The sequence below is a fragment of the Nostoc sp. genome, from assembly GCF_036917275.1.
Taxonomy (GTDB): domain Bacteria; phylum Cyanobacteriota; class Cyanobacteriia; order Cyanobacteriales; family Nostocaceae; genus Nostoc.
Window position 1 is genome coordinate 1 of sequence record NZ_JBALDF010000060.1, and the last position, 57671, is coordinate 57671.

Genomic DNA, 57671 nt, shown 5'->3' on the forward strand with positions numbered 1-57671 from the left:
AGCAGTTCGGTCTATAGCGTGGTGTTCAGCCCGGATGGGCAAAGGCTGGCTTCTGCTAGTTCTGACAAGACCATCAAACTCTGGGATGCAGCCACAGGCAAACCTCTGCAAACCCTGAGTGGACATAGCAGTGCGGTCTTTAGCGTGGTGTTCAGCCCGGATGGGCAAAGGCTGGCTTCTGCAAGTGCTGACAAGACTATAATTGTATGGAATTTGGATTTAAATAAGTTAATAAAAGATGGTTGTGACTTGCTCAACAATTATTTGGTTGTCCATCCTGAGGTGCTGGAAGAAGTAACGGAATGCCAAACTCCGCCTCGCCTGTTGCAAGCAGCTACAGTATTAGTTATCCAAGGTGAGAAGCTAGCGCGAAATGAAGACGTTGATCATGCTATGGTCAAATTCCGCAAAGCACAGCAGTGGAATGCTAATTTAAAATTTGAACCCAACGTAAAAGCACAAGAGTTTGTCAACAAAGGCAAGGCTGAACGCTCAGTCGATGAAGGAAACAGCCGCTTACAAGATAAAAAGTTTAAGGAAGCACTAGCAGCTTATACCGCAGCTCTCAAGTTTGATCCAAAAGTCGAAATTCCTGCTGATTCTTGGAATGAACTATGTCGCCAAGGTAGTCTGCAAAAACAAGCGGCTGATGTTTTACCAGCCTGTGAACAAGCCGTTGCCCTTGCACCTGATGGCAACACCCGTGATAGTCGTGGCTTGGCTAGAGCGCTGACAGGCGACACCCAAGGGGCGATTACTGACTTTGAGGCATACATCGCCCAGCCTGAAGATAAAGATAGTAAAGCACAACGGCAGCGCTGGGTGAAAGATTTACGCGCGGGGAAGAATCCGTTTACAGAAGCAGAACTTAATAAGTTACGGAATCAGTGAGACATTGTGCAAAAAAATTAAGTCACGATTCAGATTCGCCAGCGTCCTCTGCCGTAGTTAGGAAATACCACAAATTCAAAAAGGCTAGAAACCGCATCTAAGCTGTCTCTAGCCTTATTTTATTTAATGGGCAGTACCAGACTCGAACTGATGACATCCTGCTTGTAAGGCAGGCGCTCTACCAACTGAGCTAACCGCCCTTTTGTGCAATCCTTAATTAATATAGCAAAACATTTCGCGTGGCGCTAGTAGTTTTAAGAAAATCTTTTTTTCTCTTATACTGACTCAGTATTCAGTTAACTCAGGATTTAAAATGCCCTCTGGTCGGACGCACGATCGCATTACTATGTATGCTCTGCCGTTCGTGGCGGGCGTTACTTTCTGGCAAACTCGCAGTAGTAATGCGACTTTGTTAGTTGCAGGCGGGTTTATTTTTGGTGGGCTGATGTTTGGCCCCGATTTGGATATTTACTCTGTGCAATTTCAACGCTGGGGTTTCTTGCGCTGGATTTGGCTACCTTATCAAAAAAGTCTCCGGCATCGTTCTTTTTTATCCCACGGGCCGATTATTGGCACGATTTTGCGAATACTTTATCTGGGGTGTTTGCTTGCTATTGTGGCAATTTTCGTTTTAGCGATCGCCCAAAGGTTATGGAATCTAAGTTTTACTTGGCAGGATTTGGGGGGAACTGTGAGGCGATCGCTCGTACAATACGATACTGAATATATCGCCCTGTTTTTGGGGCTGGAACTGGGTGCAATGAGTCATTCTCTGTGCGATTGGGGGGGTTCGGCTTATAAGCGTTTTAAAAAGCAGGGGGTTCGGGGGTTGCTTCCTAGTGGCAAAATTAAGAGGCGGAAAGTGAGGGGTGGTAGTCGGGCGAGAGTGAAGAAATGATTTTTTTTAACGCGAAGGGACGCTAAGGGAAGCGCAGAGGTACGCAGAGGTATGGAAGAGAAAAATGAGAGTTTGGCGGGGTTGCAGGAGTTGATTGAGGTGGTGGCGAAATTGCGATCGCCTGATGGGGGTTGTCCTTGGGATTTGGCGCAAACTGCCGAAACGCTGACGCCTTATGTGATTGAGGAAGCTTATGAGGTGGTGGACGCGATTAAGGGTGGGGATAAGGGGGCGATCGTTGAGGAGTTAGGCGATTTATTATTACAAGTGGTACTGCAAGCCCAAATCGCTAGCGAATCTGGGCAATTTTCCCTCAAAGAAATAACTCAAGGAATTTCCCAAAAGTTGATTCGCCGTCATCCCCATGTGTTTGGTGATGTGTCGGTAGCAAGTGTGGATGAGGTGCGGCAAAATTGGGAACAAATTAAAGCGGAGGAAAAAGGTGAAGCATCTCCAGAGGCGCAAAAACTTAGTGCAAAACTTGCTCGTTATGGGCGTACTCTTCCCCCACTGACGGCGGCGATGAAAATTTCCCAAAAGGCTGCGGCGATCGGGTTTGAATGGGAAAATATTCAGGGTGTCTGGGATAAGTTTCATGAGGAGTTAGGTGAGTTTCAACAGGCTTTGGCTGAGGAAACACTAGAACGACAACAAGCAGAATTAGGCGATTTACTGTTTGCAACTATTCAACTAGCCCGTTGGCATAATCTTGACCCTAGCGCCGCTTTGCAAGGCACTAATCAACGATTTGTCCAGCGATTAGAAAAAATGGAGGCAGTTGTTGACCGTCCCCTTTCTGATTACAGTTTGAATGAGTTAGAAAATTTGTGGCAACAGGCAAAAGCGCAACTTGCCAAAGAAGGCTCATAAGTTAAAGCTCCTCGGTCAGGGGAAAGGGGAGTATAAATTATTTCCTTAATAAAAAGACTAGAGAAACATAACTCACTTTCTCTCTCTAGTCTCGGTACGCATAAATCATATTTAATACTTTCAACTAATGCCTGTATTAATACTTAAAATATTTGTATAGTTAGTGAAGTTATTACTTCTGATTTTTCTGTGTTCGATAATTATATAATAAATGTTTTAAGCCAAGTCTTGCTTCACCCGATCAGAGTAATTATTGATTACCCACATGGTTCACCCGATTGGAGGAAGACGATAAGGGCGGAGGGAGGAAAATAATTAATAACCAATGATTAACTCAGTGTTGATAAGATGAAGAAAAGGTAAAGATTTGTGGTATGACTATTCTTAACATTGCTTCTCCCCTAATTACGATCGCAGGGCAAACCCGCCAAGCTGCAAGTAAGCTAGCGATTCTCTCCACTGAAGCCAAAAATCAAGCGCTTGTTGCGATCGCTCAAGCTTTAGAATCAGCTAGAGATGAAATTTTACAAGCAAATATTGCTGATTGTGAAGCTGCTACTTCTGAAGGAATTGCCAAACCACTTTATAAACGCTTGCAGTTAGATGAACATAAGTTAAGAGATGCGATCGCTGGGGTACGAGATGTTGGTAAGCTAGCTGATCCAGTGGGGAAAGTGCAGATTCACCGCGAATTAGACACTGGTTTGACTCTCAAGCGGATTACTTGTCCTTTAGGTGTTTTGGGAATTATTTTTGAAGCCCGTCCAGAAGCAGCGATTCAAATTGTTTCTTTGGCTATTAAATCGGGTAATGGTGTAATTCTCAAATGTGGAAAGGAAGCGGTGCGTTCTTGTGAAGCAATAGTTAAGGCAATTAAGCAAGGATTATCTCATACTGCTGTTAATCCTGATGCGGTGCAACTACTAAAAACTAGAGAAGAAACTCTAGAACTTTTGAAGTTAGATAAATATGTAGATTTAATTATTCCTAGAGGTTCTAATTCATTTGTCCGGTTTGTGCAGGAAAATACGCGGATTCCGGTACTAGGTCACGCCGATGGGATTTGTCATCTTTATATAGATAAAGCCGCTAATATTTCTAAAGCAGTTCCGATTACTGTCGATGCCAAAGCGCAATATGCTGCTGTTTGTAATGCGATTGAAACTTTGCTAGTTCACTCCTCTATTGCTACAGAGTTTTTACCAAAAGTTGCTGAGGCTTTGCAAGAACGACAAGTCGAATTAAGAGGTGATAAACGCACCTTAAAGATTTTGCCTGACATCAAAACTGCAACAGAAATAGACTGGGAAACAGAATACAACGATTTTATTTTGTCGATTAAGATTGTAGACTCTTTAGAAGATGCGATCGCACATATTAATGAATATGGTTCTCGTCATACCGATGCCATTATCTCTGAAGATTCAACATCTGTTGAATCTTTCTTTGGACTGGTAAATTCAGCCAATATATTCCATAATTGTTCCACCAGATTTGCTGATGGCTTCCGCTATGGTTTCGGTGCAGAAGTAGGGGTTAGTACACAACAAATGCCTCCCCGTGGCCCTGTTGGCTTAGAAGGATTAGTGACGTATAAATATCAAATGACTGGTGATGGTCATATTGTAGCTACTTACACCGGGGCGAATGCTAAAGCTTTCACTCATCAGGATTTAGTTTAAAACTAAAATACAAGTTCTCATACAAAGAAATCTTTGGATATTTTTTATTTGGAAGTCTCTTTAAACTAACGCTTTTAGTAATGCCTGAAGCTTAAGTTGCACCTCTGCAAACTCCTTATCAGGATTAGATCCTGCAACAATACCAGCACCAGCATACAATCTCGCGCGATCGCCATAGACCAATGCTGAACGAATTCCCACAATAAACTCGCAGTTCCCCTGAGAATCTATCCAACCTAGAGGCGCAGCATACAAACCTCTTTCAAAGTTTTCGTAACGACGAATTTCGGCACAGGCTACATCTTGTGCTGCACCGGCAACGGCTGGTGTAGGATGCAATTGGGCGACAATCTTTAATGGATGGATGTTAGCAGGAACCATAGCACTGATTGGTGTCCATAAATGCTGGATATTCGATAATTGTCTCAGGCGGGGTGCTAATATTTGGGGTAATAAACCTAGTTGGCATAGGCGTTGTGTAATGAAATCAAGTACCAACGAGTGTTCATGCTTTTCTTTTGCACTATTGAGTAAGCGATTGGCATTAGCTGCATCTTCAGCAGGCGTTTTACCTCGTGGTGCAGAACCAGCCAATGCATCGGTGATTAACTGTTGATTATTAATACTAATTAATCGTTCTGGACTTGCACCAATAAAGTTTTGTCCTTTGCCATTACTTGTAGAAAAAATATAACAGTTAGGATGTATTTGCCTAAGATTATTTAAGGATTTAACTAAGTCAAAGTGATTGCTTGACTTAACGTCTAATATATCTGCTAGCACAATCTTACTTAAATGACTAGACCGAATTTTTTCCAAAGCAGATACTACTGAACGTTTAAACTGAGCAGCATTCGTGACAGATTTATTAGAGAATTTTGCCGGAAAAGAATCAATATTAGCAGAGTAATATTCTAAAGATTGGAGAAATTCAATTTTATTTTGCACAGTCTCCAACAACCTTTGAATATTTACATTTTCATTGATAATTATATTTGTTACTAATATACAACGCTGATTTTTAACAGCTATTTGCCAACGGGGCAGAAAAATGGTAGCAGATGGAAATGGATAATCTACTTGAGAATTTTTATCAAAAAAGCTGAAATAACAAAAAAAGTGAGGGCCAGAAAAAGGTTGATTAACGTTACCAAAATTAATTATATTTTTTAGACAAGATTTGATAAAACTTTCTGCTTTAGTAAAACGGTCTGCTCCATCAATTTGTAATTTTGTCACAGCATCAATTGCTACGATCGCTTCTCCTTTACTTCTGTCCTCAAAGTAAAAATTTATTTCATTTGCTTGTGTAAGTTTATCCAATACAAGTAAAGGATCAACTAAATCAATCTCCTGGGAGATACTGACAATTTGCCTACAATTATTGTTGACGCACTTTTCTTGCACTGCTACCAGAAATTGATATAAATCTTTGTGTTCTACAAATAAGTTGTTACGACATGGTAAAACTGTCATGGATCTTCTAACGATAGTAAATTTTGTTTAAGTTAACTTCCTAAAGTGTAATTAATCGTGGTCGTATTTTTACAGGTAACATATTAAGTTGCCATTTTACCAGCGTAGGGTTTGCCTTGTTTGTGGTGTTCTCAGAACATGATAAGCCAGTTTTAGCCTGAGATTGCAACGAGAGCGTAAGTGTTAACAACACAAGGTTAACAAGCCACAGTAAAAGTGACAGTTGTTTGTATATCACCCATATCTGGAGTCTCTTTAAATCATAAAATCTAAAGTCTGAGTAATATTCCGGCAATTTAATTAATCACAACTGATGACTACCAAGCAGATTTTATATCCCGACACTAAGTTATGGATGGCAGCGATTAAACCGCCAATGTACAGCGTTGCCATTATGCCCATTTGGGTAGGAACAGCAGTAGCATTTGCCGAAAATAAAATGTTCAATGGTGCAGTATTTTCTACTTTTGTAACTGCGGCAATTTTAATTCTTGCCTGGGAAAATATCAGTAATGATGTCTTTGATTCTGAAACAGGTATTGATCAAAATAAACACCATTCTTTGGTGAACCTAACAGGCAATAAGCTATTAATATTTTGGTTAGGAAATTTGTGTTTAGGTTTGGGGTTGCTGGGTATACTAGCGATCGCCTTTTGGCAACAAGATTTAACTGTCATCGCCATAATTCTGCTGTGCTGCGGTTTAGGCTATATGTACCAAGGGCCTCCCTTTCGTTTAGGATATCAGGGTTTAGGCGAAATTCTTTGCTTTTTTGCCTTTGGCCCTTTAGCAGTGGAAGCAGCATATTACAGCCAAACTCAAACTTGGTCAATAACGAGTTTAGCAGCCTCAGTGATTGTGGGGATTGCCACTACCTTAATTTTGTTTTGCTCACACTTTCACCAAGTTAAGGATGACATAGCCGCAGGTAAGCGATCGCCTATCGTCCGTCTGGGAACAGCAAAAGGGGCCCAACTCCTAGTTTGGTTCACTGGTAGCATTTATCCCCTCACCTTGCTGTTTGTGCTATTGGGAATTTCTCCAGCTTGGACATTGCTGAGTTGGCTGAGTTTGCCCTTTGCTGTCAAATTATGCCGCCACGTCCAAGAAAATCACAACCAACCGGACAAAGTTAGTAACTGTAAATTCATCGCCGTAGCTGTGCATTTCTGGGCTTGCTTGCTGTTGGGCTTGGGATTTATGCTTTAGCAATTACTAATTAATGCGTTATCAATTTAAATTTCGTCCCTATCGGCGAAGATTTGTGCGAACACTGACTACCAATCACGGTAATTGGGATATTCGTGAAGGTATTATCCTTTGTCTCACTGATGAAACTCTTAGAGTCGGTTGGGGAGAAATTGCCCCCATTAGCTGGTTCGGTTCCGAAACCTTAGAACAAGCCTTAGATTTTTGTCGCCAACTCCCACAAGTAATCACAGACGACACGATTTTCTCAATTCCAGATGAGTTACCAGCTTGTCAATTTGGCTTTGAGTCAGCCTGCGAGTGGGGGAGTGGAAAGTGGGGAGTAGGAAGTAAGGGGGATGAAGAAAATAATTTCATAACTCCTAACTTCTCACTCCTCCCCTACAGTGGCTTATTACCAACTGGGGAAGCAGCTTTAAATCAATGGGAAACCCTATGGCAGCAGGGATATCGCACGTTTAAATGGAAAATTGGTGTGGATGCGATCGCTGATGAACTAGAAATTTTTGAGTCCCTGATCCACACCTTACCAGCCTCTACAAAACTGCGATTAGACGCTAACGGTGGACTTACCTATGAAGAAGCTCATTTATGGCTGTGGACTTGCGACAATCTCAAGGCAAATCCAGAACTACCCATAGAAATTGAATTTATCGAACAACCGCTATCCGTTGAACAATTTCAGCAGATGTTGGAATTGAGTATGAGTTATGAAACTGCGATCGCTTTAGATGAATCTGTCGCCACACTTAGACAACTTGCTGCTTGTTATCAACAAGGTTGGCGAGGGATTTTTGTCATAAAACCTGGGATAGTTGGATCGCCATCTCGTCTGAGAAAGTTTTGCCACCAGCATCAATTTGATACTGTATTCTCATCAGTATTTGAGACTGCGATCGCTAGACTTGCAGCACTCAACCTAGCAGCCGAATTATCCCAAAACAACAGAGCAATTGGTTTTGGCATCGACCATTTTTTTGAACAAGAAGATACGTGGTTTCAAACTTTATGGAACGACCTTTAGACTATCTTAATAAGCTAGCTCAAAATGATTGGCTAATCGGTTATGATAGCCATAAATTTAATCAAATAGCTCAAGAATTATATTTAGAACTAACACAACTATCAGAATGTGAAACACCACCAAAAATCATCTTAGCCGAACGCGAACCATTACGATTTTTAGCAAGTTTTACTGCCGCTTGTGCAGCTAATTGTCCAGTTTTTCTTTGTAACCCCGACTGGGGAACACAAGAATGGCAACAAGTCTTTGATTTAGTACAGCCAGATATTATTTTGGGAATTGGGAATAGGGAATGGGAAATCGGGAATAGGAATAATTACCAATGCCCAATGAAGCCAGTTGCTTCAAGTCGGCAAAGCCGCCCAACGCACTGGCTCCCCAATGCCCCATTCCCAAAAATTATGATTCCTACAGGTGGTTCATCGGGGCAGATAAAATTTGCCATCCATACTTGGGAAACTCTTATAGCATCTGTACAAGGATTTACAGAATACTTTCAAATAAAGCAAGTCAATTCATTTTGTATGTTGCCGTTATATCACGTTAGCGGTTTAATGCAATTTATGCGCTCTTTCACCACCGCAGGCAAACTAGCTATTCAACCATTTAAAGCTGTAGAATCCGGTAAAATATTAAATATTAAACCATCAGATTTTTTTATATCTTTAGTACCAACGCAGTTACAAAGACTCCTGCAAAATCCAGAATTAACTGAATGGCTATCCCAATTTAATACTGTACTTTTAGGAGGTGCGCCAGCATGGAATGAATTATTAGAAAAAGCCAGATTTCACCGCATCCGGTTAGCACCTACTTATGGTATGACAGAAACCGCCTCTCAAATTGCTACCCTCAAACCAGATGATTTTCTCGACGGGAAAATTAGCAGTGGTCAAATTCTTCCCCATGCAAAAGTAACTATTTGCAATCAGCAAGGCGAAATTTTAAATTCCAATCAAATCGGAAATATCACGATTCATACTCAATCTTTAGCCCTTGGTTACTATCCTAAAACTAGAGAAAATCAAACTGGTTTCCAAGTAGATGATTTAGGTTTTTTAGACGACCAAGGTAATTTAAATATTGTCGGTCGTAATAGCGACAAAATTATTACAGGTGGGGAAAATATTTACCCAGCAGAGATTGAATCAGCTATACAAGCAACTCAGATGGTTGCTGATATTTGTGTTATCGGTATCCCAGATAAACACTGGGGGCAAGCCTTAACAGCAATTTACATTCCCAAACAATCAGATACCTCTGCCTTAAAAATCCAAACTCTACTCAAAGACAAACTCAGCAAATTTAAAATCCCTAAATATTGGATTCCCCAGCAAAACTTACCCCGTAACTCACAAGGTAAAATTAACCGCCAACAACTACAGCAAATAGCTACAGAATTCCTTCAAAATTCCATCACATAATCTCTCTCGACATTCTTCTCTCTGCGCCGCGCCAGTTGCTTCAACGGGGGGAACCCCCGCAACGCACTGGCTTCTCAGCGTCTCTGCGGTTCCTTTCCAACCACTGAACTATCTCATCAGGTAATTCCCGCTTACTTCTACTACTCACATCAATACAAACATGACGAGTAATAGTCTTAGCAACTACCACCTCACCCACAGTAATTTCATAAGTAATTTCAAACTTATCAACACCTATTTTTTGGGGAATTAAACTAATCAGTAACTTGTCCCCAACAAACATAGGGCGCAAAAAATCGACACTAGCATGAACAATGGGAAACCCCACAGACGGATTAGTAAAAAAATATTTGAGATTAATACTTGATGCTTCTAAAGATTCTTCATAAGCTTCATGGCAAATAACCAAAACGTTAGCAAAATAAACTACCCCAGCAGCATCAGTATCTTGAAAGCGAACCGTGCGGTTATAAGTAGAAGACATTTTTGACAATTGAATATTAAATTGACTCCAACGGCGGAACCTCGAAGTCATTAAACGAGGAAACATTGTAAGACGAAGCGGCTATTGCCTTTACTAGCTTACCGTCGAGAGTCAGCAAAGTAGCACCTACCTGCTGTGAAAGTGCAACATAAGAGCTATCGTAGGCGGAGATTCCATAATTTAATGCGATCGCAACTGCATCCGCCATCAAGTCAGCTGTTGAAACAACACGCAAAGGGAAAGCTTTCAGACTAGCTAAATTCCCTTGAATCAGAGAAACATCGTAACTACCTGCACGAGCATACTTCCACAAAACGTTTGCACACTCAATGTAAAATAAATTCAGGTACAAAGATTTCTCTCTGGGGATAGGCAAGGTGAGCAAACAGTTGATTAACCTTGGCTGTTAGCGGATCGGGAATAAATTGCTTAACGGACACACTGGCATCCACGACGCACCTAAGAGGAATTGTCATCTGTCCCGATCTTCTCTAATCATGGCAGTGCTATCAGGCCATTCGATATCAGTTGGTAGCTTTTCACGCCGAAGACGGATTTCCTCTAAAAGTTTTGGGATATTCTTTCGTCTTTCTTCTTCTGTTTGCTGTGCTTCAGTTTTTAAAGCCTGTTCTAACAGAGTTATAACTTGGGCGTTAATAGAACGGTGTTCAGATGCCGCCAACTCTTGCAGTTTTGCATACAAATCATCGGGTAAATTTCTTACATAAAGGGTAGCCATCGCTTTACCTCAAAGCAGGATTTAGCAAAATGATAGCATAATGCAAGCAGAAGGGGGAGCGATCGTATCTCGCTTTTGATAAAGTTTAACTAAGTTCAAATTATGATTATAATACCCAAAAAAATCAGTTCATTTGTGACTTGACCCTCAAAACCTATGATTCATAAATAAAAAGTAATTTGACAGTTAAATTTAATCTAGATATTCATAAATAATTACTTTGGAGAATTAATTCTTGTGAGCAGCAATAGTTCAAGTCCATTAAAGGTTGTTCTTTGGCAACCTTGTCGCTGGGGTAAAAAATACTTAGATACCAACACAAATGCTTTAGTTGAACCGACATTCTATCAAGAAGAAATTTATTCTTGGGAACCGTTTGGAGATCCCTTTGGCTCAGTGACTAGCAGTGAGCAAACTCAGCGTCTAAGAGAAGAATTGATTGAAAAGTTTACACTAGTAATAAAACCTGAAAAGCGTGGAATAGAACAGTTTAAGCAAGTCATCCAAGTAATAGACGAGATATTGTCTAATGACGAATCATCTTGGAGTGATTTAGAAGAGCTTGGACGCTTATCTAATAGTGATAGTGTCAACCTTCGTCAACATCAACTTTTGGCCTTACGCCAGCATATTCAGTGGGTGTGTGATACGTTTGTTAATGTTCCAGATGTCAATGTGTCCCTTCATTAAAATAATAACCTTATGAAATTAAAATTGTTTAGTAAAGAAGATGCACTAAAATGTATCGCCCAAATAGGTAAGAATGGAGAGACATTTGAAATATTTCTTGGTGAAGATATTTGTTTTGGACGTGACAAATGGGTAAATATTGGAACTATTACATTACAACCAGGAGGGCAATATATTGAAAATGAAACTAGATATGATGAGTATTGTGCGGCTAAATTTGGTGGGTTTGAATGGCAAATAATATCCTTAGAAAAGCTCAATGACAATATTACTGAAGCTCTTGATAATTCACAGAGTAAAGATAGAGTTCAGAAAGCTTTCAGAGAAGGATTGCAGGATGTACTCCGAAGGACATTATTACTTTTACCTATTTTTGATGTTGAAACTATTGGCAAAATACCTTTGCAAAAACCGATAACTATTGTTACAGATACATCAGCTATTCACCAAGGAGGACTTGATTTTATATGTCGGTTTCTTAGTCCTTGGGCAAGAATTAAAGTACCAGCTATTGTTCACATGGAAATAATTAATCAGGTAGATAGGTACTTTGCAACTCGTAGAGAGAGTCAAAAAAAGAACAAACCTGTTGCTGCGGCACTTCGAGAACATATTCTCAGCCAGGGTGGTCAACGAACTTTACTTCGTCTAGAATTTTCAGATGCAGAAATAGAACGTGGTGACTTAGGTGCAGATCCCCTGCGGGGTATTGTGACACCGAGTAGCGATCCTGAAGATGGTAATCTTAAACTACAAGAGATTGTTAGGAGTTTTGCTGATCGTCTGATTTTAGAAACTGCACGGCGCTTTCAAACTCAAGTTCGCCCGGATCATGCCCTAGCTCTTCTAACTAGCGATCAGGGTCTAGCCAGAATGACGATGGCTGAAGGAATGGATGTGTTCTTTTTTGAATCTCGTTCTTTTCCTAAATTTGATGGTAGAAAACTCACTGGCTCTCTTTTTCATCCTTTTAGTCAAAAAATATATACAGTACCACTAACAGATGTCCTTTGGGAATTAGCTGTATCTTTTGGTTGCCTGCGCTTGCAAAATTACAACACTAACGAGTCATTAGAGCTATGGGGCATACCTGGGGAATATACTTGGCAACCACTTCACGTTAAAGATGATCTTCTTTGGGGAATTTTTAACTCTGGAACATCCTCTACAACAACAGATAATACCTCTATTGCACTATCAACTGACATAGAAAGCCAAGATCAGACTGATGCAATTTCTAGCCAAAATATAGAAGCAATAGCTAAGGCATATGCATTTAGTCCAGATCAGATGTTTTTACTAATGAAATTGTTAGTAGACAAAGGAGAACTAACTAATCAAGAGGCTCAAGAAAAATTGGGTTTAACACATCAATCTCGCTATAGTTTGTATAAAAATTTTCTGCATAGTGGAAAATTTGTTGAGCTTAATGATAATAAAATTATATGTACAGAATTACTAAAGTTTCTATGGGAAAGTATCTTGAACGAAAATCATATAAAAGTTTTATCTTCTTTGAAGAAAATACCATCATTTGACGCAATATGTAACTATGTAAATCAAAATAGAAGTGTTGAATATAGCACATTACCAATTTCAAATAAAGCGAAACCAACCTACATCAAGCTTGGCGAGGCAGCCTGTGCTTGGTTGAATATACAAAACCAAAAAATTGTTGCCACTGATAACATACCTGATATACCAGATTTTGCTAATTTAGCAGTAAAGGGTTATAAATTAATTCGTTCGCAGGAAGACACAGAATGGATACTTACTGGTCGCTGGTTAGAAGAATTAGCTATTAAATATGCTGTTCATCCCATATTGGCTAGAAAACTGGTGAAAGAAGCACAAGAACAAAACTTAGTTAATGTCTATGCTGAAGGATCTACTCCAGATACTCGTTTTGAACAGCACGATTTGTGGATAATTAAGACAAGTGACGGACTTCCCCAGTTAGAAAAAGTTTATCTGTATCATGGAGATTTTCTTATACCTGGTACATCTGCTGTACGTATCAAGCTAGAAGGAGTTAAAAATGCCTCTTGAAAATCTATTTACAAATGAGGCGACTGCTAACGCACCAGAAGAACAACCCAAATTACTCTATAAAAAGTTTGGTGTGTTGAGTAACCCTTTTCCCAGTGCTGGGCAAACCAGTGGTCATCCGCATATGTCAACAGAAGCAGATAAGCAAGTTGATGCTGCGGTCAAGACATTTTATTCAGATCGCAAGTCTCATGTAATTTCAATAACTGCTAGTCAGGGAATTGGAAAGACTAACCTTCTGAATGCTTATGAAAATGCTTTGCGTGAAAAACTTTCTCAACATGGTTTTTTCGTTATTAGATATGTTCCAGATCCAGAACCATTTTTTGATCCACTCATTAGGTCTATATTTGAAAATTTGGGAGAAGACTACTTGCGTCGCTCAATTGATGCACTTGCAAAGAGGAAGCAAGAGATAGATGATATTGATAAATTATTAGAATTTGTGCGAATGAGCGAAATTAAAATAATGCTTCAGGCTCTTTTGAGTGTTATTAATTCCGAAGAAAAACTAAATGAGCGCCTATCTTTAGCATATCAATGGCTTTTAGGATTACCTGTAAGAAAAACTCATCAAACTGAACTGGGAGTAAATTTTCGTCTAGATACTGTAGAAGCGAAAACAAGAGCATTGCGAGACATTGTATATTTTGGTTCAGAAATGAAGACTTTAGAGGGTATTTTTATTCTTCTTGATGAATTGGAAAAACAGAATGGTAGCTTATCAAAAACTATTGTTTTAAGATATTTATCTGCTCTGCGGGCTTTAATTGATGCACTACCTAAATATCTTTTCTTAATGGTTGCTTTAACTACAGATGCCCTTGAACGTTACCGTGAGATGCTTCCAGCTATTAGAGGTCGTCTTGCTAATGAAGTTCAACTTTCACCTATAAGAAATGAAGAGGAAGCCGTAAAATTATTCAAATTCTACTTGGAACAGGCCAAAATGGAAGCCAGAAATTTTGCACAAAACAAACAATTACAAGAAGGAAATGATGTACTTTTACATGAAGATTCTGCTCGACTCTTATTTCACCAATTATTGAGAGGTAGTAACATTAAAGGCGTGCGGCAACGTGATTACCTTAATGCTCTGTATGAAAAAGCAGATGAGTCCATCAATGAATCTATGCCTGCATTCCTTTAGTTAAGTTTTTTGAAGCTCTTGCTAACTTTAAGAATTCAATAGGCGCTTATCAAGAATAAATCACAGTTAAGCCGTTGCTCAGATTAAATCTAATCAATGGCTTACGTCGTAAATAACATTTGTAAAATCTAATTTTTCTTCAACGGAGAGGGGGAGATTCGAACTCCCGGAGGTTTTAGCCTCATCCGATTTCAAGTCGGACGCAATCGACCACTCTGCCACCTCTCCAGTAAATCTGTCAAACTTGTGTTTATCCTAGTTTAAGACGCTATTTAGGCGCTTTTGTTGGTTAGCACTAAACTTGACAGATAATACTATACCCTATTATCTACGCAGATTGCACTAGTAGATGCGAATGTCTACGACACACTAGGCGATCGCTCATACAAAATTTCCTCCTGTGCCACCTGAAATTCATTCCCAACCCAAATTAGGGAAACTTGCGAAACCACACCCGCCTCTAGGGTGACAATGGAAAAATTACGCAACTTCTCGTTGTCATTTTCTACAATCCTCGGCACAGTAGCTGCATTCAAGTAAATTGTCCCCTCTGGACTTCTAAAGATGGGCTTGCGCTGCACCTTCTTGGTATGGCGTAAATCTCGGTGCATGTGACCAAATGTCACCAGAGGAATAGTTTTACCAGCAGTCAAGGCTTGGGAAATCGCCTCGCCAAAATCTGGATCGCCAAAATCGCCGCCAATTGGATGCCAGTCTTTGCCGCAGGGGTCTTCGGGGCGATCGCCTAACCCGCTAGGGCCATTGTGACCCAAAAATATAATTGTCTCGTAAGCGGCGCTTTTAACTGCTTTGAAAATGCGATCGGCGGATTCTTCCAAACTCGTCACACCGTAACGTTCTTTACAGATTTCCGCGAATTTCCACTCTGGGCCACCCCAAGTAAAGGGACGACCCCCCACTACAGTTAAATTCCAAGCGGGAAAATCTAGCTTACCGTAACCGACATGGGACAAGCCTAATAAATCGAGTTGTTCCTGTACCCAGTCTTCCTTAGAGCGGTCATAAGGAGCCTTCTTACGTCCCCATTCGGTGGCGGTGTACCAAGCATCGTGGTTGCCCATCACGGCTGCTTTGGGAATATCGAGAGATGCGATCGCTCTGACCACTTCCACCGACTCGTTGCCAAAATCCCCCACAAACAGCACTAAGTCAACACCCAGATGCTTGAGTGCAATACCATCTTCCACTTCCCATTGGTCGTGAATATCTCCAACTACAGCAATTTTCAGGGTTATCAATTGAGTTTTCTGACTGGTCATGCCACTTTCCTTGCCGTCTATCTCCAGGATATGAAACTCAGCCCGATTTGGACACAACCCGAAAATATCAACCGTCCACTATTTTTGGTAAAAACTACTATAATTGATTCCACAGGACATAAATTTGCAATTTAGAGCACCCCCTAACTGTGTTTACTACTGCACTAGCTGAACGAGAAAAAACCCAACCGGGTGAACTACCACTAGATTTGTTTGCCGCCATTGAGAGTCTCAAAAAAGAACTCAATGCAGTTATTTTGGCACATTATTATCAAGAGCCAGATATTCAGGATATTGCAGACTTTATTGGGGATTCATTACAACTAGCGAAAGCGGCAGAAAAAACTAATGCGGATGTAATTGTCTTTGCTGGCGTTCACTTCATGGCAGAAACAGCAAAGATACTTAATCCCGATAAATTAGTACTTTTACCAGATTTGGATGCTGGTTGTTCTTTAGCCGATAGTTGTCCACCAGAGGAGTTTGCAGCTTTTAAAGCAGCGCATCCAGATCATCTAGTGGTGTCTTACATCAACTGCTCTGCTGATATTAAAGCGATGAGCGATATTATTTGTACTAGTTCCAATGCTGTGAAAATTGTGGAGCAAATACCGAAGGAACAGCCGATTATTTTTGCCCCAGATCGGAATTTGGGGCGGTATGTCATGGAACAGACCAGACGAGATTTAGTGCTATGGCAAGGTAGCTGTGTTGTCCATGAAACCTTCTCGGAAAAGAAAATTGTCCAGTTAAAAATTGCCCACCCAGAAGCAGAGGCGATCGCACACCCAGAATGTGAAAGTAGTGTATTGCGCCATGCCAGCTTTATTGGCTCCACAGCAGCTTTACTCAAGTATTGTCAAAACAGCCCCACCAAGGAATTTATCGTTGCTACAGAGCCTGGAATCATTCACCAAATGCAAAAACTAGCTCCTGACAAGCATTTTATTCCTGCACCGCCGATGAATAACTGCGCTTGTAACGAATGTCCGTTTATGCGCTTAAACACTCTAGAAAAGCTCTACTGGGCAATGAAAAATCGTACTCCCGAAATTACCATGTCAGAAGATATCCGCCTTGCTGCACTGCGACCAATGCAACGAATGCTGGAGATGAGTGTGTAATTAGTATTTTTTATCCAGATGGTAGAGACGCGGTTTTGTTACGTCTCTACCCACAAGTAATTTTTCTAAGCACTTGCAATTTATAAAAGATGGTGCTAATATTTTAAATCGTGAGACAAATTGGGTCGGTGTCCGAGTGGTTAATGGAGACGGACTGTAAATCCGTTGGCTAGCGCCTACGCTGGTTCAAATCCAGCCCGGCCCACCACTTACGAAGTTATAAGTTATAATGACTGGGTGAGCATCAAAACTCCCAGCATTCTAACTTACAACAAAAATTATATTTCGCCCGTGTGGCTCAGTGGTAGAGCACACCCTTGGTAAGGGTGAGGTCACGAGTTCAATCCTCGTCACGGGCTTATTTTGCTAGTAAAAATCAAAGTTTTTATGCGATATGTAGTTTTAAAGCTACTGGTAATTTTTGCAACTTACAAAACTTTGCTGGTTGATTATTTTAAAATACATAAATTAAGCAGTGGTAGTGTGGGCAATGCCTACGGTAGGCTGCGCCAACGCACCAAAATTGATTTAGTTTATGGGGCTTGCTGCAAATGAGTTTGTCCTCGGTTTACAATACTCATGATCAATGAAATGAGTCGTAATTAGAAGACTCTGCCTAACTTAGAGTGACTTAATGATATTTTATGAGGAGCCATATATTCGTGAGTATGCTGCTGCGAGCATGAACCCGATATATGGGTGCAGACAGATTTGAAGCTGTGCAATCGCAGGAAGTATGGTAGATAAATTAGGTAACTAGCGGCGTTAAACTGATCACAACTAAAAATATCCGTTAGTCCACTCCGACATCAATAGATAATGATTTGAAGGGAATAGGATCTTTAGCGTTTGGCATAATGGCATGAGTTTAAAGGCAGTTCTCTTTGATTTTAATGGTGTGATCATTAACGATGAGCCAATCCACCTGCAACTGATAGATGAGATTCTCATGGAAGAAAATCTCCAACCCCAACGCGTCGATGAGCGTCAAGCTTCTTTAGGACGCAGCGATCGCGCTTGTTTTGGGCAATTACTCGCTAATCGTGGTAGAGTAAATGATGAAAACTATTTAACTCAGTTAATGTACCGCAAAGCTCAAGCCTATGTGGTGGAATTAGAGAAAATAGAGAAACTGCCTTTATATCCAGGTGTAGAAGACTTAATATTTCAGGTGCGATCGCAGAATCTAAAACTAGGATTAGTCAGTGGCGCTTTTCGCAAAGAAATAGAATTGGTACTCCAGCGAGCTAAACTAACCCAACATTTTAAAATTATCGTCGCCGGTGATGACATCACCACCAGTAAACCAGAACCTGATGGTTATCTACTGGCAGTGAAACGCCTCAATAAAGAATATCCTGAATTGAATCTTCAACCACAAGAATGTTTGGCAATTGAAGATACCCCAGCAGGGATTGCAGCAGCGAGGCGATCGCAAATGCAAGTTGTTGGTGTAGCGAATACTTACCCATTCCACATGCTCCAGCGCTGCTGTAACTGGACTGTTGATTATCTCAGTGAGTTGGAACTCGAACGGGTGCAAAAAGTTTATTCTCAAAAAGAGCCTCAGCCATCGGCAACTGAATGTTAGAATACTATATGGTGATAGTGTATTGAGTTAAGGAATGATATTACTCTTGACTTTACACTAATTAAGGGGAATTAGCTCAGTTGGTAGAGTGCTGCGATCGCACCGCAGAGGCCATCGGTTCAAATCCGTTATTCTCCATATGTCCATTAAATAATTATTGTCAGTTTTAAAGAATTAATGTCCATTTTTTCCAAGTACAGAGGCAGAAGTTACGTATTTTCGCGGCTTTCAGCAATTAACTCAGTTTTAAAGAATTATTGTCCAGAGTTGAAACCAGTTTTAAAGAATTATTGTCCAAAATCCGCCTGTAAAACTCGGCTAAATATGTGTTTTCTAATTTAGTTGATTACAGTAGACTTATCCGAAAATGGTAAATGTATACGGTAAAGGGATTTCAGCGATTAGAAGGGAATGGGCGATCGTTAGATTAGTTATACGAAAAAATAGGGGTTTGAGCATAAATTACGGCTAAATTATCAGTTTAGGGACAAAAATATTGGTGGAAATAAAATTTATTTTTTACCAAAAAATTTAAATATTAATAGCTAGTGAAGGTAAACAATTAAGCCGTAGCCTGACTAACCCACAAACGGTCATAATTACCTGGCTATACTTGTGCCTTGCTAAACGAAATTTATCACTAGCGACTCGAAATATTTTTACTTTCCCTATCAAATGTTCAACGCCTATTCTTCTAATGATAACTGCTGGTTTTATTTTTTTTGTGATTCCGAAATTTCTTTATTCCTCGGTTTCTTGTAAGGTATGGTAATTGTTGACTCTCCTATGTAAGCTTTATCTCCAATAAATTTTTGTTTACAATCAAATTTTTTTTGTGTTTCTCGGAATAAATTAATATCACTTGTTTTTCCTAAGTTTTCAATATAAATGTCAACAATATCTTCTCCATTAGGCAACACAATAAACTGGTTTTTCAGGGTATGCATCTTTTTTTTGCCAGAGTAGTGCTGCTTTTGCTCTTGATAGTCTACAGGTTATTAAGATAGCTTGTTCTGCACTATCTACAATCAATTCATGCTCACAAAGAATTTTACGTAGCTCTTGATATTTCTGACTATCTTTTTCTACCTCTTCCATTTGAGAAGCTGGTAATATCTCTCTCAAAATCTTCACCCAATAATTAAAAGCATCATTCGCTTTAGTTTTTGATATATCAAATAACAAACCTAAAATATCAAAAGTCGGTTTTTGTCGAAGGTAAACTAGACATAAACAGACCCCTTCTTTGGGAGACATTTCTGATTTACCTCCACCACCAGGAGCAATAAGACGAATTTTATTTTTTTCAATTTCTGTTTGTTTCTGATTATGTCGTTGTTCTGCCAACACAACTAATGTCATAAACTGTTCATAATTAATACCGAGCAATCGTTTTGCTGACTGGGGATGTGATTCGATTCTTGCTAAAGGACTCGTCATAGTTGATGCACTAGAATTTTTATTTTTGTATCATTTTCCCATAAACTTTGTTTTAAGGACATGTCTATTGCATTGAAGCCTGAAACAAATTACCCCCCTTAATCCCCCCTTAGAAAGGGGGGAAACAAGATTTCCGGTTCCCTCCCCTTCACAAGGGGAGGGTTAGGGTGGGGTAATGAAGCCTCAAACAAATTACCCCCCTTAATCCCCCCTTAGAAAGGGGGGAAACAAGATTTCCGGTTCCCTCCCCTTCACAAGGGGAGGGTTAGGGTGGGGTAAAACTGACGCGAAAAACCTCATCACCAAAGATTTGCAGTATTGCAATAACAGCGTACCCATTTGTTATTTCGGCGAACCCATTTGTTATTTCGGCGAACCCATTTGTTATTTCGGCGAACCCATTTGTTATTTCGGCGAACCCATTTGTTATTTCGGAGAAACCATTTGTTATTTCGGAGAACCCATTTGTTATTTCGGAGAACCCATTTGTTATTTCGGCGAACCCATTTGTTATTTCGGCGAACCCATTTGTTATTTCGGCGTACCCATTTGTTATTTCGGCGAACCCATTTGTTATTTCGGCGAACCCATTTGTTATTTCGGCGAACCCATTTGTTATTTCGGCGAACCCATTTGTATTTACACCGTAGGCCTGCGGGGAGGGGAGAAGCGTAGCTTTGGCGGGGTGCAATCGTTTTTCCACGTTTACCCCTTCCGCCGTTGCAACAAAGTCATTGGGTCAAAACCGTGGCTAGTAAACAATTCTTGCTTTGCATCCACCTCAGACTTAGGTACACCACCGCGAAACAGTACCCCGTGAGGCATTACTGTCGCCATAATTCCATCTTGCTTTAACACCGCCAGCATGTGCTGGGCAAACATCAAATCAGCTTTTCCACTCGTAGGGCAAAAAACACGGAATCGGTCTTTAAACTCCATATCATTATCTTTATTACCCCGGCTGTAGTTTTGCGAAAACGGTGGATTACTCAGTATTCGGTCATAATGCTTTAAATTCCCCCCCTCTTTAATCGGTACCATCAAGGTATCGTCATTCTGAAGCACAGCATTGGGGATTCCATGCAGCAATAAATTCATCTTGCAGATAGCCCAAACTCCCCCGTTATTGTCTTGTCCGTAAAGTCTCAAATCGCGGGAATTTCCACCGTGTTCTTCTATGTGCTGCTTAGATAAAATTAACATTCCCCCCGAACCTACACAGGCGTCATAAACCTCCATCCTTTCTTGGGGGTTGACAATTCGCACCATTAACTTCACCACTCCACGCGGAGTATAAAATTCACCGCCCTTTTTACCAGCAGAGTCAGCAAAGAAATAAATTAAATACTCATAAGCCGCACCCAATAAATCGGGAAATTCTAAATCTTCATTTCGTAGCGATCGCTTATCAAAATGTTCTATCATTTGACGTAATTGCAAATCGCTTAACGTACTCTTGCCACCTACCTGCCTATTAAAATCAATACAGCACTTTGCAAGTAAATGAAGTACACCCTTCTCTTGCTTGTGACTGCTGTGAATTACCGCCCTTAATCTCCCTGTTTATTGGGGGGAAAAATAAATCTAGTTCCCTCCCCAATATATCGGGGAGGGTTAGGGTGGGGTATTTTTGTACTTCATTAACTTGCAATCTGCTGTAAGGACTTTACTCCTTATTTTCTGGGCACTAAAGTGCTTACTACAAACCCTCAAAACTAGCTTGATATGAAAAAAAGGAGCCTGACTCAGACTCCTTAATCAAAAACTAGTAATAGAATTGTGACTACTTAACAGTCACCTTACCGCCAGCTTCTTCGATGCGCTTCTTAGCATCTTCAGCAGCATCCTTAGCAAGACCTTCTTTAACAGCCTTGGGCGCAGCTTCCACCAAGTCTTTGGCTTCTTTCAGACCCAAACCGGTCAATTCCCGGACAATCTTCAGCACGGCAATCTTCTTATCAGCTGGGACTGATTCGAGAACTACTTCAAACTCGGTTTGCTCAACAACTTCCTCAGCAGGAGTAGCACCACCACCACCAGGGCCTGCGAACGCTACGCCAACGGGTGCAGCAGCACTCACGCCAAAAGCTTCTTCAATTTGCTTGACTAACTCAGAAGCTTCCAGCAAAGAAAGAGTTTTTAGTTGTTCTAAAATTTGATCGGTTGTAGCAGACATTGATATAACTCCTGTAATTTTGATTATTTATTTGTCATCGGTCATTGGTCTTTAACTATAGACTTTTGACTGATGAACCACGAAGTCTATTCAGCAGCCGTTTCGGTGCCTTCGGTACTGCTATCTTGTACAGCAGCAGTTTCGGTACTGCTATCTTGTACAGCAGCAGTTTCGGTACTGCTATCTTGTACAGCAGTAGTTTCGGTGCTACCACCACTTTGCTCTTGCTCGGCCACAGCCTGTAAAGCACGAGCCAGTGAACCAGGAACTTCGTTGATACCCACAGCAATCTTGGTAGCCAAGGCGTTGATAGCTCCAGCAATTTGGGCTATGAGTTGTTCCTTAGATGGCAAGTCTCCCAATATCTTGACATCAGGTTCTTTGAGTAGACGACCTTCCAGTACACCACCGCGAAGTTCTGTTTTCTTGCTGACTTTTTGGAATTCTTGGTATGCCTTAATTGCCGATGAAAAATCTTCTTTTACCAGCAAAAAGGCGGAAGCACCATTAAGCAATTCTGACAAAGGCTGCCATTTTTCATCATCTTTAATGGCAATACCCATTAGGGTGTTCTTCGTTACCTTACAAACGGTGCCAGTGGGACGCAGCCGCCGCCGTAAATCGGTGATTTCAGAAACTGTTAGCCCCTGATAGTCAATTACCAGTGCCAGAGTTGACTTACTCAAAGTTTCTTTGAGGTCAGCTACTATTTCTTTTTTATTTTCTACTGTTCTACCCATTCCAATCTCACCTCCTTAAAATAATCGGGGAAGTGCCCTAGTTGTACGTTTCTTCTAAACCTGAACCCAAACAACAAACCCCAGCTAATATAGCCGGGGTTAAGTAGTAAGACTCTTGATGCCATAGTTATCACACCTTTATAAGTGGTAATTCTGACAATTAGAGTTTTAACCTCGGCAGGATATTAAGCTATTAGCACCTGCTGTCTCCGGCTTTGCCTATTTAATTTAAAGTTAGGAGTGAACAGTTAGGAGTTAGTAGTTTTATACCTAACTTTATAACTCATAACTCTTATTAACCTGCTTCGCTCAGTTTCAAATCTCGTAGGGCGGTGATATCAACTTTAATCGATGGCCCCATAGTGGCTGACACATAAAATGTGCGCCAATAACGACCTTTAGCTCCTGAAGGACGGTTACGGTCAATCGTCTCCTGCAATGCCTTCAGATTGACTAACAAATCTTCAGGCGAGAAAGTTGCCTTACCAAACATAACATGGACAATACCAGTTCGATCGGCTCGGAACTCTAATTTACCAGCTTTGAATTCTGCGATCGCACCTGCTAAATCAAATGTCACCGTTCCACCCTTAGGCGATGGCATTAAACCACGTGGCCCAAGCAACTTACCCAGCTTTGCCACCTGTGGCATTACATCGGGTGTGGCAATCAGCTTGTCAAAATCCATCCTACCTTTCTGGATTTCGTCAATCAGTTCTTCTGAACCTACGATATCAGCACCAGCGTTGTTTGCTTCGTTTACCTTTTCGCCTCTGGCTATCACCGCCACCCGGACGATTTGTCCTGTACCTTTAGGCAGTCCTACTGTTGTCCGTAACTGTTGGTCTGTATACTTGGGGTCAATTCCCAGCCGGATATGCGCTTCAGCAGCTTCAGCAAATTTAGCTGTTGCTGTGTCTTTGAGAAGGGCTAAAGCCTCTAAGGGTTGATAGTCCTTGTCTTCTACTTTTGCTTGCAGCGTCTGCAAACGACGCGATATTTTTACCATTTTTTTCTCCTGGGGTAATTCCGAAGCTTCGCCTCTCCCCCGATAATTTTTAGTTATTTGTCCTTTATCATTTGTCCTTTGTCACTAGTTTTTTACTAATGACTAATAGACCAATAACTAATGACTAATCCGTGACTGTTACACCCATATTCTTAGCCGTTCCTGCCACAATCTTCATTGCCGCGTCTATGTCGTTGGCATTAAGATCGGGGAGTTTCGTTTGGGCTATTTCTTGCAATTGTGCTTTGGTAATTGACCCAACCTTCTTTTTGTTGGGTTCATTCGAGCCTTTTTCAACTTTCGCCGCCTTCCGAATCAGCACTGATGCTGGTGGCGTTTTGAGTACAAATGTAAAACTCCGGTCTTCAAAAACCGAAATTTCTACAGGGATCACCATTCCAGCTTGATCTGCTGTTTTGGCGTTGTATTCTTTACAAAACATCATAATGTTGACGCCGTGTTGACCCAACGCGGGCCCCACTGGCGGTGCTGGATTGGCTTTTCCAGCATTCAGGGCCAGTTTAATGACCGCTACTATTTTCTTCGCCATTTGTATTTAGCTCTGTTTCTCTACCTGATTAAATTCCAATTCTACTGGTGTATCCCTGCCGAAAATTGAGAGCAAGGCTTTGAGCTTACTCCGCTCTGGAGATACTTCAATCACCTCGCCTTCAAAGTCTTTAAATGGACCAGAAAGCACCATTATCTTATCACCAGTAGCCATGTCAATTTTGACAACCGGCTCCTGTTCGCTGGTTTGTTTGAATATGCGTTCTACTTCTGAAGAACTCAGTGGTATGGGGTTGACATGACCGCGACCCTTGCTGCTACCACGTTTTTGTTCTGAACCGACAAAATTAATTACATGGGAGGTGTTTCGTACCACCTGCCAGGTATCATCATCCATCATCATCCGCACCAGCACATAGCCAGGGAAAACTTTTTCTTCTGTATGCTGGCGACTGCCATCTTTGCGGATTTTCACCGCTGGCGTTTGCGGAATTTCTACCTGGACAATTTTGTCAGCTACATCAAAAGTTTGAATGCGTTGCTCTAAGTTCGTCTTTACACGCTTTTCACAGCCTGAGGCTACTTGCACTGCATACCAGCGTGCTTCTTTTGACGCTGCTTCTGCTGTTTCTCCTGTTTCCTCCGACTGCAACGTGGAGTTGCGAGGTTCGTCTGTTGCAAAAGTCATCAGAACACCTGTTTTGCTGCCCAACCAAACAATCCATCGACCAAGTATATCAAAGATGCGGAGAGTGCCACCATTAACAACACAGCGGCGGATTCGCTGACTATTTGTTTCCGACTGGGCCAGACTACTTTCTCAAGTTCTTCTTTGATTCCCTGTATGAACTTGCCCAAGCTAAACCCATTTGTGGTTTCTGGCAATTCTGCTTCACTTTTTTTGACCACGACCCTTTATCCCCCCGTTTGTCACTCAATTTTGGATTTTGGATTTTAGATTTACTCCATACCTCAAGGCAAAGGAGGCTTAATTTTAGATTTTGGGTTGTCGATTTTAAATTTATTCTCAATCTAAAATCGGCAGATTTTGTGTTTTTAATCCAAAATCTAAAATCTAAAATCGGATTATCCCAGTTTGCAGTTTCGACTTTATTTCACTTAACTAAAAGCAAAACAACTGCAAATACAATAAGTTTACCCGAAATTATTATCGCTAACTGCTATATTAGCAGCTGCGTAATTATTTCGGGCTTTGTTTTTTGCTCTTGAGCGCGCCCTGGAGGACTCGAACCTCCGACATCAGGTTTTGGAGACCTGCGTTCTACCAACTGAACTAAAGGCGCACAAGCTGTTTTTGATTCAGTCATTGCGCTGAACTAAATTTCAGTTTAACGCAATATGCGATTTATATCATATCTTAATTTTGCTCTTGGGAACAAGTCAGCGGCAGATGCCGCTTGAGGCTTGAGATTTCTCCCATAATGATTGAAGGACGAATCACAAAGGGCGGTCAAACCGTTGCTTGATTCGGGTTGCCTTACCTACGCGATCGCGGAGATAATACAGTTTAGCACGGCGTACCTTACCGCGGCGTAATACCTTAATGCTGTCAATCCGGGGAGAATGCAACAGAAACACCCGCTCAACGCCCACGCCTTGAAAAACCTTACGGACTGTGATAGTTTCGTTGATGCCACCATTCCGCATGGCAATCACTACTCCCTCGTAGGGTTGTACACGGTACTTTTCACCTTCCTTGATTTTCACTCCGACTTTTACTGTGTCGCCTACATAAATGTCGGGTAGATTCGATTTTTTCTGTTCCGCTTCAATGGAGCGGATAATCTCTTGAGCGTTCATAGTCTTTCCGTCTGCTTACAAAAAACTCACAATCATCTATCATAAATCGATAATCCTCTTTCAGTCTACTTATTAAAATTGATAATTTTACTGATACAACAACATACAGATCGAAGCTATATTCACAGAATGCTGTAGCACAAAGGTAAAATTTATGAAATTTAGCGTCGTCATCACTACCTATAATCGCTTGAACTTGCTGCAAAGAGCAATTGACTCGGCTCGTAACCAAACGATTGAGTGTGAGGTGGTTGTTGCTGATGACTGTTCATCTGATGATACCCAAACCTATGTAAAAAGCTTAGGGGACAAGGTTGTTTACCATCGGAACGAAGTGAATCTTGGTCATGCAGCAACCGTAAATGCTGGAGTTGCCAAAGCTAGCGGCGACTGGATTAAGTTTTTAGATGATGACGACTATTTAGCACCCAACTGCATAGAAGAGATGGCGAAGGCGATCGCACTTCGTTCCGATGCTGTAATCTGCTCTTGTGTGGCGGCTCAGGTGGATGGTAATGAAGTTGAACTCAGTCGCACCCCCCAAGTTGGCCCTGGTTTAGCTTTTTATATCCCACAGGCCGATATTCACTATGGTATGCTCTTAGAGGTTGTGCCTTTTGGCACACCTGTACAAGTAGCTTGCCGACGTGATGCTTTTCTACAAACTGGTGGTTGGGACTCCAGACTCGATGCTAACTGTGATGACATCGATTCCTGGATTCGGATTGCTCAGTTTGGTGATGCTATTTTCTTCAACCAGTGTCTTGCTTACCGCACTATTTGGCCGGGTGCGTATAATCAAAAGTTTTCTTTATCTCGGCGGTTGGCGACAAATATTTTGATGAAGGAAAAAATTTACTCTTTGGTAAATGAACAACATCGCTCAAAGATTCCCGTCTTTCAGGATATAAAAAATTACCTGAAACTCCATTGGATTTTAGTAGCGCTGAAGCAAAAAAATATCAAGAGTTTTCTTTCAATGATAGATTTGTCTATAATTTCTCCTCAGTCTTGGAAGTTTTTGCTAACTGCTATTTCATCACGCCACTTTCAGGCAAACAATTCTCAGGTTCGCAAACTTGTATTAGACATCTCCAGAAAAGAATCTGGAGACGCGAAATTTCGCGTCTCTACAATGGTTCTGGATAACGCATATTTAATTTCTGAAAATGTCTATTAGACATCTCCGAAAACAATTAAAGACTTGGTATGGCTAGGATATAGGACGTAAATGCAATCATCGCAAATTAGCTATAGCGGTTCCCAACGTAGTGAGGTGCGTATTTAAAGCTGCTTATTTTGCTATAAAAGATTTAGGTGTATCTCAGTTGTTTAGGAAACACTATAGTATGTACGATAAAATAAGGCTTTGAGATATTTCTTATTAATAATTAGGCAAAAATATTTACCGGGGTATTGGCTTATGCTGGTCATAGCCATTGGGGAATACAAAATAAGGTTATAGCGACTGAAATAGCAGATTCAGTCTTCAGAATTTTGGAGTTTTACCCCGATTTATCGAGCCGTTACTGAATAAGTCTTTAAGCTAAGTAACTGGTTATAAGCGCTCTCAGTCAGTAGCTAGTGGTTAATTTTATGCACTACTGGCTACTTTTGAGTTGTCGCTGAAGACCTCAATAATTATGTTGATTTACACCCAGTTACTTCTCTTGATTTTTTATACATATCTCAAAGATTATGCGAATCATACATATTTTGAACCACGTTCAAAAAATAGGTAACGGGATTGTGAATGTGGCTGTGGATCTGGCTTGTTTACAGGCAAAATCTGGTCATGAGGTAGCGGTTATTTCTGCTGGTGGTGAATATGAAAAATTACTAAATATATGTGGTGTCAAACACTACCAATTAGACCAAACTAGGAAACCGATAAGTATTATTAAAGCAGCTGGGCGTTTTCGAGCGATCGCAGCAGAATTCCAGCCGGATATTGTTCATGCACATATGATGACAGGAGTCATATTAGCACGCATTTTTAAAAGGCACAAGTATGCTTTAGTTTCCACAGTCCACAACGAATTTCAGCGTTCTAGCCTGCTGATGGGTTTAGCTGACAGGGTAATTGCCGTCAGTAAGGCTGTGCGAGATTCTATGGCACGGCGCGGTATTTCCGAAAACAAGTTGCGGGTAGTATGCAATGGAACTTTAGGCAGTCCCCGTACCCGACAAATACAGGATTATCAACCTTTACCATTACAGCGTCCAGCGATCGCAACTGTAGCCGGGATGTATCAACGCAAGGGAATCGCTGAGTTAATCGCTGCCTTTGAACAAATTGCTTCAGATTTTCCCCAAGCGCATCTTTATTTGGTAGGAAATGGCCCTGATAAACAGCTATTTGAGGCACAAGCACAAGCAACTTCTGTAAAAGAACGCATTCATTTTGAAGGCTTCCAGGCGGAACCTCAACGCTATCTGATATCTTGTGACATATTTGTGTTAGCTTCCCACCGCGATCCTTGCCCTCTGGTACTTTCGGAAGCTAGGGAAGCTGGAACTGCGATCGTTGGTACTCAGGTAGATGGGATTCCTGAAGCTTTGGACAATGGGCAAGCAGGACTTTTAGTGCCAGCAAAAGATAGTAAAGCTTTGGCTGGGGTTTTAGTACAATTACTGAGTAATGCCGATATGCTGCACGAGTGGAAACAACGGGCAAATCAAAACCTACAATGGTTGAGTGTTGCCCGCGTCCATCAGGAAACACTGGCAGTGTATCGTGAATTAATTACAAATTAACAGTGTAGCGATCGCTTTACTTTTAAAGCTACACCTAAAGCGCCAAAGAGCAGTACACTCAAAACGTTAGTTGATTCAGGAACAGCAGTATAATAACTAGCCACTCTGATCGGCCCATCTTTATCCGCTTTCTCTGGTGGCACTGATGGAATGATTCCAGCACCTGGCGCTAGATTGGGTATGGTAGCGAATGGATTGTAAAACAGGGTTCCGTTTGGAATTACGCCACCACTAAAAGTGATGATGTTATCTTTGACGGTAACATCTGTAAAAATATTCTTGAGTTCAGGGTTATTAGAGTAACCAATCTTGCCATCTCCATTAACATCTCCCCATTGCACTGATTCATTATTAAATGGTGGAGTAGAATTCTGATTACTATAGGACAGCGTTTTTAAATCAAAGACCAAGCTATTTATATCGTATCCGGTGGCATTGAGAAAGTTATTAGCTACATCTGGGACACCATATTCTACTATTTGCCCTGGTTGATATTCTGGCCCAAGGGTTCTTGGCTTTTTCGTGTCGAGTATGTCTTGATTTTTAGTCGTCACAATCGGTTCTACCAAGATGAAGGCTTTGGCTGGTGTCAAAGACAAAAAACTAATTCCTGCTGCTCCTAGAACAGACAAGGCTATTTTGGTTGCTATTGTAGTCATATTTCTGTCCTCTTCATATTGATTGAGAGAATGCGATACCGCATAGATTAAATCAAACAGCAAAACTCACTTTGAAACTGCTATCTACCTGCTGGATAAATAGCGGTTAATATGTGCCTGTTTACTGAGTTTAGATTTAGTCATAGGTTGATTTATAAAGCAATTCTTGTAATGCTTTATCACCATAACTAGTAATTTCACGCAATCTTTATAAAAAATCTAAGTTAGAACTTATGTGTTGACAGATTTTCCAATATGTGGATTTAAAAAATTGGCGAAATGGGGGAACTGATGAAAAAGAGAATTTATTTTACAACTATTGTAGTGATCGCCGTCTTTGGTGCAGGTCTAAGTACTGCAAACAATACAACCAATTTTTTAGCACAAAGTACCGAGAAAGTATCTGCAAGTACTGAAATGATTGAGGGTTTGACAGTTACAAGAACAGAGGGGGATATTATTTTACCAAAAGATGTAGAGGATTTAATTGCAAAATCAGATATTATCGCTATTGGAAAACCAACACAATCGATCGCGGAAAGTACACCTTTGATTCAACGTGATTTGGGGGGTTACGTTACTCAAGCGATCTCCCAAACTGAATTTCAAGTACAACGTGTGCTGAAAGGTGCGTCATATTCTGACACGCTATTGATCGGACAACAAGCAGCTATAGTTGCAGACAGAATCACCGGTAAAAGCTCCCTTCAGGTACTTGACGATTACCAACCGCTAGTCAAAAATGCGAAATACATTCTTTTCCTTAAGAAAGGTTTGAATGGTAGTTCATTGTATTTTCCTGTAGGGGTTTATTACGGCAAATTCAATGTTGATGGCACAGACCAAGCTGAAAATAAAATAGAAAATCCAGATTTTAAGTTGATCCGAAAGGACGTGATTGAGAGATTTAAGGAGATTATAGACCAAAGGTCAACTAGTTAACGATGCTACAAGCTTTAAAGTAAAGCTTGTGAACGGCTTGTTATTGTTTAATAACTACAGCACTTTGCAAGTAAATGAAGTACACCCTTCTCTTGCTTGTGACTGCTGTGAATTACCCCCCTTAATCTCCCTGTTTGTTGGGGGGAAAAATAAATCTAGTTCCCTCCCCAATATATCGGGGAGGGTTAGGGTGGGGTATTTTTGTACCTCACCAACTCGCAATCTGCTGTATATCATAGGACTTACGCAAAAATTGCCAAAAAGTTTAATTTATCGAACCGCCAAGACGCCAAGAGCGCCGAGAATTCGTACAGTGTGCGTAAGTCCTATATCAATCCCTCTCAGGAACTCAAATAAATTTTTTAGTAAATCTACGTAACTGGATAAACACTGGCTTTGCCCAATTTCCACCTAGTAAATCGTGCAGCAGGATATAAAAACAGGGGATGATAAATAATGTCAGCATTGTTGCGATCGCCATCCCAAAGAAAACTACAATTCCTAAAGGCTGCAAAAACTCGGAACCTTCGCCAATGCCCAACGCCAAAGGAAACAGTCCCAAAATAGTGGTGACTGTAGTCATGATAATTGGGCGTAAGCGTTGAGGAGCAGCTTTCATAATCGCAATTTGGCGAGTACAACCTTCTTCTTCCCGAATTTGGTTTGCTAGTTCTACCATGAGAATCCCTGCATTCACCACAATTCCCACCAGCAGTACAACGCCAACAATTACAGTTGCGCCAATTGCAGTTTTGGTAATGTAAAGTCCAAAAATTCCCCCAGCTAACGCTAGTGGTACGGTGAAGATAATTACCAACGGGTCAATGAGCGAATTGTATTGCACCGCCATGACTACAAATATTAGGAACACTGCCAACGCTCCCAAAGTTTTTAAAGCATCCTGAAGTTGCTGATTAGTTTCTTGGGCAGAACTAGGCACAATTGAAACGCCATCAGGTAAGTCTACATCCTTGAGTACCTCGTTGACTTCTGCGATCGCTTCACCAAGACTAGCTCCCTCGCTGAGATTACCTGCCACAATAAAAGCTTGACGCTGATTAATCCGTTGCACCTCACCAGGCGCTTGACCTTCTTGAATGTTCGCTACATCTGAAAGCCGAATTAGGTGATTATTTTCTGTAAATAGCGGTAATTGCTCTAGCTGAGAAGGACGCTGAATGGCTTCTTTATTTAGCTGCACTCGCACATCAACTAAACGATTACCGCGTTGAATTTGCGTGGGAACTGAACCTTCAATTGCTGTTTGAACTGTTGCACCAATTTGCCCGGCGCTCAATCCTAAAGCTGAAACCCGTTCCCAGTCAGGACGAATTTGGATTTCGGGTTGCCGGGGGTCGGCATCTGGTCGGAATGTCGCTAATTTTGCCCTTTCCTGCAATGCTTGCAGCACTTGCGTCCCTGCTTGGGTTAAGTTTTGTTCATTCTCACCTTGCAGAATCACGTCAACTTCTGATCCTTGCACTGGAGAATTACTCAAGATTAAACCCCGCACCTGACCAGGATTAAGGCGCAGCAGAATTCCTGCTAAGTTGAGTTTGTTAAATTCCTGAGTTACTTTTTTGACGAAGGCTTCGACATCTGTGCCTGGTTTAAGATTGATGGTGCTGCTGGCACGTAAAGGATTTTCTGTAGTATTGCTGCCAAATAAATTACCACCCACAGTTGTGAAAGCAGACTCGGTTTCTGGTTGTTTGAGCAAAATGTCATCGACAATTTGCATAACTTTTTCAGAAGTTGCTAAAGGTGTACCGGGAGGAAACTGCGCTCTCAAGTTAGCTTGTCCGGTACTGATGCGGGGTAAAATTTCTTGGGGAATTTGACCAAACATGAAGAAGCTGCTGCTACCTAAAATCAGCAAAGCAGCAGTTACTACGAAAAACCGATAGCGTAAAACCTTGGTTAAGAAGTTACCGTATCCCCGCGTAGCATCTTCAAATCGGTGATTAAACTGTTTAAGCAGCCAAAATTCGCTAATCCGACTAGACCAGGGAATTCCCAAAAGTCGAGAAGACAGCATCGGCACTATTGTAATCGCGACGACAAGGGATGCTGCTACTGCGAAGCTAATTGTCAGAATCAGTTCATTAAATAGCAGGGCAATAAAGCCGCCAATTAAGAGAAATGGCACTACAGAAACTAAGTTGGCACCTGTAGCAGCAACTAAAGCAGATTCTACTTCTTGGGACGCAGCGATCGCACTGTCAATAAAGAATTTGGAATTTTTCTTCTGCCCCTCTGCCTCCACCTCTTTTTGATTGGGAGTCATCCCTGTTTTTTCAGAAATGTTCTCCAAAATCACAACCGATGTATCAATTGCTTGACCGACTCCTAATGTTAAACCTGCCAAACTAAAAACATTTAAAGTCAGGCCAAATATTTTCATCATAGCGATCGCACTTAGAGTACACAGCGGAATCGTTAAACTGATAATCAATGTTTGCCTAAATGATCCCAAAAATAACAACACTGCTGCTGCTGCTAACAATGCTCCAGAAATCCCCGAAAAGATGACATCATTTAAAGAATTGCGGATGAAGAGAGATTCATCTGTGGTGGGACTCAAAGTCATGTCTGCTGGAATTAAACCCGATTGTCGTAATTGTTCAATTCGCCGCTTCACAGCATCCACAACTGTGATTGTGTTGGCCTCCGGCTGCTTTTGGACTGAAAATTTCACAGCAGGCTGACGGTTGAGGTAAACAAATAGCCGCTGCTCTTCTGTATCATCGATTACCTCTGCAAAGTCTCGCAAATAAACGCGGCGGGGAGGAACTGGAGTAATAGTATCAGTGGTATTACTGCTATTAGTAGTATTTACGGTAGCAGGGGAAGCGGAGGAAACTCTCAACGAAAGGTTTTCAATTTCCCTGGCATTTTGGAAACGTCCGACAGTCCGAGTCAATGGCTCAGAATTTTGTCCCAGAATCCGGCCACCAGAAGTATCTTGGTTACGGGCTGTTAATTCATTTAATACATCATTTAACCCCACGCCCAAAGCTTGCAATCGGTTTAAGTCAACAAGCACTCGTACTTCTTCTTCAGCACCGCCAGATACATCAACTGAGGCGACCCCTGGCACGACACTGAGTTCACGGGTTAACTCTTCATCAGCAAATACGCGTAAATCTTTACCTGGCAGAGAGCCAGATGTCAACGCCAATTCATAAACTGGCAATTGGGAGGGATCGACTTTAAATAAGCGCGGCTCCTCTATCGTATCTGGCAGTTGTCCCCGGTTTCGGTTAAAAGCAGCAGTAGCATCGTTTAGGGCTTGGTCAATATCGCCCCCTGGCTGGAAGTATAAATCGAGGCTTACTTGTCCTTCACGGGTGCGGGAAAAAACTTGCACTACATTCTCGGTTGCAGCTAAAGCTTCTTCTAAGGGTCTGGTGATTTCATCTACTGCTACTTCTGGAGAAATACCAGGCGCTTCTAGCCGAACCCCAATTCGCGGATAAGTAATTGATGGTAGGAGATCGACTTGGATCGTTGTGAGAAAAAATACCCCAATGACAATTACTGCCACGGTGAGCATGAGTGTACCAATGTGTTGGCGGATAGCGATCGCACTAAGGCTAAATCCGCCATTGCCATTATTATTTGCTTGTTGCATAATCCTAAGTGATAAGTGCTAAGTGCTGACTACTGAGTACTTTTTTCATTAGTATGGTGGTTATTGCTCACCCTACTATTGCTTTTCTGAAAGAATTGAAAGACTTACAGTGTCACCTTCTTTTAACGGCTTACCACTACGAACAACATAGCGCTCTCCGGCTTGCAAACCGGATAAAATTTCCACTCTACCATCAGCCCTTTTTCCTAACATTACAGCTCGTGCTGTTACCTTCGTTTTGCCTTCTGTGTCTTTGAGGACAAATATTGCTCCACTTTGGTCTTGCGGCTTTGCCTCTGCCGTACTAGATGTATTAGATGGGGAAGAGTCCTGCGGTACATTTGTTTGCGTCTCCCCTGTACCCTTGGAGTTCTTACTACCCGCTTTCTGAATAGCTGTTTGCGGCACTACAACCCGTTGTTGTGTCTGGTTTTCAAAATTTACTCGCGCCAGCAATCCGCTGCCAATCTTGCCTTGAGTGTTGGGAATCACTACCTCTACAGGTATCAAGCGAGCGGTGGCATCCGCAGCTGGAGAAATGCGCGTAACTCTGCCAATTAATCTTTCGTTGGGGAAGGCATCTAATCGGACTTGTACAGACTGCCCAACCTGAATTTGTGCCAGTTCTAACTCGGAAACTTGCACAATGACTTTGACACGGTTAAAGTCGCCAATTTTCAAAACTTCGCTACCTGCTTGCAAAAGATTGCCGGGTTCTGTCACCTTTTGTGTGACTATGCCAGTGATGGGGGATGTCAGCCGAGCGTAAGAACTGCGCTCTTTGGTTTGAGCAACTAATGCCTGCTGGGCCAATACTCTACCTTGAGCAGCAGCAACAGCTTGCTGTTCTGTACGGACTTGTTCTTGAGCTGCCCGTAGTGCCTGAGCAGCTGTTTGCGCCTGGGTACGTGCTTGTTGGGCGGTTTGTTCAGCGATCGCTCCAGCTTTGAATAGATTTTGTTGGCGTTGTGAGTCTGCCTGAGCTTGTACCACTTCTAACCGCGCCCGTTCAACGTTTGCACGGGCATTGCTTACTTGATTGGTTACTCTAGCTACTTCTGATTTGAGGGCTGCTAATTCTGCTTCTGCTTGCTTTAATTCTGTCAAAAGTATGGCATCATCCAATTGCCCGATGTTTTGTCCAAGCTTTACCGGATCGCCCACATCTAAGTTCAAAGCCAATAACCGGGCTTCTACCTGCGATCGCACTGATATAATCCGAAAGGGTGTTGTATTACCTGTATATTCTAGTTGTTTTTGCAGCAAGTCAGTTCGAGCGATCGCCACATCTACAGCCGTTGCACTACTACCACGTTGTCCACTACCAGGACTTTGAGATTCCGCATCAGCCGATTCCTTGGGCAGTGATCCGCAATTTGCCGTCAGTAGTCCTATGCCCAGCAAACAGGGAATCAATAATATTGATGCAAAAGGGGAAGACACCTTTGTGTGAACGCCACTCTTTACATCTGCGACAGCCAGATCAGTCTTCACAACTGAATCTAACAGGGTATTAATTACCTGGTTAGCGGCTGCGAAAGGTGAGATTTTCGCCTGCTTTTGCGGCTTATTTTTGTCCAAAATCATTTATTTTTCTCCTATTTTGGGAGCTTTTGGGATTAAACAGCCGTGCATTACCAAGTAATTTTGAAACATTATGACCAATGAAAAGCGGCGAGAGTCAATTAACTATCTTCTTGCAGAATCTTGTATCAAAAATTACTTTTTATTGCAAATAATTCTCACCACTTTAAGTCATTACATCGAGGAGGCAATTTTTTCGCTGACGATGCAATTATTAATTTAGTATAAATACTTTTAAATTTATTGCCATCTGCCCTTAGTAGAAGACTTGCGTTTCCTGAAGATATCGGACTTTTACGCCCCTACTTCTAAAATGGGCGGTATCAAATAATGATACTTATGCTTACATACCAAAATTTAACTATAGCAAAATGCCTAGTAATTTTTACGGTTAATTAGATATATTAAGAAAAGTAAAGATAAATTGCTTTTTTTGACGCTGTAATATTTCGATCAAGCAATTGCGTATACAGCAAAGAAAAGACCGATATCTACTACAGCCACGAATCTTAAATGAGGAAAGTTACAAGTGACATCATTATTAAAAATTGTCCAAACTATAGATGAATCACAGATTTCGGAATTTTTCCAGGAATCAGAGGGTAAGTGGCGATCGCAACGACGCTATTACACCCTACCTCAGGGAGAAACCAAGGAGATGGAGAGTATAGTTACGATCAATTTTCTAGAGCCGGGCTGTGATCAATTGCAAAAGCTAGCTCAGATGCACGATTTGCCTGATACAGTCAGTTTGATCTGTGGTGCAGCAGTTACATGGGATACGGATGTGCCCAAGGCCAGGAAAGAGTCGCAAGGTTCAACGATATTTGGGGCTATGGGAAACATTTTGTATCGCGATCGCGGTTTTGCCATATCCAAACCAGTCACCGCCCAGTATTATTTCTCCAACCCGAAAACACTGTGTTTGCGAACTGAATACAACGGTTCAGTGTTTGAAGAAGAGTTAAAGCTAATTGGCAGCAAATACCGCACCAGGCAGACTATCATCTCCCGTGCTGGTGAGCAGTTGATGATTGGTCAATATTTAGAAAAGAGAGTGGAGGATTAGTTTATCGGGTGGGTGTGGCTGGCAGCTATAACTTCACCCGTTTTGGTACTACCCAGCACTTAGCTATTAACTGCTATATAACTTTTTATAACATTTTGTCAAACTTTACTCCAGAAAATTAGTTGCCATGTCATCATGGAAAGTGAAATGAGAATTAATTCGGCGACAGTGTTTGTTTTTAGTATTGACAGGCTTTTTCCTCTTGGTATTACAGACTTCTCTCCGAAATCTAAATCTCTACAAACTTATGATTTTGGAGACATTTAATGTCAATTTACGTTGGTAACCTCTCCTATGAAGTTACACAAGATGCACTGAGTGCTGTTTTTGCAGAATATGGTGCTGTAAAGCGTGTTCAGTTGCCTACTGATCGTGAAACAGGTCGTTTACGCGGCTTTGCTTTCGTGGAAATGAGTTCAGAAGATGAAGAAACAAAAGCCATTGAAGCTCTTGATGGGGCTGAATGGCTGGGTCGGGACCTGAAAGTAAATAAGGCCAAGCCCAGAGAAGACCGAGGTGGTTCCTTCGGTGGTGGTGGTAATCGTGGCGGTGGTGGCGGCGGCTACAACCGTGGCGGCGGTGGTGGTCGCTACTAAGCTAAATAGGCGAAAGCAACTTAGTTGAATCTAGAAAAGGCTCAGGCAGGAATGCTTGAGCCTTTTCTATGGAAAAACTATGAACTATGAATAATTTTGGACAGTTGCTAATTATATTGCACCTATGATTCTTTAACCAGAGTGCCCTGATGAAAAATCATTTTCCATTGATCATTGTTCAATTTCCAGATGGAACTTCGCAGCGAATGAACAGGCTGTTCCCCAGATATATGTCTGACTATACGATAGGTTACTAAAACAACCCCTGTTGCCAAAACTAAGGTTTTGAATTCTGTTATCGCTCTTTGAGTCAGGGGTTTTATAAGTTCATTTTGCAAGCTGTTGATAATTTGCTGTTTATCGAAAACACGCCCTGAACTTCCGAACTCAATGAACTCGTCAGCAAGTAAGTCCATGATATCTTTAGCTGACTTTCGTATATCCGGTTGAAGCAAACGCTCCTCCAACTCACAAAGAAGTGATTCTTCTAAATAGTCTGCTTTCATCTACTTACTGGAGTTGATTATGCCTCTTGCATAAGTCGAATAGACCCCCCTTAATCCCCCCTTATAAAGGGGGGAAACTTTAAATCTTGCCCCCTCCCCTTCATAAGGGACATCAACCGATTTCTCATATCTTTAGGTGAGAGTACCGGAATGGGTGAACCTGTGAATCCATCTATATCACGAGTAACGATCGCCTCTAAGCCCAACTTAATCGCCGATGCTACCTGCACCGCATCTTCAAAATCAGTTAACCCCAATGCGATCGCCTGTTCTAGCATCTCGCGATCCACTGCACAAATTTCCATCAGTGCCAACAATCGAGTCACTGCGGCAATCGCAACTTCAGCACTCTTGGTTTGGCGTCCAACCAAATAATGCACATCCGTAACCGTTGTTGCCGACATAAACCCTTCAACTTGCCCCGATTCAACCGTCTCTAACAAAAAAGCAGCATCCGCCACAAAAGGTTCACGCGCTAGCAAAGCATCCAGCAAAATGTTTGTATCAAATAAAATTCGCATTACAGATACTTTTGCACCAACCGCTCATCTAGCATGGCTTTGACTTCTTCATCTGTAGGTGGCAGGGTGTCAGTCTTCGCAATGCCAATTAAACTCGCAGCTAAACCCTTCGGCTTTGACGTTGGCTGGAGTTTTGGTTGGAGCGATCGCATCAATGTATTGATTAACTGCCAACGATCCTCGGCAGATAATCTCAGTGCTTGATCTTCAAGTTCACGTAACGTCATGGCAATGATTTCTAATAGAAAGCATTAAGTGTTCAGAATCAGTAGGAAATACCTCTGTCTCAAATTTTAGCCGTTTGTGCTTCCCAATATCGTGACAATTTTATCCAAGCAGCATCAGATGATCGCTCTCAATTACTCGTACTTTGGGATCACCTCATAGAAGACCCTTCGGCAGTTGACGCTGAACATTCTGTTTATTCTTGAGTTAGATTGAGTGGCACAAACATAATTTCAAAAACAAATATTTTCAAGTTTTATAAGACAGTCCCGCAGGTATGACTACACTACGGGACTGAATAAACGGATATTCAGAGCAGATGTTCGGTACTTCTTACAGGCTCCAAATACTAATCGTCTTTCTGTCTATCATCACCACTTGTGCCTGTGTCTGTGTCTCTTGTATCTTTCGCAACAATCTCAGTGCAGATAAACTTTTCAAGAACTTTGTCGAGGTTTAGCAATTTAACACTGGTTTGCGCCACATCAACCTTCTCCAAGGTTTTCGTTTTCAAACTTGTAACCATTGATTTCTCCTTACTGAAAAATTCACTGGAATGTTAGCATAGTCCAAGCTGTATAACTAATTTTTATACGAAAATCTTCCGTATAATCATTTGATCGATGACTATGTATTAGTATTACAGGCATTTTTCTTGATGCTATGCAGAATTTTTCTACATTTATTATTCATATTATAGATAGTATACATATTTACTCAGTATAATAACTTGACTTAGGGCGGTTATATAGAATTTTTCTGCATAACATCTTTATGTAAAATATTAAACGGAAATTTTCTAGATAACATTTTATGGAAGAATGCCCTAAAAAATTGCTGGAATAAGTACAAAATGTCTAATAATGAGTTGCCGACTTGCGATGATGCACGGCTGTAATGCCGTCTTGATTTAGCACTTTGCCACTCTCAACGGTTGCATAAACCAACCAATGATCGCCAGATTCCATCCGGTTTTGTACGGAACATTCTAAATATGCTAATGCATCGGTAAGGATGGGAGAACCGCTTTCAGTTTCTTGGGTAGCGACATCAGCAAATCGGTCTTGTCCTGGGCCGAAGGGTTTAAGGAAGTGCTTCATTAACCCCAAATGATTACCTTCTTTGAGGATATTGAGGACAAATTTATTGCCAGAATGTGTCAGTGTTTCTACTGCGCGGTCTTTAGCTACAGCTATGGTTAAACCAGGGGGACTAAAGCTGGCTTGAGCCACCCAAGAGGCTAACATGGCACTGGAACGATCGCCTTCTTTTGCTGTGAGAACACAAAGAGAACCGACAATCCGACCAACTGCTTGTTCTACACTTGTTGCTGGTTGCCTTGGCGATCGCACTTTTCTAGCTTTCTTCAGTGCTTGGGCAAAGTCGGTTCCAGCTTCTTCACATAATTGTAAGGTGGCATCGTTGGGTTTGAATTTTACGCGGATGGTATCAAAACCAAACCGATAGCCAGCGTCTTTCAATTTACCCTCAATTAAATCAACTGCTTCCCCACTCCAGCCAAAGGAACCAAAAACACCAGCGAGTTTATTGTTAGTAGCGGTGGATAGTACAATTCCTAAAGCTGTTTGCACAGGTGTGGGTGCATGACCGCCGAGGGTAGGAGAACCCATGATGAAACCGCCGGCTTTTTCCACAGCCGCCCGGATTTCTTCTGGTTCAGTAAATTCGCAGTTAATCGATTCTACAGCAACGCCAGCTTTTGTGATCCCACGAGCGATCGCTTGAGCCAATGTGGCTGTATTCCCGTAAGCTGATGCATAAATCAACGCTACTGTCAAGTCAGCAGATGTTTGCTGTTGACTCCATTCCCGATAAGCTTTGGTCAGGTCGATTAAGCCATAGCGTACCAAAGGTCCGTGTCCAGTGGCATACATTCGCACGGGAAAATCGGCAAGTTTATCCAGCGCTGTTTCAACTTGACGGGCATGAGGAGCCATCAGGCAATCAAAATAATAACGCCGATCTTCGTTATATATTTCCCAGCCTTCATCAAATACTTGATCTCCGCAAACATGCGCCCCAAATAACTTATCTGTGTAGAGAATTTCTGTTTGCGGATCGTAGGTGCAAAGTTGATCTGCATAGCGGGGATTGGGGGTAGGAATAAATTGTAAATTATGCCCATTGCCCAAATCTAGAGTTTCTTCTCCCCGCATGACAATAATTTGCAAATCTGGATTTTCCAGCGCCCCACGTAAATTTTTTGCTCCCGGATTAGAACAAACAAAAGTGATTTGCGGGGCAATTTCCAACAAAGCTTTTAAAGTCGCAGCGCGGTTGGGGTTGACATGTCCCAAAATTACATAATCTAACTCTTCGACATGGAAACGCTGCTGTAAAGCTTGTAAATAAATTTCCGTGAAGGTTTCCCCTGGAGGGTCAATGATGGCATTTTTATCACTTTCTATTAAATAAGAATTAGCAGTTGTACCCTTAGCAAGAGCATATTCAATTTCAAATCTAAGCCTTGACCAACTGCGCGATCGCAGTATTCTTGTATCTGTAGCTATTGGATAAACTTGAACGTCACGGGGTTGATTTACTGACATGGCTTTATTGGGAATTGGGTACTGGTGATTGGGGATTGGGTACTGGATATTGGGTATTTGGAAAACTTTTTGCTAGTTCCTAGTCCCCAATCCCTAGTCCCCAGTCCCTAATAGTGATTACCGACTTTACGGTGATGCACAGCAGTTAAAGCATCTGGCTTAGAAACCCGTCCGGCGTAGACGGTGCTGTATACTGCCCAATGGTCGCCACAATCCATTCTACTGACGACTTCACACTCCATGTACGCGAGGGCATTGGTGAGGATGGGGGCACCATTTTCGGCTGGCTGGGTTTTCACACCTTCAAAGCGATCGGCACCTGGGGCGAACCGTTTCAAAAAGTGCTTCATTAGTGGTTGGAAATTGCCTTCTTCTAAAATGTTAAGAACAAAGCGATCGCCTACTTGCATGAGTGATTCAATTGCCCGATCTTTGGCGACTGCAATAGAAAATCCCAAGGGTTTGAAGCTGGCTTGATTCACCCACGAGGCTAGCATGGCACTGGAAACATCACCTTTTTTAGCGGTGATAATATATAGTCCGCCGCTGAGTCTACCAAGTGCTTTATCCAAGTCAGCACCCAGAGATTTCATGACTTTGATGCTGCGATCGCGTGTTACCCATTGCCCTAAGTCTGTACCCGCTTCTTCACAGAGCTTGTAGGTATTTTCTGTGGGTGTTTGTTTAATCCGAATTGCGGGAAAAACCGTTGTCAAACCCAAATTGCGGAATTTACTCACCAACGGATCTATCGGCTCATCATCGCCACCACCAGTTTCAAACACGCCGATGGCTTGCTTTTCTTTGGCAGATCCTAAAACTGTACTGAGTGCAGCTTGGATGCTAGCAGCGCCAGAAGCCGGAGGTAGACCAACGATTAGCCCAGCACAACGGCTAACTAGTTCCCGCAGTTCTTGTAAATCGACTTCAGACCCCAAATCGACAATTTCCACGGCGACACCAGTTTTACCGATACCGTTGGCAATTGCTTGCGCGAGGCGATCGCTATATCCGTATTCGGAAACGTAAAATATCCCAATTGTTGTTTCTGCCTTGGTTTGGGTTTGGCTCCAAGTGCGGTAACGTCCAGTTAGTTCCTCAACATTGTGAGATAATAATGGGCCGTGTCCTGTGGCAATCATCCCGATGGTTTTCAATTCAGCCATCCGCTTCAGGGCAGATAAAACTGAGCGTGCATTCGGTCCCATCAAGCAATCATAGTAGTAATGAAAGTCTTCTTCGATAGCCGCCAAGTCTTCATCAAAGGTGCTATCTGAGCAATAGTGTAGCCCAAAAGCATCGCAGGTATAGAGAATTTTGGTTTTGTGGTCAAAGCTGAAAATGGTATCCGGCCAATGTAAATTTGGGGCAATCACGAATTCAAATTCATGACCATTGCCCAAATCTAAGCGATCGCCATTTTTGACAATCCGCCGTTTGAATGGCTGATGTATCAAATCCTCCAGAAACTGAATCGCCACCTTAGAGCCGACAACGGTAATTTCTGGAGCCATTTGCAGCAAATCTTTAACTAAACCGCTGTGGTCTGGCTCAGTGTGGCTGATAATCAAGTAATCAATCTCTGTTGGCTTGATTAGTCCGGTAAGCGTATCAAAGTATAGTTGACGAAACTTTTCGTGGGAGGTATCAACTAAGGCAGTCTGCTCCCCACGGATGATAAACGAGTTATAAGTAGTACCGTTTTGCAGACCAAACTCAATATCGAAGCGATCGCGATCCCAATCCAAAGAGCGAATAGCCGTCGTCTCTTGAGCGATTTCTACAGTCTGTATGGTGAGCCGTTTTTCAGTTTTTTCGGTGAGCGCTACCATAACTCCCCTCCTTGACAAATTGAGTATTTATTCCCCTAGTTTTATTGTTACATGCCTTGAATGTTAATTTTTATTAAAAAACCTATGACTGACTTAAAAAAGTTAAAACAGTGAAACCGCATAAGCACCCAGAACATACAAAGAATGTTTGGCTAGCTTTGGAAATTGGGAATTCTCGGCTGCATTGGGCATTATTTCTAGACGAGACGCTTTCCTCAGCTTGGGATACTGACTATTTTCCTGAGTCTCTCATACAGCAGTTGACTAAGTGTCAAACCCTGAATGATTTACTAAAGAAAATTTTTCCACCCGATCAGCCAAGTGATTTTTTCACTCTCACAAAGATTCCTCCCCTCCTCATAGCCTCTGTAGTTCCCAGCCAAACTGCTATTTGGCAAACTTATCCCAACGTTCGGGTTATTACTTTAGACCAAGTACCGCTCAAAGGTATGTATCCCACATTAGGAATTGACCGCGCTTTAGCTTTGTGGGGTGCGGGGAAAACTTGGGGTTTTCCAATGTTGGTGATTGATGCTGGGACAGCGCTGACTTTTACGGCTGCGGATGCTAATCAATGTCTGATTGGAGGTGCAATTCTGCCAGGAATAGGTTTGCAATTTGCGGCTCTCGGTCAACAAACAGGACAATTACCATTAGTAGAAATGCAAAATATTGCGTCTTTACCAGCACGTTTTGCACTTAATACTACAGAAGCAATTCAAAGTGGAGTTATTTATAGTTTAATTGCTGGAATAAAAGATTTTATTGAGGCGTGGTGGCATTTATTTCCTAATGGAAAGATTACCATTAAAGGGGGCGATCGCACTTTATTATTAAACTATCTAGAAGCCTTATATCCTGAAATAGCAACACATTTAATTGTGGAACCCAATTTGATTTTCTGGGGAATGTCTTTATATTAGCTTCATAAAATTTCGTTAGCTAATCAGTAAACACTGATTTTCTATCATTAAGTAAATATACGGTTATTAATATATTTATAAAGAGTATAGATTTAGTTTGATATTAGAACTTACAAGCCGTAACACTGAGATTAAAGTAAATATTGGGATAGATTCACATACTATGAACAAAAAATTGATAGCAGCTTTTGTACTGACAGTTTCAATACTTGGTGTGACGAAAGTTAATGCTTCACAAACATCTTCACAGTACACACAGCGATACATCATACAAGATATGTATGGTGCTGCATTTACCGCAAATGGACAGACTGAAGATTTAATTTCTTCACCAGCCACGCCATACCCGCTAAACAAAGCAATGTGGATATTTTTTCCGCAACAAACTAATAGACCTGGAGAATGGGTAGAATTGGGCGGAGGCAAAGGACTGACTGCTACATCAGTTACGATTCCTAACCCACAACTAGAGGATCAAACTTACTGGAATGGGCACTACTTCACTTATCAGCGTGTTACTGCGGATGGTAGTAGATGGTATTACGAAGGTAGGATTGGCAGCGCAAATCCTACAGGATCTCATCGATATAAACTAGAGCGGGATTTAACCCAACCTAATCGATGGAAATCATCTGTTGATAACGTTGCAGCTTTCTTCATTACGATTGCAGGGGCAAGTAATTACAATGTTGGGAAACAGTTAAATATTGGTATCGAGTCACAAGATAACCAACATTCATTTACAAACGGAACTTCTGTCGAGAATATCTGGTCTTATCCTGTAGGTGCATCAGGATTTCAGAATTACACTGGAACTGCACCTGTCGCCGCAGAAAATAATAACCGTGGGTGGTATTCGGGTTGGTTTCCTGTACAAAATGGAAGCCAAAACGCTATTCAATTCTTACGTCCTTAATAGATTGTAATCAACAGAGTAAAAGATGAAAAAGCTTTTGTTTTTAGGTATTTTGGCGATTGGTATAACAATTCCAACGACATCATTATTAGCGCAAAATTCAGTAGATAACCCAGATAACAGTGATCCTCCGGGATTGAGAAGACCCCCTGAATTAAACAAGCCTATTATTCCCGAGCCACCATCACCAACAACACCGACAGAATATCTTTACCCAGATAACAGCGCAAAACCCGTTTTGCAAATGATTACAAAAGAACGTGCGATTGGACAATTAAGACAAGGGTTGAATCTCAAAAATGCACGGCTTGTAACTTACGCCGATTACATCAAATTTAAAACTAAACTTGGCGGCGATATCATCGAAAATGCTCAAGTACATCCTAACCGTCGTGTCTGGTTAATTGAAATTGACGCACCAAACGGGATTGATGTAGCACAACGAGTCCGTGATGAAAAAACACCACATCCAGAAAAATTTAAAAAATCGAAAGTTTTAATGGTAGTGGATGCAGAAACTGGAGATAGACTAAGCATCGATATCGCAGAAAATCAATAATTTAAATTTTGACCCAGCTATTCTATTAACCTTTACGTTTATTTAGTTAATATAAATAAACGTTCTTTTCTGGATATAAGTTTTATGTAATTACTAATTTCTTTTAATAAACTCCTGAATTTCGATCGCCACAACCCCAGCACAAGATTCTGGTAAATCGTTTCCGGCATGGGTAATCATTTTCAACTCGACTTTTGGCATTAGTTGAGCATAAACCCGACTCTTGGCTAAAGCATCTGATGTATCTTGGCCACCTTGTAAAATAAAAACCGGGACATCTATCATGTAAAGCCGCTTTTGCACTAATTCCGCTTCAATCTCTGCTTGTTGCCTTTTGAAAAGTAACTGACAACCTATGGGATACGGCAATAGCGCCTGACGCAGCTGCAAGTCCTGGGCAATTTTTTCATGCCAACCTAAGATTTTAGTCAAAGGAGTGAGCGATCGCAACAATTTAACTATTAGTGGTGGATAGTTCAGTAATCGCCGCATCTTTTGGTAATACTGTTCTTGTCCTGCTATTTCTACGCCCTCTGGTGCTAGCAGCACCACACCATCAACTTTCTCTGGATACTTTAAAGCATAGCTAGCAGCAATCCAACCCCCAAGAGAATGCCCTACTAAATACACCTTTTCTATCTTGACAGCTTGCACAAATTCAGCTAGACATTCCACTTGTAAATCTATCGAATGGTGGATATTAGGATTCTCTGACTCACCAAACCCTAACAAATCAGGTGCGAAGCAATGGAAATCTTCTGCAAGAGACTCCATCACAGATAACCATTGACTGCTCTCATTCCAAGCACCATGTAAAAAAATTATAGGAGTTTTTTCACCTACTTCACGCCAGAATACCAGCCCTTGAGAAAGCTTTCTCCGGGAGTTACGGAATAGTGTACCCATTTTATTTAGTAGTTAACTTTTAGCACCATAATTAATAGTCATTAGCATCTGACAAAAGACAAATGACTAATGACAAAATATTATTATGCCAATGTTGTCAAGCCTTTTAAGTAGTCTTGCAACTGCCGAGTATGATCGTGAGACATTTGTCCTAAAGGTAGAAAATTGGGACAAAAAGCTTGGATTTCCATTACTTCTAAAGTATCCTGAATTTCCATTGTCCCATGTACCTCAGCTTCAACCACAATACAAATTGAGTGGATTCTGGGATCACGGTCTGGTGCGGAGTAAACTCCTACCAAACGGTTAATTTTCACCAATTCTAGCCCGGTTTCCTCCATCAATTCCCGGTGGACTGTGTTGGGAATATCTTCTCCCCAATCTACTATCCCTCCAGGCAATGCCCAAAGACCATCATCACGTCGCCGGATCAGTACTATCTGACCATCGGGTAAAATTGGGATGATACTAGTGCCAGTAATGGGATGACGAAATATGATACCCAGTACTGTTTGTCCAATCCGCCATAAGCTACGTGTGGACTGCACAGCTGCCGGAAAAAAAGCAATAACGTTCAATCTTTAAAATTTCTATGTTGTATTCTATAGTTCCCTACCACTTACATAAGCTCAACTAATCAAATTTTTGTTGAGTTTTGTTTTATACAAAAATGTTTGTGGTTTGAGATTTTATTCTCACGATTTACGTAGAATATTATTAATACTAACATCAAGTTTCAATAGAAGCACTGGATTAATATATAATATTTTTAAGTCAGAAAACTTTTCAGTTTAGAACTAACATTGGTCTTGCCCAAACCAGCTATCACTAATAGTTTTTCAGCACACATTCAAAAAAATCATCTGAATAATAAGTCTAAATTCTGAATTATAAAGAGACAATTAAGCGGCGTTTGACATTGCCACCTAATTCTTGATAATGTTGAACCTATCTCACTAAAATATTTTATGAATCCAGATGTAGATGATAGCGAGATCAATAAATGCTTCAAAATAAACCTTTCGACGCTCCCATCTAAGCCTCTCAAGAGTTAATTAACTTGTAATAAGGGCTGAAACCCTGGTTATATGCAACTTAAATGAATGCTCATTAGCTTAAGCTTAATATACGAAAACTCTCTATAAGAACCGCGATCGCTTTTGGTGTCAAAAGCGATCGCACAACTTCTATGAAAAATCTTACTTTACTATCTGCCATAGTCATCGCCACCATATCGGGACTGGTTTTCCAGACAATGCAACCTGCCTCTGCTTTAACTTGGAAGTGGAATTATTCTGGTAGTGGTATAGAGGCGATTGGTACTTTTACCACTGATAACACCCCTGACGATTTGGGTTTTTATCATATTGTGGCAATTACTGGTACACGAAATCGTGAAACAATTACTGGTCTGCAACCTGTAGGGACTCCAATACCAGGAAACGAACCTTTTGATGTTGATAATTTAGTTAGTCTGAATACTCACCAGTTAACAGGTGATGGTTTTGGGTATTCTACATCAGGGGGAAACTATTCTAATCCGTTTTTCGCTAGTTTCTTGCCAACACCAAGTTATTTAGAGGTTATTTCTGCGCCACCACTGACACCAGGTTTTGAAAATTTTGGGACAGAAGATAGTGAGTTACCTATTAGTTTTTCTGCAACCATAATTACCGTACATGAACCCACCTCTATCCTTAGCTTACTTGCCCTCGCTACTCTCGGTGCCCCTTCAGCATTCAAACGTAATAAGCTATCCAAATTAACTGAGAAGAAGCTTGAAAAACTTTCCTAAAACCATCAATAAAAAGCGTTGTCGCACAAATAGGGCAAAACGTTAAGCTCATCTACCCCTTTTAAGGGGTGGGTAATCGAGCGCCGACTTTCTGTAAATTTTGCTTGCATCTATTTCACTTTGCGTTGAATGATAAAGGTGAAAGCAATGTATTCGATTTAGGTCTAACGAATACTGAATTTTATTAGTGAGATAGCTTCTTGATTGGTTTGTTCTAAAAACAACAATTAGTTAGCTCATTTACATCCCTTTGACGTATTTGAATCAAAAAAAAGGTATTTTTCGTCTAGCTGGTGGGGATAATTCTAAATTGTTATTGACATAAAAAGTTAAATGCGGTAGACTAGTTCATTGTTTAAAGCGTATCGATTGCTGCACTAGGCTACAACTATATCAATAACATTGATAGCTGATATTGCCTACGTAATGCCTAGTTGCGACTTTTTTGTTGTTTATTTAATGAGGTGAACATGGCCAAGCGCCGTAACCCGAAAAAAGAGAAGGCGCTACGGAACCAGGCGTATGCCAGAAAGTTTCGTAAACGGACTACTACAGGAAGAATGCAGAGAAGGTTCCAACAAAGACCACCGAAGAGTGAAGAAGAAGAAGGCGCAGCAACAGCTGCTGACACTGACTAAGCTGTCTGCTTAAATCCTTGTTATTTAGATTATTTATTTTTTAGGGCGTACATTTATTTGTACGCCCTTATTTATTACTCGACAGCAATTTGAGTGCGGGCAGCTATGAGTGCTTTACTTACCTGTACAAAGCCAGTACCACCGTAACTATTACGGGCTGCCACAACTTGACGAGGGGATATAGCCTCATAAATATCTGCTGCAAATGCCGGATGTAGTTCTTGCCACTCTTCCAATTTCAAATCTTTCAGGAGTTTACCTGCGGCAATACTAGTTTTTACCACCTTACCCACAAGATTGTAAGCTTCCCGGAAAGGGACGCCTCGTGCTGCCAAATAATCTGCTACATCGGTAGCGTTGGAAAAATCTTCCGCCACAGCTTCTGCTAACCGCTGGGTACGAAATTCTAAGCCTTCCCTGAGCAAAATCGTCATCGCTTCTAGAGAGGCTTTGACTGTGTTGACACTATCAAATAGACCTTCTTTATCTTCTTGCAGGTCTTTGTTATATGCCAAGGGTAGCCCCTTCATAATCACTAACATCGCCTGAAGATGACCGAATACACGCCCCGTTTTCCCCCGCACAAGTTCTGGTACATCGGGGTTTTTCTTTTGGGGCATGATACTGGAACCCGTGGCACAGCTATCTTTGAGGGTGACAAAGCGAAATTCTTCAGATGACCAAAGAATGACTTCTTCTGCAAGGCGGCTGAGGTGAACCATAATCAAGCTAGCAGCACACAAGAATTCGATCGCAAAATCGCGATCGCTCACTCCATCAAGGCTATTAGCATAAATATCCTCAAAATCCAAGAGTTTGGCTGTGTAGTGGCGGTCAATCGGAAAAGTAGTTCCCGCTAAGGCACCGCACCCCAAAGGTGAGATATTCACGCGGCGAGAAACATCTCCTAAGCGTTCCCAGTCGCGTTGCGCCATTTGAAAGTATGCCAAGAGGTGGTGAGCTAAACTCAGGGGTTGGGCACGTTGTAGGTGAGTATAGCCAGGAATCAGGGTTTCAACGTGCTTTTGGGCTATATCCAGTAAAACACCTTGAAATTTCCGCAATTCGCTTTTGATTTGCTGAATTTGGTCGCGGAGGTAGAGTCTGGTATCAGTACCAACTTGGTCATTACGCGATCGCGCCGTATGCAGCTTTTTACCCACATCGCCGACAATTTCTGTTAGTCGTTTTTCAACTGCAAAATGGACATCTTCAGCATCGACACCAGGCTGAAATTTCCCTTGGCGGTATTCTTGGCGAATTTCTTCTAAACCTGCAACCAGTTGCTCACCTTCTTCTTGGGAGATAATGCCCGTGTGAGCTAGCATTTTGGCATGAGCTTGAGAACCAGTGAGGTCATATTCTATTAATTCAATATCAAAACCTATACTGGCATTAAAACGAGCGATCGCTGGATGCAACGCTGATTCAAACCGCTGGCTCCAAGTTTGTTTTTCGGTCATAAATTATCAAGAAAGGGGCATCAATTTTAGATTTTGGATTAATCATGAATCCAAAATCTAAAATTCAAAATTACTTTAACCGTAGCTAGTTAAATTCCGAATCATATAGCCAATGAGTAAACCAATCAACAATGCCCACACTTGACCTGTTTGTATAAAGTGGCTCCAAGCTTTTTGCATCTGACCCATAACGTCTGGGTCGGTGATTGTTGGTGCTACTGCTGTCAAATTTACAGGCAAATGCCAAAGTAACTGAGATGTCCAATCGCTGTAATTGCTCATCTTTGGTGATTAAGAAGTTAGGGGTGGCAAATTTCAGCATCAGTTTATTATTTATAGGACTTACGCACACTCTACGAATTCTCGGCGCTCTTGGCACGGCAGTTGCTTCAAGTCGGCAGAGCCGCCCAACGCACTGCCTCGTCTTGGCGGTTCGATAAATTAAGCGAAGTTGGCAATTTTTGCGTAAGTCCTAATTTACATTAATTACTGATATTTACTGAAATATTGGGTATAACTTCAATGTCTTAACTCAAGATGCAGCCGATGCCAACCGCAATTTCTCGGCTGTTCGCAAAATTTGCCCCGCCAACACTGCTGCACCAAAACCATTATCAATATTTACTACGCCTACTCCCGCAGCACAAGAGTTAAGCATTGTCAATAAAGGTGCTAAACCGCCAAAACTTGCGCCATAACCGATGCTGGTGGGTACAGCAATTACAGGACAACTTGCTAAACCAGCGACAACGCTGGGTAAAGCGCCTTCCATCCCCGCCACGACAATCAACACCGATGCTGATTCAATCAGGTGACGGTTACTTAATAAGCGGTGAATCCCAGCAACACCAACATCCCAGAGGCGCTGGACGCGAAAACCAGAAAGTTCAGCAGTGACAGCAGCTTCTTCTGCAACGGGTAAATCGGCGGTACCAGCAGAAAGAATGACAATTTCACCCCAGAATTGTGGTTCGATAGTAGGGGGAGCGATCGCACAAATTCGCGCCGATTCGTAATATCGCAAACCGCTAACTTTTGATTGCAGTGCTGTATAAACTGCTGGTTCAATGCGAGTTGCCATCACCACCGGATTGCGGAGGCGCATCACCTCCATAATTTGAGCAATTTGATCAGGAGTCTTACCAGGGCCCCAAATCACCTCTGGGAAACCAGTTCTTAGCTGGCGATGATGGTCAATTTTGGCAAACTCACCTACAGATTCATAGGCTAAATCTTTGAGTGAGTCTAATGCCGTATCTGGGGTAACTTTACCATTGGCAACCGCTTCGAGGAGCGATCGCAAAGCTTTTTCATCGGTCATTAGTCGTTTATCCTTTGTGCTTTGTTATTTATAATTAGCCATTAGTTAATGGACAACTAATGACTAATGACTAATGACTAATGACTAATCAACTGCTTTAATTTCATAAATGTTCCATAATGCGCCACCAAGGGCGGAGAATCTGATCCCTTCAAAACGATTACGTACCGCTGACAGTGACAAGGGGTTAACTAGATAAATAAACGGTAAATTTTCCTGGGTAATCCGTTGGGTTTCGGCATAAATTTCTTTTCGCTTCGCTTCGTCTAACTCCTTTGCTCCTTTAATATAAAGCTTACCAATTTCTGCTTCCCAAGGAGCCACCTTCCGACCCTCAATCGGCTTTTGTCCTGCTTGGGGTTTTTGATTAAACATATGCAATCCACCTTCGGGAGACCAGACGTTAGCCCCATCATTCGGTTCTAATCCACCTGTCAAACCCAGCATCGAAGCTTCCCAGTCTAAGGAGTTAGAAAGCTTATCTGTATAAGTATTCCATGCCAGTGGAGTGAAATCGACTTGAATCCCAATTTTACTCAAGTTTTGTTTAATCTGTGAGCCAATTGCTTCGCGGATCTTGTTCCCAGCATTAGTGAATAATGAGAAGCGGACGCGGTTCCCTTGAGCATCTATTAGTTGGTTTTTATCGTTATATTTAAATCCGGCTTTTAATAGTAGTTCTTTCGCTTTTTGCGTATTGTAATTATAAACTTTTAGCCCTTCCTTAGGTGAAAGGTAATAGGGGCTTTGCACAGAAATTGATGAATCTTGTGGAGTACCTAAACCGCGAAAAGTGTTGTTAATCATTGTTTGCCGATCAATAGCATAAGCTACTGCCTGCCGAAATTCCACAGTGTTGAACCAACTCGACTTAACTGGATCTACCAGAGGTTTTCCATCCCTTTGACCTTTATTCAAATTAAACAAAATAAACGTCGTACCAGTTGCTGGTCCACCATTGTAAATTTTAAAATTACCCTGCTTTTCTTGCGTCTTCAGCAAAGAAAAGTATTCTGGTGAAACTCCTTCAGTATCTAAACTGCCAGAACGAAATTGTAGCAGTGAAGTATCTGTTGATTCCACAATTGGCCACACTATCCGTTCAATATAAGGTTGGGATTCTCCTTTTGGTCCTTTGCGCCAATAGTAAGGGTTGCGTCGGAAAATTACACGTTGACTAGTGTCATAGCGCTCTAACTTATAAGGACCGTTGACAACAATTTGATCAGGAGGAGTATCAACGCCCCACATTGATAGAAATATTGGCTTACCCTCCTGGTCTTTTGTATTTACAGATTTTTCTAAGCTATGGGCAGGTAAAATTGGTAATCCTATAGTTATCAAGAACGGCGCAAACGGTTCTGGATTAGTAAATTTTACTCTTTGATTATCGATTTTTTGCACCTTAGGCAATGCCCGACTTTCACCAATTCGTAGAACATCTCTAGCATCTGTGGGAATTGCCTCATTCAGATAAATTTTATTATAGGTAAACACCACATCATCTGCTGTTAGTGGCTGTCCATCAGACCATTTCAATCCTTCACGCAAAGTAAAAATAAACTGCAATTTATCATCAGAAATTTGCCACGATTCTGCTAAGTCTGGCTCTACTTTGCCAGTTATGGGGTTTTGGGTAGTTAATCCCTCATAAATTAGACCAAAAACATTGGGATTTTCTTGACTGAGCGGGTAGTTAAAGGTTTTGGGATCACTGAGAATACTATCTACTAATTGAGATACTTGAGCGGTTGCGCTTTTGAAATTAGCTGGGTTGCAGGCGGTAACTGTAACTGATATTGCTAAACTCAAAATTATTGGCAACCAAAAATATTTAATTGCTAAAAATATTGCTCTCAAAAATTTCATAATTTCAATACATGGATAGTGTAATTAATGTAATTTAGATTGTAGTCAATCAAGCAAATCTTGGGGTTTATTGAAATACTGAATGTCATTATTTCGGAAAAACTTTATCACTTTACGCTTCCTAAATTCATGGTAATTAGTGCTTAAAAATATTTTTATTTTATTTGAGTGTCAGCGTGCATGGTTAACTATACACTCCATAATCAATTTATCCATAAGATACTTTTCAAGGATATTTTTAGATCCGCTTCTATGAATAAATTCTGTTAACGACAGAATTTATTCTAATTTAACAAAAAGCTGGTTTAAGCCTATATAAAAATATTTTTTTGTGTCATTAGTAAGTCGCAACAAGTTAATATTAGCTTGTTTTAAATAATTAACAACTAATTTAGCCTTTGCTTGCATGGCTCTAATTTCCTACTAAGGTAAGTTTGTTTATCTCCTATCACCCTATTGATTTCAATCCTAACGATGATTAAATAGTTTCACTGATGCACTAAAGAAAAGTTACTCTGAAGCAACTAGTAAGACAACAGCATAAGCACATATACCTTCTTCACGTCCAACTGGGCCTAATTTTTCGTTGGTGGTAGCCTTGATACCAATTTGATTCGGTTGTAATTCTAAAACCGCCGCTAGTTTGTCACGCATATTGTGAATATGCGGCTTTAACTTTGGACGTTCTGCTACTACCACCGAGTCAATATTTCCCACCTGCCAACCTTGATCCCGAATCAGTTGATGTACTTGAGTTAATAGTACTAAACTATCTGCTCCCGCCCATTTAGGATCGCTAGGGGGAAAATAATGACCAATATCCCCCAAAGATAATGCTCCAAGCATGGCATCCATAATTGCGTGGGTTAGTACATCAGCGTCACTGTGCCCTAATAAACCCAGTTCATGGGGAATTTTAATTCCACCTAAAATTAAAGCGCGATCGCTTACCAGTTGGTGAATATCGTAGCCGTTACCAATCCGAATTTTTGTCATTTGTTATTTATTATTAGGGATTGTTTATTAGTTATTTTCAATCTCCTTCATCTTCCCCAGATCCTCCTGCTCCAATTTTTTCAGGAGATCAGGACGGCGATCGCGGGTTTTTTGAATTTGTTGTTCGTAACGCCACCGGGCGATCGCTGCATGATTCCCACTGAGCAATACATCAGGCACTTTCAAGCCACGAAAATTGGCAGGACGAGTATATTGGGGATAATCCAATAACCCCTCCTCAAAACTTTCTGCTGTCAGCGACTCGGTTTTGGCCACGGTTCCTGGTATTAGTCGCACTACACCATTAATCAAAGCCATTGCTGGAATTTCCCCGCCAGTCAAAATAAAATCGCCTAAAGATACTTCCCGAGTTACCAAATGCAACACCCTCTCATCCACTCCTTCGTAATGCCCGCAAATAACTACTAACTGGTCATAATTCGTCACCAATTCTTTCAAAAGAGGTTGATTAATTGTTTGACCCTGTGGACTCATCAAAATGATTTCTCTTCGGGGTAGAGTTGGCAGCGACTCCACAGCGGTAAAAATAGGTTCTGGCTTCATTAGCATCCCTACGCCACCACCGTAGGGTTCATCATCCACCTTCCGGTGTTTGTCAGTGGTAAAGTCCCGTGGATTAATCAGATGCACTTGGGCAATCTGTTTAGCTAAGGCTTTACTCAGTAACCCAGAATTGAGAACAGAGTTAAAACAGTCAGGAAAAAGTGTAACTATATCAAAGCGCACAGTTATTCGTATTCAAGGACACTAATCTTAAATTTGGATGTCTAGCAAACACCGCCAAGCCAAGGTCGAGTCAAACTCCAGTTAAACTTTATCAATAGTATCTAAAACTACCAGGTCTCTTGGATTTTAGATGGGATCAAAAGTTTTTCTAATTACTTAATTTATGTTTAAATGTTGTCACAAGTACATTTAAATTAATAATCATATCAAGTTAACAACTTCCAGGATGCATCGAGCCAGCCTCAGAAAAAAGCATAGTCTTAACTGCTCGTCCCCAGTCCCAGAGGGGGAATCTAGCCCCCTAAAGACTATTTTGCCCTGCTGCAAGTGGACAGGTGAAAAACAAGGCCCTGGCTTTGAGGATGGGAACGAAGACGTTTAGACTGAGGCAACACGAGCGTTAAGCGAGAATTTGGAGAGTGGCTGACTCAGTTCCAAACTTCCAAAAAGTGTCCTCCCAAAGAAGCAAAGCGCAAAAATCATGGCTGCAACTGATCCTTGTTAAATTCACCTGAAGTTGTTGACAGGAGAAACAAAATGCCGCAATTACAAGCTAAATCGCTGGAAATGAGGACACCCCAAGCAACTAAAACCGCCGTTCTGGTTATCGGAGGCGCAGAAGACAAAGTTCATGGGCGCGAAATCCTACGAACTTTTTTTGGACGTGCTGGTGCTAGTAAGGCTTATATTACAATTATTCCATCTGCCTCTCGCGAACCCGCCATTATTGGTGGTCGGTATATTCGCATTTTTGAAGAAATGGGTGCCCAGAAGGTAGAAATTTTAGACATCCGCGAACGAGAACAGTGTGAAGCCTCTCAGATCAAAGCATCCTTAGAAGCCTGTAGTGGGGTATTTTTGACAGGAGGAGATCAGCTGCGTCTGTGTGGCGTATTGGCAGATACGCCAGCAATGGAAATTATTCGGCAGAGAGTGAGGGCAGGGCAACTGACGTTAGCAGGCACTAGTGCAGGAGCGGCAGTGATGGGGCATCACATGATTGCTGGCGGTGGGAGTGGAGAGTCGCCAAATCGTTCCCTGGTAGATATGGCAACGGGTTTGGGATTTATTCCAGAAGTAATCGTTGACCAACATTTTAACAACCGGAATCGGATGGGGCGGTTAATTAGCGCGATCGCAGCTCATCCCGATCGCTTAGGTATTGGCATTGACGAAGATACTTGTGCAGTGTTTGAACGTGATGGTTGGCTACAAGTTATGGGTAAAGGCAGTGTCACCATTGTTGATCCCACTGAACTCACCCACACTAACGAACCCCATGTTGGTGCTAATGAACCGTTAACCGTGCATAATTTACGTCTGCATATCCTCAGCTATGGCGATCGCTTCCACTTGTACCAGCGCACTGTACTGCCTGCTGTACATCGAATCTCCAGCTGACGGGATAGAGTATCTGAGGTTACACTGAGTTGACCGCAAATTTTAGATTTTGGATTTTGCGAAAAGTTGTGACGAGGGTTTCCCTCCGTAGCAAACTTTTCAAGACGGATTTTAGATTCAAAGAGCTTTTCGGCAGATGCTGCCAGAAAGTAGGCTAAACAAATCTAAAAAACCCTCAATGACTCATTAACGCTACGCGATCGTAAATCTAAAATTACCAGAGCTAAGTACCCTAATTGTCTCTTTGAATCCAAAATCATAAATCTAAAATCCAAAGTCGGTTGACCGCACATTTATTTCTTACCGTAGAAAAATGATAAGAATACTATGTAAAAAGAAAAAACTGTTTGTAATGAACAGTTCGGCGGTCAATTCCAGTAAGAAACTAGAATTTTGGTTCCGAATCTCCATCTACCTATTCCCATGAGAATTCTCAAGATCCAGACCTTACGCGGCCCAAACTATTGGAGCATTCGACGCCACAAACTGATCGTCATGCGCCTTGATTTAGAAACCCTTGGCGAGACGCCCTCGAATGAAATCCCTGGCTTTTATGAAGGATTAGTTGAGGCGCTGCCTAGTCTGGAGGGTCACTATTGTTCGCCTGGCTGTCGTGGTGGTTTTCTAATGCGAGTCAAAGAAGGCACTATGATCGGCCACGTTGTGGAACACGTAGCCCTAGAACTCCAGGAATTAGCTGGAATGAATGTCGGCTTTGGTCGCACCCGCGAAACTGCCACACCCGGAATTTATCAAGTAGTGCTTGAGTACCTGAATGAGGAAGCGGGACGCTACGCTGGACGAGCTGCGGTGCGGTTATGCCAGAGTATCGTTGATCGAGGCCGTTATCCCAAGGCAGAATTAGAACAAGATATCCAAGACCTGAAAGACTTCACCCGTGATGCTTCCTTAGGCCCTTCCACTGAAGCGATCGTCAAAGAAGCAGAAAAAAGAGGTATTCCCT

At 41.6% G+C, this 57671-nt stretch carries 58 protein-coding genes, 6 tRNA genes, 1 pseudogene and 1 other annotated feature (1 of these 66 running past the window's edge); of the genes and pseudogenes, 28 read left to right on the forward strand and 37 right to left on the reverse strand.

Annotated features, from left to right (window positions below; all coding sequences use genetic code 11):
* Window positions 1–891: pseudogene (locus tag V7K35_RS23225) on the forward strand (ribosome assembly protein 4); the annotation flags it as partial.
* A gap of 127 nt (window positions 892–1018) precedes the next feature.
* Here V7K35_RS23225 and V7K35_RS23230 read toward each other — a convergent pair.
* Window positions 1019–1091, reverse strand: a tRNA-Val gene (locus V7K35_RS23230).
* 113 nt (window positions 1092–1204) lie between these two features.
* Here V7K35_RS23230 and V7K35_RS23235 point away from each other — a divergent pair.
* The 3 genes from V7K35_RS23235 (at window position 1205) to V7K35_RS23245 (ending at window position 4341) form a co-directional block, all read left to right on the forward strand.
* Window positions 1205–1789, forward strand: a complete 585-nt coding sequence (locus V7K35_RS23235) for a metal-binding protein (protein WP_335082049.1) — start codon at window positions 1205–1207, stop codon at window positions 1787–1789.
* Between the two features lie 51 nt (window positions 1790–1840).
* Complete coding sequence (mazG, locus tag V7K35_RS23240) at window positions 1841–2659, forward strand: nucleoside triphosphate pyrophosphohydrolase (RefSeq protein ID WP_335082051.1); 819 nt, start codon at window positions 1841–1843, stop codon at window positions 2657–2659.
* Window positions 2660–3033: 374 nt separating this feature from the next.
* Window positions 3034–4341 (forward strand): glutamate-5-semialdehyde dehydrogenase, encoded by a 1308-nt coding sequence (locus tag V7K35_RS23245; protein WP_335082053.1) that lies wholly within the window; start codon window positions 3034–3036, stop codon window positions 4339–4341.
* 60 nt (window positions 4342–4401) lie between these two features.
* On the opposite strand, the gene V7K35_RS23250 is transcribed toward V7K35_RS23245, so the two are convergent.
* Complete coding sequence (locus tag V7K35_RS23250) at window positions 4402–5817, reverse strand: isochorismate synthase (protein ID WP_335082055.1); 1416 nt, start codon at window positions 5815–5817, stop codon at window positions 4402–4404.
* 313 nt (window positions 5818–6130) lie between these two features.
* Here V7K35_RS23250 and menA point away from each other — a divergent pair, with 313 nt between their 5' ends.
* Genes menA through V7K35_RS23265 form a run of 3 tightly spaced genes read left to right on the forward strand, consistent with a single transcriptional unit; the run spans window position 6131 to window position 9475 of the window.
* On the forward strand, window positions 6131–7027 hold the full coding sequence (menA, locus tag V7K35_RS23255; RefSeq protein WP_335082057.1) for a 2-carboxy-1,4-naphthoquinone phytyltransferase: 897 nt from the start codon (window positions 6131–6133) through the stop codon (window positions 7025–7027).
* A gap of 13 nt (window positions 7028–7040) precedes the next feature.
* Window positions 7041–8051, forward strand: a complete 1011-nt coding sequence (locus tag V7K35_RS23260) for an o-succinylbenzoate synthase (RefSeq protein ID WP_335082059.1) — start codon at window positions 7041–7043, stop codon at window positions 8049–8051.
* A complete protein-coding gene (locus V7K35_RS23265) occupies window positions 8036–9475 on the forward strand; it encodes a 2-succinylbenzoate--CoA ligase (RefSeq protein WP_335082061.1) in 1440 nt (479 codons plus the stop codon). Before V7K35_RS23260 ends, V7K35_RS23265 begins: the two co-directional genes overlap by 16 nt.
* A gap of 40 nt (window positions 9476–9515) precedes the next feature.
* Here V7K35_RS23265 and V7K35_RS23270 read toward each other — a convergent pair whose 3' ends face one another.
* From V7K35_RS23270 to V7K35_RS23285, 4 genes are read right to left on the reverse strand one after another with little or no spacing between them, the layout of a single operon-like run.
* Window positions 9516–9959 (reverse strand): acyl-CoA thioesterase, encoded by a 444-nt coding sequence (locus V7K35_RS23270; RefSeq protein ID WP_335082063.1) that lies wholly within the window; start codon window positions 9957–9959, stop codon window positions 9516–9518.
* A 16-nt stretch (window positions 9960–9975) separates the two neighbouring features.
* Window positions 9976–10311 carry a type II toxin-antitoxin system VapC family toxin gene (locus tag V7K35_RS23275; protein WP_335082065.1) on the reverse strand — a complete coding sequence of 112 codons (336 nt, stop codon included), beginning with the start codon at window positions 10309–10311 and terminating at the stop codon, window positions 9976–9978.
* Complete coding sequence (locus tag V7K35_RS23280; protein ID WP_335082067.1) at window positions 10286–10435, reverse strand: hypothetical protein; 150 nt, start codon at window positions 10433–10435, stop codon at window positions 10286–10288. The genes V7K35_RS23275 and V7K35_RS23280 overlap by 26 nt, the downstream gene beginning before the upstream one ends.
* The gene (locus tag V7K35_RS23285) at window positions 10432–10698 is read right to left on the reverse strand and encodes a FitA-like ribbon-helix-helix domain-containing protein (RefSeq protein ID WP_335082069.1); all 267 of its coding nucleotides are present in this window, start codon (window positions 10696–10698) and stop codon (window positions 10432–10434) included. The genes V7K35_RS23280 and V7K35_RS23285 overlap by 4 nt, the downstream gene beginning before the upstream one ends.
* Window positions 10699–10935: 237 nt before the next feature.
* Here V7K35_RS23285 and V7K35_RS23290 point away from each other — a divergent pair, with 237 nt between their 5' ends.
* From V7K35_RS23290 to V7K35_RS23300, 3 genes are read left to right on the forward strand one after another with little or no spacing between them, the layout of a single operon-like run.
* Complete coding sequence (locus tag V7K35_RS23290; protein ID WP_322669646.1) at window positions 10936–11388, forward strand: hypothetical protein; 453 nt, start codon at window positions 10936–10938, stop codon at window positions 11386–11388.
* A gap of 12 nt (window positions 11389–11400) precedes the next feature.
* Complete coding sequence (locus tag V7K35_RS23295) at window positions 11401–13437, forward strand: hypothetical protein (RefSeq protein WP_335082071.1); 2037 nt, start codon at window positions 11401–11403, stop codon at window positions 13435–13437.
* A complete protein-coding gene (locus tag V7K35_RS23300; RefSeq protein ID WP_335082073.1) occupies window positions 13427–14587 on the forward strand; it encodes a P-loop NTPase fold protein in 1161 nt (386 codons plus the stop codon). Before V7K35_RS23295 ends, V7K35_RS23300 begins: the two co-directional genes overlap by 11 nt.
* Window positions 14588–14730: 143 nt before the next feature.
* Here V7K35_RS23300 and V7K35_RS23305 read toward each other — a convergent pair.
* Window positions 14731–14815: transfer RNA gene (locus tag V7K35_RS23305), tRNA-Ser, on the reverse strand.
* A gap of 131 nt (window positions 14816–14946) precedes the next feature.
* The gene (locus V7K35_RS23310) at window positions 14947–15867 is read right to left on the reverse strand and encodes a TIGR04168 family protein (protein ID WP_335082075.1); all 921 of its coding nucleotides are present in this window, start codon (window positions 15865–15867) and stop codon (window positions 14947–14949) included.
* A gap of 149 nt (window positions 15868–16016) precedes the next feature.
* Here V7K35_RS23310 and nadA point away from each other — a divergent pair, with 149 nt between their 5' ends.
* From nadA to V7K35_RS23340, 6 genes are all read left to right on the forward strand, one after another.
* Window positions 16017–16991: a quinolinate synthase NadA gene (gene nadA / locus V7K35_RS23315; protein ID WP_335082077.1), complete on the forward strand. Its 975-nt coding sequence runs from the start codon at window positions 16017–16019 to the stop codon at window positions 16989–16991.
* Between the two features lie 122 nt (window positions 16992–17113).
* Window positions 17114–17199 (forward strand) — tRNA-Tyr (locus V7K35_RS23320).
* 79 nt (window positions 17200–17278) lie between these two features.
* Window positions 17279–17350 (forward strand) — tRNA-Thr (locus tag V7K35_RS23325).
* Between the two features lie 28 nt (window positions 17351–17378).
* Window positions 17379–17546, forward strand: coding sequence for a hypothetical protein (locus V7K35_RS23330; protein ID WP_335082079.1), 168 nt, complete (start codon window positions 17379–17381; stop codon window positions 17544–17546).
* Between the two features lie 307 nt (window positions 17547–17853).
* On the forward strand, window positions 17854–18582 hold the full coding sequence (locus tag V7K35_RS23335; RefSeq protein WP_335082081.1) for an HAD family hydrolase: 729 nt from the start codon (window positions 17854–17856) through the stop codon (window positions 18580–18582).
* A gap of 65 nt (window positions 18583–18647) precedes the next feature.
* Window positions 18648–18720: transfer RNA gene (locus V7K35_RS23340), tRNA-Ala, on the forward strand.
* A 575-nt stretch (window positions 18721–19295) separates the two neighbouring features.
* On the opposite strand, the gene V7K35_RS23345 is transcribed toward V7K35_RS23340, so the two are convergent.
* The 12 genes from V7K35_RS23345 to rplS all read right to left on the reverse strand — a co-directional run bounded on the left by V7K35_RS23345 (window position 19296) and on the right by rplS (window position 26278).
* A complete protein-coding gene (locus V7K35_RS23345; RefSeq protein ID WP_335082083.1) occupies window positions 19296–19529 on the reverse strand; it encodes a transposase family protein in 234 nt (77 codons plus the stop codon).
* Window positions 19492–20022: a helix-turn-helix domain-containing protein gene (locus V7K35_RS23350; RefSeq protein ID WP_335082085.1), complete on the reverse strand. Its 531-nt coding sequence runs from the start codon at window positions 20020–20022 to the stop codon at window positions 19492–19494. Before V7K35_RS23350 ends, V7K35_RS23345 begins: the two co-directional genes overlap by 38 nt.
* A gap of 265 nt (window positions 20023–20287) precedes the next feature.
* Complete coding sequence (locus V7K35_RS23355) at window positions 20288–20725, reverse strand: hypothetical protein (RefSeq protein ID WP_335082087.1); 438 nt, start codon at window positions 20723–20725, stop codon at window positions 20288–20290.
* Between the two features lie 2 nt (window positions 20726–20727).
* Window positions 20728–21447 (reverse strand): HsdM family class I SAM-dependent methyltransferase, encoded by a 720-nt coding sequence (locus V7K35_RS23360; RefSeq protein WP_335082089.1) that lies wholly within the window; start codon window positions 21445–21447, stop codon window positions 20728–20730.
* A gap of 358 nt (window positions 21448–21805) precedes the next feature.
* Window positions 21806–22198, reverse strand: coding sequence for a 50S ribosomal protein L7/L12 (rplL, locus tag V7K35_RS23365; protein WP_335082091.1), 393 nt, complete (start codon window positions 22196–22198; stop codon window positions 21806–21808).
* A gap of 86 nt (window positions 22199–22284) precedes the next feature.
* Window positions 22285–22938 carry a 50S ribosomal protein L10 gene (gene rplJ, locus V7K35_RS23370; RefSeq protein WP_335082093.1) on the reverse strand — a complete coding sequence of 218 codons (654 nt, stop codon included), beginning with the start codon at window positions 22936–22938 and terminating at the stop codon, window positions 22285–22287.
* 63 nt (window positions 22939–23001) lie between these two features.
* Window positions 23002–23169 (reverse strand) — a sequence feature (ribosomal protein L10 leader region).
* A 64-nt stretch (window positions 23170–23233) separates the two neighbouring features.
* A complete protein-coding gene (gene rplA, locus V7K35_RS23375) occupies window positions 23234–23947 on the reverse strand; it encodes a 50S ribosomal protein L1 (RefSeq protein ID WP_335082095.1) in 714 nt (237 codons plus the stop codon).
* Window positions 23948–24071: 124 nt separating this feature from the next.
* Window positions 24072–24497: a 50S ribosomal protein L11 gene (gene rplK / locus V7K35_RS23380; RefSeq protein ID WP_273766606.1), complete on the reverse strand. Its 426-nt coding sequence runs from the start codon at window positions 24495–24497 to the stop codon at window positions 24072–24074.
* Window positions 24498–24503: 6 nt separating this feature from the next.
* On the reverse strand, window positions 24504–25145 hold the full coding sequence (gene nusG, locus V7K35_RS23385) for a transcription termination/antitermination protein NusG (protein ID WP_334797940.1): 642 nt from the start codon (window positions 25143–25145) through the stop codon (window positions 24504–24506).
* Window positions 25145–25366, reverse strand: coding sequence for a preprotein translocase subunit SecE (gene secE / locus V7K35_RS23390; protein ID WP_334797941.1), 222 nt, complete (start codon window positions 25364–25366; stop codon window positions 25145–25147). Before secE ends, nusG begins: the two co-directional genes overlap by 1 nt.
* A gap of 322 nt (window positions 25367–25688) precedes the next feature.
* Window positions 25689–25761 (reverse strand) — tRNA-Trp (locus V7K35_RS23395).
* 154 nt (window positions 25762–25915) lie between these two features.
* Window positions 25916–26278: a 50S ribosomal protein L19 gene (gene rplS, locus V7K35_RS23400; protein WP_298920971.1), complete on the reverse strand. Its 363-nt coding sequence runs from the start codon at window positions 26276–26278 to the stop codon at window positions 25916–25918.
* 154 nt (window positions 26279–26432) lie between these two features.
* Here rplS and V7K35_RS23405 point away from each other — a divergent pair, with 154 nt between their 5' ends.
* Together V7K35_RS23405 and V7K35_RS23410 are read left to right on the forward strand one after the other, a co-directional pair.
* Window positions 26433–27458, forward strand: a complete 1026-nt coding sequence (locus V7K35_RS23405; RefSeq protein ID WP_335082097.1) for a glycosyltransferase family 2 protein — start codon at window positions 26433–26435, stop codon at window positions 27456–27458.
* Window positions 27459–27976: 518 nt separating this feature from the next.
* The gene (locus tag V7K35_RS23410; RefSeq protein WP_335082099.1) at window positions 27977–29035 is read left to right on the forward strand and encodes a glycosyltransferase family 4 protein; all 1059 of its coding nucleotides are present in this window, start codon (window positions 27977–27979) and stop codon (window positions 29033–29035) included.
* Here the strand turns inward: V7K35_RS23410 and V7K35_RS23415 are convergent.
* Entirely contained in the window at window positions 29032–29694 is a 663-nt protein-coding gene (locus tag V7K35_RS23415) for a hypothetical protein (protein ID WP_335082101.1), read from the reverse strand. The genes V7K35_RS23410 and V7K35_RS23415 overlap by 4 nt on opposite strands.
* A 291-nt stretch (window positions 29695–29985) precedes the next feature.
* Between V7K35_RS23415 and V7K35_RS23420 the strand changes: the two genes are divergently transcribed.
* On the forward strand, window positions 29986–30636 hold the full coding sequence (locus tag V7K35_RS23420; protein WP_335082103.1) for a hypothetical protein: 651 nt from the start codon (window positions 29986–29988) through the stop codon (window positions 30634–30636).
* 349 nt (window positions 30637–30985) lie between these two features.
* Here the strand turns inward: V7K35_RS23420 and V7K35_RS23425 are convergent, their stop codons facing one another.
* Entirely contained in the window at window positions 30986–34270 is a 3285-nt protein-coding gene (locus tag V7K35_RS23425) for an efflux RND transporter permease subunit (RefSeq protein ID WP_335082105.1), read from the reverse strand.
* 75 nt (window positions 34271–34345) lie between these two features.
* Window positions 34346–35857: an efflux RND transporter periplasmic adaptor subunit gene (locus tag V7K35_RS23430; RefSeq protein ID WP_335082107.1), complete on the reverse strand. Its 1512-nt coding sequence runs from the start codon at window positions 35855–35857 to the stop codon at window positions 34346–34348.
* A gap of 526 nt (window positions 35858–36383) precedes the next feature.
* Between V7K35_RS23430 and V7K35_RS23435 the strand changes: the two genes are divergently transcribed.
* Both V7K35_RS23435 and V7K35_RS23440 read left to right on the forward strand, forming a co-directional pair.
* Entirely contained in the window at window positions 36384–36923 is a 540-nt protein-coding gene (locus tag V7K35_RS23435) for a phycobiliprotein lyase (RefSeq protein ID WP_335082109.1), read from the forward strand.
* A 266-nt stretch (window positions 36924–37189) separates the two neighbouring features.
* Complete coding sequence (locus V7K35_RS23440; RefSeq protein ID WP_292701478.1) at window positions 37190–37519, forward strand: RNA recognition motif domain-containing protein; 330 nt, start codon at window positions 37190–37192, stop codon at window positions 37517–37519.
* A gap of 122 nt (window positions 37520–37641) precedes the next feature.
* Here the strand turns inward: V7K35_RS23440 and V7K35_RS23445 are convergent, their stop codons facing one another.
* From V7K35_RS23445 to V7K35_RS23470, 6 genes are all read right to left on the reverse strand, one after another.
* On the reverse strand, window positions 37642–38025 hold the full coding sequence (locus V7K35_RS23445; RefSeq protein ID WP_335082111.1) for a nuclear transport factor 2 family protein: 384 nt from the start codon (window positions 38023–38025) through the stop codon (window positions 37642–37644).
* A 50-nt stretch (window positions 38026–38075) separates the two neighbouring features.
* On the reverse strand, window positions 38076–38546 hold the full coding sequence (locus tag V7K35_RS23450; RefSeq protein ID WP_335082113.1) for a type II toxin-antitoxin system VapC family toxin: 471 nt from the start codon (window positions 38544–38546) through the stop codon (window positions 38076–38078).
* Window positions 38546–38773: a hypothetical protein gene (locus V7K35_RS23455; RefSeq protein ID WP_335082115.1), complete on the reverse strand. Its 228-nt coding sequence runs from the start codon at window positions 38771–38773 to the stop codon at window positions 38546–38548. Before V7K35_RS23455 ends, V7K35_RS23450 begins: the two co-directional genes overlap by 1 nt.
* Window positions 38774–39120: 347 nt before the next feature.
* Window positions 39121–39297: a hypothetical protein gene (locus V7K35_RS23460; RefSeq protein WP_335082117.1), complete on the reverse strand. Its 177-nt coding sequence runs from the start codon at window positions 39295–39297 to the stop codon at window positions 39121–39123.
* Window positions 39298–39628: 331 nt separating this feature from the next.
* Entirely contained in the window at window positions 39629–41341 is a 1713-nt protein-coding gene (locus V7K35_RS23465) for a diflavin flavoprotein (RefSeq protein WP_335082119.1), read from the reverse strand.
* Window positions 41342–41448: 107 nt separating this feature from the next.
* Complete coding sequence (locus V7K35_RS23470) at window positions 41449–43173, reverse strand: diflavin flavoprotein (protein WP_335082121.1); 1725 nt, start codon at window positions 43171–43173, stop codon at window positions 41449–41451.
* 110 nt (window positions 43174–43283) lie between these two features.
* Between V7K35_RS23470 and V7K35_RS23475 the strand changes: the two genes are divergently transcribed.
* The 3 genes from V7K35_RS23475 to V7K35_RS23485 all read left to right on the forward strand — a co-directional run bounded on the left by V7K35_RS23475 (window position 43284) and on the right by V7K35_RS23485 (window position 45571).
* A complete protein-coding gene (locus V7K35_RS23475) occupies window positions 43284–44096 on the forward strand; it encodes a pantothenate kinase (protein WP_335082123.1) in 813 nt (270 codons plus the stop codon).
* A gap of 163 nt (window positions 44097–44259) precedes the next feature.
* Window positions 44260–45012 carry a type IV pilus modification PilV family protein gene (locus tag V7K35_RS23480; RefSeq protein ID WP_335082125.1) on the forward strand — a complete coding sequence of 251 codons (753 nt, stop codon included), beginning with the start codon at window positions 44260–44262 and terminating at the stop codon, window positions 45010–45012.
* Between the two features lie 25 nt (window positions 45013–45037).
* The gene (locus V7K35_RS23485) at window positions 45038–45571 is read left to right on the forward strand and encodes a hypothetical protein (RefSeq protein WP_335082127.1); all 534 of its coding nucleotides are present in this window, start codon (window positions 45038–45040) and stop codon (window positions 45569–45571) included.
* Window positions 45572–45664: 93 nt separating this feature from the next.
* Here V7K35_RS23485 and V7K35_RS23490 read toward each other — a convergent pair whose 3' ends face one another.
* Both V7K35_RS23490 and V7K35_RS23495 read right to left on the reverse strand, forming a co-directional pair.
* Entirely contained in the window at window positions 45665–46477 is an 813-nt protein-coding gene (locus tag V7K35_RS23490; protein ID WP_335082129.1) for an alpha/beta fold hydrolase, read from the reverse strand.
* 83 nt (window positions 46478–46560) lie between these two features.
* Window positions 46561–47055, reverse strand: a complete 495-nt coding sequence (locus tag V7K35_RS23495) for an NUDIX hydrolase (protein ID WP_334797961.1) — start codon at window positions 47053–47055, stop codon at window positions 46561–46563.
* A gap of 611 nt (window positions 47056–47666) precedes the next feature.
* Here V7K35_RS23495 and V7K35_RS23500 point away from each other — a divergent pair.
* Together V7K35_RS23500 and V7K35_RS23505 are read left to right on the forward strand one after the other, a co-directional pair.
* Window positions 47667–48272, forward strand: a complete 606-nt coding sequence (locus V7K35_RS23500; protein WP_335082131.1) for a PEP-CTERM sorting domain-containing protein — start codon at window positions 47667–47669, stop codon at window positions 48270–48272.
* Window positions 48273–48742: 470 nt separating this feature from the next.
* Window positions 48743–48910: a hypothetical protein gene (locus V7K35_RS23505; protein WP_012412073.1), complete on the forward strand. Its 168-nt coding sequence runs from the start codon at window positions 48743–48745 to the stop codon at window positions 48908–48910.
* A 74-nt stretch (window positions 48911–48984) separates the two neighbouring features.
* On the opposite strand, the gene argH is transcribed toward V7K35_RS23505, so the two are convergent.
* The 6 genes from argH to trmD all read right to left on the reverse strand — a co-directional run bounded on the left by argH (window position 48985) and on the right by trmD (window position 55306).
* Window positions 48985–50373 (reverse strand): argininosuccinate lyase, encoded by a 1389-nt coding sequence (argH, locus tag V7K35_RS23510; protein ID WP_335082133.1) that lies wholly within the window; start codon window positions 50371–50373, stop codon window positions 48985–48987.
* A gap of 75 nt (window positions 50374–50448) precedes the next feature.
* Window positions 50449–50655, reverse strand: coding sequence for a hypothetical protein (locus V7K35_RS23515; protein WP_335082135.1), 207 nt, complete (start codon window positions 50653–50655; stop codon window positions 50449–50451).
* A gap of 250 nt (window positions 50656–50905) precedes the next feature.
* Window positions 50906–51694 (reverse strand): nickel pincer cofactor biosynthesis protein LarB, encoded by a 789-nt coding sequence (gene larB, locus V7K35_RS23520; RefSeq protein WP_335082137.1) that lies wholly within the window; start codon window positions 51692–51694, stop codon window positions 50906–50908.
* Between the two features lie 84 nt (window positions 51695–51778).
* Window positions 51779–53563 carry an ABC transporter substrate-binding protein gene (locus tag V7K35_RS23525; protein ID WP_335082139.1) on the reverse strand — a complete coding sequence of 595 codons (1785 nt, stop codon included), beginning with the start codon at window positions 53561–53563 and terminating at the stop codon, window positions 51779–51781.
* Window positions 53564–54073: 510 nt separating this feature from the next.
* Complete coding sequence (ispF, locus tag V7K35_RS23530) at window positions 54074–54559, reverse strand: 2-C-methyl-D-erythritol 2,4-cyclodiphosphate synthase (RefSeq protein WP_335082141.1); 486 nt, start codon at window positions 54557–54559, stop codon at window positions 54074–54076.
* A 27-nt stretch (window positions 54560–54586) separates the two neighbouring features.
* Entirely contained in the window at window positions 54587–55306 is a 720-nt protein-coding gene (trmD, locus tag V7K35_RS23535; protein WP_335082143.1) for a tRNA (guanosine(37)-N1)-methyltransferase TrmD, read from the reverse strand.
* A 537-nt stretch (window positions 55307–55843) separates the two neighbouring features.
* On the opposite strand from trmD, the gene V7K35_RS23540 reads away from it, so the two are divergent.
* On the forward strand, window positions 55844–56707 hold the full coding sequence (locus V7K35_RS23540) for a cyanophycinase (RefSeq protein WP_334942831.1): 864 nt from the start codon (window positions 55844–55846) through the stop codon (window positions 56705–56707).
* Window positions 56708–57130: 423 nt separating this feature from the next.
* Window positions 57131–57671 carry the start of a cyanophycin synthetase gene (cphA, locus tag V7K35_RS23545; protein ID WP_335082285.1) on the forward strand. It continues 2165 nt past the right edge of the window, so only the first 541 of its 2706 coding nucleotides appear in the window; its start codon is at window positions 57131–57133; its stop codon lies beyond the right edge, outside the window.

Bases quoted from the DNA above. Each gene is read 5' to 3' on its own strand.
- V7K35_RS23235 (WP_335082049.1), top strand. From the start codon at position 1,205: ATGCCCTCTGGTCGGACGCACGATCGCATTACTATGTATGCTCTGCCG.
- mazG (WP_335082051.1), top strand. From the start codon at position 1,841: ATGGAAGAGAAAAATGAGAGTTTGGCGGGGTTGCAGGAGTTGATTGAG.
- V7K35_RS23245 (WP_335082053.1), top strand. From the start codon at position 3,034: ATGACTATTCTTAACATTGCTTCTCCCCTAATTACGATCGCAGGGCAA.
- V7K35_RS23250 (WP_335082055.1), bottom strand. From the start codon at position 5,817: ATGACAGTTTTACCATGTCGTAACAACTTATTTGTAGAACACAAAGAT.
- menA (WP_335082057.1), top strand. From the start codon at position 6,131: ATGACTACCAAGCAGATTTTATATCCCGACACTAAGTTATGGATGGCA.
- V7K35_RS23260 (WP_335082059.1), top strand. From the start codon at position 7,041: ATGCGTTATCAATTTAAATTTCGTCCCTATCGGCGAAGATTTGTGCGA.
- V7K35_RS23265 (WP_335082061.1), top strand. From the start codon at position 8,036: ATGGAACGACCTTTAGACTATCTTAATAAGCTAGCTCAAAATGATTGG.
- V7K35_RS23270 (WP_335082063.1), bottom strand. From the start codon at position 9,959: ATGTCTTCTACTTATAACCGCACGGTTCGCTTTCAAGATACTGATGCT.
- V7K35_RS23280 (WP_335082067.1), bottom strand. From the start codon at position 10,435: ATGACAATTCCTCTTAGGTGCGTCGTGGATGCCAGTGTGTCCGTTAAG.
- V7K35_RS23285 (WP_335082069.1), bottom strand. From the start codon at position 10,698: ATGGCTACCCTTTATGTAAGAAATTTACCCGATGATTTGTATGCAAAA.
- V7K35_RS23295 (WP_335082071.1), top strand. From the start codon at position 11,401: ATGAAATTAAAATTGTTTAGTAAAGAAGATGCACTAAAATGTATCGCC.
- V7K35_RS23300 (WP_335082073.1), top strand. From the start codon at position 13,427: ATGCCTCTTGAAAATCTATTTACAAATGAGGCGACTGCTAACGCACCA.
- V7K35_RS23310 (WP_335082075.1), bottom strand. From the start codon at position 15,867: ATGACCAGTCAGAAAACTCAATTGATAACCCTGAAAATTGCTGTAGTT.
- V7K35_RS23330 (WP_335082079.1), top strand. From the start codon at position 17,379: ATGCGATATGTAGTTTTAAAGCTACTGGTAATTTTTGCAACTTACAAA.
- V7K35_RS23335 (WP_335082081.1), top strand. From the start codon at position 17,854: ATGAGTTTAAAGGCAGTTCTCTTTGATTTTAATGGTGTGATCATTAAC.
- V7K35_RS23345 (WP_335082083.1), bottom strand. From the start codon at position 19,529: ATGCATACCCTGAAAAACCAGTTTATTGTGTTGCCTAATGGAGAAGAT.
- V7K35_RS23350 (WP_335082085.1), bottom strand. From the start codon at position 20,022: ATGACGAGTCCTTTAGCAAGAATCGAATCACATCCCCAGTCAGCAAAA.
- V7K35_RS23360 (WP_335082089.1), bottom strand. From the start codon at position 21,447: ATGATAGAACATTTTGATAAGCGATCGCTACGAAATGAAGATTTAGAA.
- rplL (WP_335082091.1), bottom strand. From the start codon at position 22,198: ATGTCTGCTACAACCGATCAAATTTTAGAACAACTAAAAACTCTTTCT.
- rplJ (WP_335082093.1), bottom strand. From the start codon at position 22,938: ATGGGTAGAACAGTAGAAAATAAAAAAGAAATAGTAGCTGACCTCAAA.
- rplA (WP_335082095.1), bottom strand. From the start codon at position 23,947: ATGGTAAAAATATCGCGTCGTTTGCAGACGCTGCAAGCAAAAGTAGAA.
- rplK (WP_273766606.1), bottom strand. From the start codon at position 24,497: ATGGCGAAGAAAATAGTAGCGGTCATTAAACTGGCCCTGAATGCTGGA.
- nusG (WP_334797940.1), bottom strand. From the start codon at position 25,145: ATGACTTTTGCAACAGACGAACCTCGCAACTCCACGTTGCAGTCGGAG.
- rplS (WP_298920971.1), bottom strand. From the start codon at position 26,278: ATGAACGCTCAAGAGATTATCCGCTCCATTGAAGCGGAACAGAAAAAA.
- V7K35_RS23405 (WP_335082097.1), top strand. From the start codon at position 26,433: ATGAAATTTAGCGTCGTCATCACTACCTATAATCGCTTGAACTTGCTG.
- V7K35_RS23410 (WP_335082099.1), top strand. From the start codon at position 27,977: ATGCGAATCATACATATTTTGAACCACGTTCAAAAAATAGGTAACGGG.
- V7K35_RS23415 (WP_335082101.1), bottom strand. From the start codon at position 29,694: ATGACTACAATAGCAACCAAAATAGCCTTGTCTGTTCTAGGAGCAGCA.
- V7K35_RS23420 (WP_335082103.1), top strand. From the start codon at position 29,986: ATGAAAAAGAGAATTTATTTTACAACTATTGTAGTGATCGCCGTCTTT.
- V7K35_RS23425 (WP_335082105.1), bottom strand. From the start codon at position 34,270: ATGCAACAAGCAAATAATAATGGCAATGGCGGATTTAGCCTTAGTGCG.
- V7K35_RS23430 (WP_335082107.1), bottom strand. From the start codon at position 35,857: ATGATTTTGGACAAAAATAAGCCGCAAAAGCAGGCGAAAATCTCACCT.
- V7K35_RS23440 (WP_292701478.1), top strand. From the start codon at position 37,190: ATGTCAATTTACGTTGGTAACCTCTCCTATGAAGTTACACAAGATGCA.
- V7K35_RS23445 (WP_335082111.1), bottom strand. From the start codon at position 38,025: ATGAAAGCAGACTATTTAGAAGAATCACTTCTTTGTGAGTTGGAGGAG.
- V7K35_RS23450 (WP_335082113.1), bottom strand. From the start codon at position 38,546: ATGCGAATTTTATTTGATACAAACATTTTGCTGGATGCTTTGCTAGCG.
- V7K35_RS23455 (WP_335082115.1), bottom strand. From the start codon at position 38,773: ATGACGTTACGTGAACTTGAAGATCAAGCACTGAGATTATCTGCCGAG.
- V7K35_RS23460 (WP_335082117.1), bottom strand. From the start codon at position 39,297: ATGGTTACAAGTTTGAAAACGAAAACCTTGGAGAAGGTTGATGTGGCG.
- V7K35_RS23465 (WP_335082119.1), bottom strand. From the start codon at position 41,341: ATGTCAGTAAATCAACCCCGTGACGTTCAAGTTTATCCAATAGCTACA.
- V7K35_RS23470 (WP_335082121.1), bottom strand. From the start codon at position 43,173: ATGGTAGCGCTCACCGAAAAAACTGAAAAACGGCTCACCATACAGACT.
- V7K35_RS23480 (WP_335082125.1), top strand. From the start codon at position 44,260: ATGAACAAAAAATTGATAGCAGCTTTTGTACTGACAGTTTCAATACTT.
- V7K35_RS23485 (WP_335082127.1), top strand. From the start codon at position 45,038: ATGAAAAAGCTTTTGTTTTTAGGTATTTTGGCGATTGGTATAACAATT.
- V7K35_RS23490 (WP_335082129.1), bottom strand. From the start codon at position 46,477: ATGGGTACACTATTCCGTAACTCCCGGAGAAAGCTTTCTCAAGGGCTG.
- V7K35_RS23500 (WP_335082131.1), top strand. From the start codon at position 47,667: ATGAAAAATCTTACTTTACTATCTGCCATAGTCATCGCCACCATATCG.
- V7K35_RS23505 (WP_012412073.1), top strand. From the start codon at position 48,743: ATGGCCAAGCGCCGTAACCCGAAAAAAGAGAAGGCGCTACGGAACCAG.
- argH (WP_335082133.1), bottom strand. From the start codon at position 50,373: ATGACCGAAAAACAAACTTGGAGCCAGCGGTTTGAATCAGCGTTGCAT.
- V7K35_RS23515 (WP_335082135.1), bottom strand. From the start codon at position 50,655: ATGAGCAATTACAGCGATTGGACATCTCAGTTACTTTGGCATTTGCCT.
- larB (WP_335082137.1), bottom strand. From the start codon at position 51,694: ATGACCGATGAAAAAGCTTTGCGATCGCTCCTCGAAGCGGTTGCCAAT.
- V7K35_RS23525 (WP_335082139.1), bottom strand. From the start codon at position 53,563: ATGAAATTTTTGAGAGCAATATTTTTAGCAATTAAATATTTTTGGTTG.
- ispF (WP_335082141.1), bottom strand. From the start codon at position 54,559: ATGACAAAAATTCGGATTGGTAACGGCTACGATATTCACCAACTGGTA.
- V7K35_RS23540 (WP_334942831.1), top strand. From the start codon at position 55,844: ATGCCGCAATTACAAGCTAAATCGCTGGAAATGAGGACACCCCAAGCA.